This window comes from Allobosea psychrotolerans, assembly GCF_002917105.1.
Lineage (GTDB): Bacteria > Pseudomonadota > Alphaproteobacteria > Rhizobiales > Beijerinckiaceae > Allobosea > Allobosea psychrotolerans.
In genome coordinates this window covers 1-57,671 of the sequence record NZ_PQFZ01000019.1, presented here as the reverse complement: position 1 = coordinate 57,671, position 57,671 = coordinate 1, and the positions used below count along the sequence as shown (strand labels likewise).

General features: G+C 62.8%; 50 protein-coding genes (1 of these 50 running past the window's edge). 24 read left to right on the top strand and 26 right to left on the bottom strand.

Translation table 11 applies throughout. From position 1 onward, the window contains the following. Nucleotides 1-750 carry the final stretch of an ABC transporter ATP-binding protein gene (locus CYD53_RS24140; protein WP_103720638.1) on the top strand. It extends 1,104 nt beyond the left edge of the window, so 750 of the gene's 1,854 nt are visible here — the last part of the coding sequence; its start codon lies beyond the left edge, outside the window; it ends in the stop codon at nt 748-750. Between the two features lie 143 nt (nt 751-893). Here CYD53_RS24140 and CYD53_RS24135 read toward each other — a convergent pair whose 3' ends face one another. Then, the gene (locus tag CYD53_RS24135; RefSeq protein WP_103720637.1) at nt 894-2,198 is read right to left on the bottom strand and encodes a UDP-glucose dehydrogenase family protein; all 1,305 of its coding nucleotides are present in this window, start codon (nt 2,196-2,198) and stop codon (nt 894-896) included. A gap of 287 nt (nt 2,199-2,485) precedes the next feature. Beyond that, nucleotides 2,486-4,522 carry an NAD(+) synthase gene (locus tag CYD53_RS24130; protein WP_103720636.1) on the bottom strand — a complete coding sequence of 679 codons (2,037 nt, stop codon included), beginning with the start codon at nt 4,520-4,522 and terminating at the stop codon, nt 2,486-2,488. Between the two features lie 249 nt (nt 4,523-4,771). On the opposite strand from CYD53_RS24130, the gene CYD53_RS24125 reads away from it, so the two are divergent. From CYD53_RS24125 to CYD53_RS24100, 6 genes are all read left to right on the top strand, one after another. Next, a complete protein-coding gene (locus CYD53_RS24125; RefSeq protein WP_103720635.1) occupies nt 4,772-5,785 on the top strand; it encodes a rhamnan synthesis F family protein in 1,014 nt (337 codons plus the stop codon). A 180-nt stretch (nt 5,786-5,965) separates the two neighbouring features. Then, nucleotides 5,966-7,021, top strand: a complete 1,056-nt coding sequence (rfbB, locus tag CYD53_RS24120; protein WP_103720634.1) for a dTDP-glucose 4,6-dehydratase — start codon at nt 5,966-5,968, stop codon at nt 7,019-7,021. 33 nt (nt 7,022-7,054) lie between these two features. Next, entirely contained in the window at nt 7,055-7,612 is a 558-nt protein-coding gene (rfbC, locus tag CYD53_RS24115) for a dTDP-4-dehydrorhamnose 3,5-epimerase (protein ID WP_103720633.1), read from the top strand. Between the two features lie 6 nt (nt 7,613-7,618). Beyond that, a complete protein-coding gene (rfbD, locus tag CYD53_RS24110; protein ID WP_103720632.1) occupies nt 7,619-8,509 on the top strand; it encodes a dTDP-4-dehydrorhamnose reductase in 891 nt (296 codons plus the stop codon). Nucleotides 8,510-8,515: 6 nt separating this feature from the next. Next, a complete protein-coding gene (rfbA, locus tag CYD53_RS24105; RefSeq protein WP_103720631.1) occupies nt 8,516-9,391 on the top strand; it encodes a glucose-1-phosphate thymidylyltransferase RfbA in 876 nt (291 codons plus the stop codon). 12 nt (nt 9,392-9,403) lie between these two features. Next, complete coding sequence (locus CYD53_RS24100) at nt 9,404-10,339, top strand: glycosyltransferase family protein (RefSeq protein WP_146055998.1); 936 nt, start codon at nt 9,404-9,406, stop codon at nt 10,337-10,339. Nucleotides 10,340-10,351: 12 nt separating this feature from the next. Here CYD53_RS24100 and CYD53_RS24095 read toward each other — a convergent pair whose 3' ends face one another. The 4 genes from CYD53_RS24095 to CYD53_RS24080 all read right to left on the bottom strand — a co-directional run bounded on the left by CYD53_RS24095 (nt 10,352) and on the right by CYD53_RS24080 (nt 15,709). Then, the gene (locus CYD53_RS24095; RefSeq protein WP_181012005.1) at nt 10,352-11,194 is read right to left on the bottom strand and encodes a rhamnan synthesis F family protein; all 843 of its coding nucleotides are present in this window, start codon (nt 11,192-11,194) and stop codon (nt 10,352-10,354) included. Between the two features lie 226 nt (nt 11,195-11,420). Then, entirely contained in the window at nt 11,421-12,869 is a 1,449-nt protein-coding gene (locus CYD53_RS24090) for a glycosyltransferase (RefSeq protein WP_103720628.1), read from the bottom strand. A gap of 48 nt (nt 12,870-12,917) precedes the next feature. Then, entirely contained in the window at nt 12,918-14,540 is a 1,623-nt protein-coding gene (locus tag CYD53_RS24085; protein ID WP_103720627.1) for an ArnT family glycosyltransferase, read from the bottom strand. 317 nt (nt 14,541-14,857) lie between these two features. Then, nucleotides 14,858-15,709, bottom strand: coding sequence for a class I SAM-dependent methyltransferase (locus tag CYD53_RS24080; RefSeq protein ID WP_103720626.1), 852 nt, complete (start codon nt 15,707-15,709; stop codon nt 14,858-14,860). A gap of 200 nt (nt 15,710-15,909) precedes the next feature. On the opposite strand from CYD53_RS24080, the gene CYD53_RS24075 reads away from it, so the two are divergent. Genes CYD53_RS24075 through CYD53_RS24065 form a run of 3 tightly spaced genes read left to right on the top strand, consistent with a single transcriptional unit; the run spans nt 15,910 to nt 22,382 of the window. After that, a complete protein-coding gene (locus tag CYD53_RS24075; RefSeq protein ID WP_103720625.1) occupies nt 15,910-17,943 on the top strand; it encodes a glycosyltransferase in 2,034 nt (677 codons plus the stop codon). A 35-nt stretch (nt 17,944-17,978) separates the two neighbouring features. Beyond that, the gene (gmd, locus tag CYD53_RS24070; protein WP_103720624.1) at nt 17,979-19,049 is read left to right on the top strand and encodes a GDP-mannose 4,6-dehydratase; all 1,071 of its coding nucleotides are present in this window, start codon (nt 17,979-17,981) and stop codon (nt 19,047-19,049) included. Between the two features lie 36 nt (nt 19,050-19,085). Continuing rightward, nucleotides 19,086-22,382 (top strand): glycosyltransferase, encoded by a 3,297-nt coding sequence (locus CYD53_RS24065; RefSeq protein ID WP_103720623.1) that lies wholly within the window; start codon nt 19,086-19,088, stop codon nt 22,380-22,382. Nucleotides 22,383-22,394: 12 nt separating this feature from the next. Here CYD53_RS24065 and CYD53_RS24060 read toward each other — a convergent pair whose 3' ends face one another. The 4 genes from CYD53_RS24060 to CYD53_RS24045 all read right to left on the bottom strand — a co-directional run bounded on the left by CYD53_RS24060 (nt 22,395) and on the right by CYD53_RS24045 (nt 28,085). Further along, complete coding sequence (locus tag CYD53_RS24060; RefSeq protein WP_103720622.1) at nt 22,395-23,639, bottom strand: class I SAM-dependent methyltransferase; 1,245 nt, start codon at nt 23,637-23,639, stop codon at nt 22,395-22,397. A 215-nt stretch (nt 23,640-23,854) separates the two neighbouring features. Then, nucleotides 23,855-24,925 (bottom strand): CDP-glucose 4,6-dehydratase, encoded by a 1,071-nt coding sequence (gene rfbG / locus CYD53_RS24055; RefSeq protein WP_210202421.1) that lies wholly within the window; start codon nt 24,923-24,925, stop codon nt 23,855-23,857. Continuing rightward, complete coding sequence (gene rfbF / locus CYD53_RS24050) at nt 24,922-25,695, bottom strand: glucose-1-phosphate cytidylyltransferase (RefSeq protein ID WP_103720681.1); 774 nt, start codon at nt 25,693-25,695, stop codon at nt 24,922-24,924. The genes rfbG and rfbF overlap by 4 nt, the downstream gene beginning before the upstream one ends. Nucleotides 25,696-25,724: 29 nt before the next feature. Further along, nucleotides 25,725-28,085, bottom strand: a complete 2,361-nt coding sequence (locus CYD53_RS24045) for an FkbM family methyltransferase (RefSeq protein WP_181012003.1) — start codon at nt 28,083-28,085, stop codon at nt 25,725-25,727. Nucleotides 28,086-28,222: 137 nt separating this feature from the next. Between CYD53_RS24045 and rfbC (CYD53_RS24040) the strand changes: the two genes are divergently transcribed. From rfbC (CYD53_RS24040) to CYD53_RS24025, 4 genes are all read left to right on the top strand, one after another. Further along, nucleotides 28,223-28,786, top strand: a complete 564-nt coding sequence (rfbC, locus tag CYD53_RS24040; protein ID WP_103720620.1) for a dTDP-4-dehydrorhamnose 3,5-epimerase — start codon at nt 28,223-28,225, stop codon at nt 28,784-28,786. Between the two features lie 201 nt (nt 28,787-28,987). Then, complete coding sequence (locus CYD53_RS24035; protein ID WP_210202420.1) at nt 28,988-29,743, top strand: formyltransferase family protein; 756 nt, start codon at nt 28,988-28,990, stop codon at nt 29,741-29,743. Next, nucleotides 29,730-30,470, top strand: a complete 741-nt coding sequence (locus CYD53_RS24030) for a cephalosporin hydroxylase family protein (protein WP_103720680.1) — start codon at nt 29,730-29,732, stop codon at nt 30,468-30,470. The genes CYD53_RS24035 and CYD53_RS24030 overlap by 14 nt, the downstream gene beginning before the upstream one ends. Further along, nucleotides 30,467-31,588, top strand: coding sequence for a DegT/DnrJ/EryC1/StrS family aminotransferase (locus CYD53_RS24025; protein WP_103720618.1), 1,122 nt, complete (start codon nt 30,467-30,469; stop codon nt 31,586-31,588). The genes CYD53_RS24030 and CYD53_RS24025 overlap by 4 nt, the downstream gene beginning before the upstream one ends. Nucleotides 31,589-31,594: 6 nt before the next feature. Here the strand turns inward: CYD53_RS24025 and CYD53_RS24020 are convergent, their stop codons facing one another. The 3 genes from CYD53_RS24020 to CYD53_RS24010 all read right to left on the bottom strand — a co-directional run bounded on the left by CYD53_RS24020 (nt 31,595) and on the right by CYD53_RS24010 (nt 34,395). Beyond that, nucleotides 31,595-32,365, bottom strand: coding sequence for a class I SAM-dependent methyltransferase (locus CYD53_RS24020; RefSeq protein ID WP_103720617.1), 771 nt, complete (start codon nt 32,363-32,365; stop codon nt 31,595-31,597). 69 nt (nt 32,366-32,434) lie between these two features. Then, complete coding sequence (gene fcl, locus CYD53_RS24015; protein ID WP_103720616.1) at nt 32,435-33,394, bottom strand: GDP-L-fucose synthase; 960 nt, start codon at nt 33,392-33,394, stop codon at nt 32,435-32,437. A 95-nt stretch (nt 33,395-33,489) separates the two neighbouring features. Next, nucleotides 33,490-34,395 (bottom strand): NAD-dependent epimerase/dehydratase family protein, encoded by a 906-nt coding sequence (locus tag CYD53_RS24010; protein ID WP_181012001.1) that lies wholly within the window; start codon nt 34,393-34,395, stop codon nt 33,490-33,492. 282 nt (nt 34,396-34,677) lie between these two features. Between CYD53_RS24010 and CYD53_RS24005 the strand changes: the two genes are divergently transcribed. After that, the gene (locus tag CYD53_RS24005) at nt 34,678-35,652 is read left to right on the top strand and encodes a lysylphosphatidylglycerol synthase transmembrane domain-containing protein (RefSeq protein WP_103720614.1); all 975 of its coding nucleotides are present in this window, start codon (nt 34,678-34,680) and stop codon (nt 35,650-35,652) included. 42 nt (nt 35,653-35,694) lie between these two features. On the opposite strand, the gene CYD53_RS24000 is transcribed toward CYD53_RS24005, so the two are convergent. Beyond that, nucleotides 35,695-36,714, bottom strand: a complete 1,020-nt coding sequence (locus CYD53_RS24000) for a glycosyltransferase (RefSeq protein ID WP_103720613.1) — start codon at nt 36,712-36,714, stop codon at nt 35,695-35,697. After that, nucleotides 36,711-39,329 carry a hypothetical protein gene (locus tag CYD53_RS23995; RefSeq protein WP_103720612.1) on the bottom strand — a complete coding sequence of 873 codons (2,619 nt, stop codon included), beginning with the start codon at nt 39,327-39,329 and terminating at the stop codon, nt 36,711-36,713. The genes CYD53_RS24000 and CYD53_RS23995 overlap by 4 nt, the downstream gene beginning before the upstream one ends. Nucleotides 39,330-39,809: 480 nt before the next feature. Between CYD53_RS23995 and CYD53_RS23990 the strand changes: the two genes are divergently transcribed. From CYD53_RS23990 to CYD53_RS23975, 4 genes are all read left to right on the top strand, one after another. Continuing rightward, a complete protein-coding gene (locus CYD53_RS23990) occupies nt 39,810-40,598 on the top strand; it encodes an ABC transporter permease (RefSeq protein WP_146055996.1) in 789 nt (262 codons plus the stop codon). A 7-nt stretch (nt 40,599-40,605) separates the two neighbouring features. Continuing rightward, nucleotides 40,606-41,373: an ABC transporter ATP-binding protein gene (locus tag CYD53_RS23985; RefSeq protein ID WP_103720611.1), complete on the top strand. Its 768-nt coding sequence runs from the start codon at nt 40,606-40,608 to the stop codon at nt 41,371-41,373. A gap of 115 nt (nt 41,374-41,488) precedes the next feature. Then, a complete protein-coding gene (locus CYD53_RS23980; protein WP_103720610.1) occupies nt 41,489-42,046 on the top strand; it encodes a LemA family protein in 558 nt (185 codons plus the stop codon). 30 nt (nt 42,047-42,076) lie between these two features. Then, on the top strand, nt 42,077-43,153 hold the full coding sequence (locus tag CYD53_RS23975; RefSeq protein ID WP_103720609.1) for a M48 family metallopeptidase: 1,077 nt from the start codon (nt 42,077-42,079) through the stop codon (nt 43,151-43,153). A gap of 160 nt (nt 43,154-43,313) precedes the next feature. Here the strand turns inward: CYD53_RS23975 and CYD53_RS23970 are convergent, their stop codons facing one another. Beyond that, nucleotides 43,314-44,279 carry an NHL repeat-containing protein gene (locus CYD53_RS23970; protein WP_103720608.1) on the bottom strand — a complete coding sequence of 322 codons (966 nt, stop codon included), beginning with the start codon at nt 44,277-44,279 and terminating at the stop codon, nt 43,314-43,316. Nucleotides 44,280-44,286: 7 nt separating this feature from the next. Continuing rightward, nucleotides 44,287-44,895 (bottom strand): 2-hydroxychromene-2-carboxylate isomerase, encoded by a 609-nt coding sequence (locus tag CYD53_RS23965; protein ID WP_103720607.1) that lies wholly within the window; start codon nt 44,893-44,895, stop codon nt 44,287-44,289. Nucleotides 44,896-45,148: 253 nt separating this feature from the next. Here CYD53_RS23965 and CYD53_RS23960 point away from each other — a divergent pair, with 253 nt between their 5' ends. Both CYD53_RS23960 and CYD53_RS23955 read left to right on the top strand, forming a co-directional pair. After that, complete coding sequence (locus CYD53_RS23960; RefSeq protein ID WP_103720606.1) at nt 45,149-46,381, top strand: argininosuccinate synthase; 1,233 nt, start codon at nt 45,149-45,151, stop codon at nt 46,379-46,381. A gap of 655 nt (nt 46,382-47,036) precedes the next feature. Then, nucleotides 47,037-47,411 (top strand): hypothetical protein, encoded by a 375-nt coding sequence (locus CYD53_RS23955; protein ID WP_103720605.1) that lies wholly within the window; start codon nt 47,037-47,039, stop codon nt 47,409-47,411. A gap of 97 nt (nt 47,412-47,508) precedes the next feature. On the opposite strand, the gene CYD53_RS23950 is transcribed toward CYD53_RS23955, so the two are convergent. From CYD53_RS23950 to CYD53_RS23925, 6 genes are all read right to left on the bottom strand, one after another. Beyond that, complete coding sequence (locus CYD53_RS23950) at nt 47,509-47,754, bottom strand: DUF2188 domain-containing protein (RefSeq protein WP_103720604.1); 246 nt, start codon at nt 47,752-47,754, stop codon at nt 47,509-47,511. 108 nt (nt 47,755-47,862) lie between these two features. After that, the gene (gene fabI / locus CYD53_RS23945) at nt 47,863-48,702 is read right to left on the bottom strand and encodes an enoyl-ACP reductase FabI (RefSeq protein ID WP_103720603.1); all 840 of its coding nucleotides are present in this window, start codon (nt 48,700-48,702) and stop codon (nt 47,863-47,865) included. Nucleotides 48,703-48,864: 162 nt separating this feature from the next. Beyond that, entirely contained in the window at nt 48,865-49,137 is a 273-nt protein-coding gene (locus tag CYD53_RS23940; protein WP_103720602.1) for a DUF3303 domain-containing protein, read from the bottom strand. Between the two features lie 6 nt (nt 49,138-49,143). After that, nucleotides 49,144-50,370 (bottom strand): beta-ketoacyl-ACP synthase I, encoded by a 1,227-nt coding sequence (fabB, locus tag CYD53_RS23935; RefSeq protein WP_103720601.1) that lies wholly within the window; start codon nt 50,368-50,370, stop codon nt 49,144-49,146. 120 nt (nt 50,371-50,490) lie between these two features. Continuing rightward, nucleotides 50,491-51,003, bottom strand: coding sequence for a 3-hydroxyacyl-[acyl-carrier-protein] dehydratase FabA (gene fabA / locus CYD53_RS23930; protein WP_103720600.1), 513 nt, complete (start codon nt 51,001-51,003; stop codon nt 50,491-50,493). Between the two features lie 120 nt (nt 51,004-51,123). After that, entirely contained in the window at nt 51,124-51,759 is a 636-nt protein-coding gene (locus CYD53_RS23925) for a LysE family translocator (protein ID WP_103720599.1), read from the bottom strand. Between the two features lie 184 nt (nt 51,760-51,943). Here CYD53_RS23925 and irrA point away from each other — a divergent pair, with 184 nt between their 5' ends. Next, nucleotides 51,944-52,408, top strand: a complete 465-nt coding sequence (irrA, locus tag CYD53_RS23920; protein WP_069689581.1) for an iron response transcriptional regulator IrrA — start codon at nt 51,944-51,946, stop codon at nt 52,406-52,408. Between the two features lie 301 nt (nt 52,409-52,709). Here irrA and CYD53_RS23915 read toward each other — a convergent pair whose 3' ends face one another. Beyond that, nucleotides 52,710-53,246 (bottom strand): SH3 domain-containing protein, encoded by a 537-nt coding sequence (locus tag CYD53_RS23915; RefSeq protein WP_103720597.1) that lies wholly within the window; start codon nt 53,244-53,246, stop codon nt 52,710-52,712. A gap of 201 nt (nt 53,247-53,447) precedes the next feature. On the opposite strand from CYD53_RS23915, the gene CYD53_RS23910 reads away from it, so the two are divergent. Then, nucleotides 53,448-54,443: a 2-hydroxyacid dehydrogenase gene (locus CYD53_RS23910; RefSeq protein ID WP_103720596.1), complete on the top strand. Its 996-nt coding sequence runs from the start codon at nt 53,448-53,450 to the stop codon at nt 54,441-54,443. A 190-nt stretch (nt 54,444-54,633) separates the two neighbouring features. Here CYD53_RS23910 and CYD53_RS23905 read toward each other — a convergent pair whose 3' ends face one another. After that, nucleotides 54,634-55,314, bottom strand: a complete 681-nt coding sequence (locus CYD53_RS23905; protein WP_103720595.1) for an HAD family hydrolase — start codon at nt 55,312-55,314, stop codon at nt 54,634-54,636. 14 nt (nt 55,315-55,328) lie between these two features. Continuing rightward, nucleotides 55,329-56,339: a complex I NDUFA9 subunit family protein gene (locus CYD53_RS23900; protein ID WP_103720678.1), complete on the bottom strand. Its 1,011-nt coding sequence runs from the start codon at nt 56,337-56,339 to the stop codon at nt 55,329-55,331. Nucleotides 56,340-56,700: 361 nt separating this feature from the next. On the opposite strand from CYD53_RS23900, the gene CYD53_RS23895 reads away from it, so the two are divergent. Beyond that, nucleotides 56,701-57,671, top strand: a 971-nt coding sequence (locus tag CYD53_RS23895; RefSeq protein ID WP_146055994.1) for a HAMP domain-containing protein, incomplete at its 3' end; no start/stop codon positions are given.

Sequence of the window (57,671 nt, the reverse complement as noted above, 5' to 3'; positions counted from 1 at the left end):
TCCGTGCTGCTCGACGGCGTCGATGTCCTCAAGCTCAACCAGCATGACCTGCGCGAACAGCGCAAGCGCATGCAGATGATCTTCCAGGACCCCTTCGCGAGCCTGAACCCGCGCATGAATGTCGGCGCGGCAATCGCGGAACCCCTGCTGATCAACAAGCTCGCGACGCGCTCGGAAGCGCGCGACAAGGTCGCCGAATTGCTGCGCCGCGTCGGCCTTCAGCCCGATATGGCGAGCCGCTTCCCGCACGAATTCTCGGGCGGCCAGCGCCAGCGCATCTGCATCGCGCGCGCGCTTGCGGTCGAGCCGCGACTGATCGTGGCGGATGAATCGGTCTCGGCGCTCGACGTCTCAGTCAAGGCGCAGGTGATCAACCTGATGCTCGAGCTCCAGGCCAGGATGAAGCTCGCCTATCTCTTCATCTCGCACGACATGGCGGTGGTGGAGCGGGTGAGCCATCGCGTCGCGGTGATGTATCTCGGCGAGATCGTCGAGATCGGCCCGCGCGAGGCGATCTTCGGCAATCCGCAGCACCCGTACACCAAGCGCCTGCTCGCCGCCGTGCCGATCGCCGATCCGACGCGCCGTCACGAGAAGAACCCGGTCTCCAACGACGAGATCAAGAGCCCGGTGCGCGCGGCCGACTATATCCCGCCGATCCGGCAGTACCGCGAAGTCTCGCCCGGCCACGCCGTGATGATCTGGGGCGAGGAGTGGGAGAAGCCCGCCGTGCAGGGCATCGCCGCCTGAGCTCTGAGCCCCGTGAAGAACAGAAGCCCGCGGCAGCGATGCCGCGGGCTTTTTGTTGGCTTGCGAGATCAAAATCCGCTCGTCGTCCAAGGCTTTGCGCAGCGAAGAGCCGGGACTGACGGCAAGTCTCCTGCGCGAAACCGTCAGGCGCCGCGGCCGATGCCGTGATAGGTGAAGCCCAGCGCCTTCATCTCCTGCGGCCGGTAGATGTTGCGCAGGTCGACCACGACCGGGCTCTTCAGGGACGCCTTGACGCGCTTGAGATCGAGCGCGCGGAAGGCGTTCCACTCGGTGATGATCACCAAAGCGTCGGCCCCCTCGATACAGTCATAGGGCCCCTCGGCGAAGCCGATATTCAGAACCTGGCGCGCCTGCTCCATGCTCTCGGGGTCATAGGCGATGACCTCTGCGCCTGCCGCCTGCAAGGCCGGAATGATGTCGAGGGCGGGCGCATCGCGCATGTCGTCGGTGTTGGGCTTGAAGGCCAGGCCCAGCACGGCGATGCGCTTGCCGGCGACCGAGCCGCCGCAGGCCGCGATGATCTTCTCGGCCATGCGCTTCTTGCGTCTGCCGTTGACCTCGACCACCGTCTCGATCAGGCGGGTCGGACTCTTCGCGTCCTGAGCGGTCTTGACCAGCGCGAGCGTATCCTTCGGGAAGCAGGAGCCGCCATAGCCGGGGCCGGCATGGAGGAATTTCGCGCCGATGCGATTATCGAGGCCGATGCCGCGCGCCACGTCCTGGACATCGGCGTCGAGCTTCTCGCAGAGATCGGCCATCTCGTTGATGAAGGTGATCTTCATCGCGAGGAAGGCGTTGGCGGCGTATTTGATCAGCTCCGAGGTCCGGCGGCTGACGAAGAGCAGCGGGCCCTGGTTGATGTAGAGCGGGCGGTAGATCTCGGTCATGACATAGCGGGCGTGGTCGCTGTCGGTGCCGATGACGATCCGGTCAGGGCGCTTGAAATCCTCGATCGCCGCGCCCTCGCGCAGGAATTCGGGGTTGGAGACGACGCTGATATTGGCTCCGGGCCGGAACTCGCGCAGGATCCGCTCGACCTCGTCGCCGGTGCCGACCGGCACCGTCGATTTGGTGACGATGACGGCGTTCTCCGCGGCGAGCACGGCGATCTCACGGGTCGCCTCATAGACATAGGTCAGATCGGCATGGCCGTCGCCGCGACGCGTCGGGGTACCGACGGCGATGAAGATCGCATCGGCATCGCGCGCCGCCTCCGTGAGATCGGTGGTGAAGGAGAGACGCCCGGCGCGCATATTCGCCTCGAGCATCGTATCGAGACCCGGCTCGAAGATCGGCACCTCGCCGTTCTTCAGCCGCGCGATCTTGGCGGGATCCTTGTCGACGCAGACCACGTCATGGCCGAAATCGGCGAAGCAGACACCCGAAACAAGGCCGACATAACCCGACCCCACCATGACAAGGCGCATCCAGCATCTCCCAAACGCCGCGCACCGGTCAGTCCCGGCGGCCGGTCAGAATTTCCAAGGGGTCTAGAACCGGATTATGTCAGATGGAATCACTTGGTGATCCCATCTGACATCATCCGGTTCTCATCTAAGAGTGAGAGCAGGATCGATTGCGAAAAACCGGTGCCCACTTTTTCGCATCCTGCTCTAGCATTGCGCTGCACAAGGGCAAAGCGCGTGCAGCCGAAAGCCCTCCACTCAGGAGAGCTACCCTGATCGGCGCTACTCGCGCGCGTCGTCAGCAAGCCTCACGGAATGCGCTCGAGATCCACGAGCCAGGCCGCGGCCGATGCATCGCTGGGCGCCCGCCAATCCCCGCGCGGCGACAGCGAACCGCCCGAGGACACCTTCGGACCATTGGGCACGGCCGAGCGCTTGAACTGGCTGGTCTCGAAGAAGCGCCGCACGAAGACCGTGAGCCAGCGCTTGATCGTCGGCAGATCATAGGCGAGCCGCTTGTCCGCCTCGATATTGGGCGGCCAGTCGCCGCGCGAGGCATCCGACCAGGCGTGATGCGAGAGGAACGCGACCTTGCTCGGCCGGAAGCCAAAGCGGGTGATGTAGAACAGGTTGAAGTCCTGCAGCGCATAGGGGCCGACGAAATCCTCGGTCTTCTGGCTCGGCCCGTCGCCCTCGCCCGGCACGAGCTCGGGCGAGATCTCGGTCGCAAGGATGTCCAGCATCGCGGCCGAGGCATCGGCACCGAAGCGCTGCGATTGCGCCACCCAGCGGATCAGATGCTGGATCAGGGTCTTCGAGACCGAGCCGTTGACGTTGTAATGGGACATATGGTCGCCGACGCCATAGGTGCACCAGCCCAGCGCCAGTTCCGAGAGGTCGCCCGTGCCGAGCACGAGCCCGTTATTCCGGTTGGCGAGGCGGAACAGGACGGAGGTGCGCGCGCCGGCCTGCACGTTCTCGAAGGTGATGTCGTAGACGGGTTCGCCCTTGGCGAAGGGATGGCCGATATCGACCAGCATCTGCCGGCATGCCGGCGTCATGTCGATTTCCTGCGCGGTGACGCCGAGCGCCGTCATCAATCGCCAGGCATTGGCCTTGGTACCCTTGCTCGTGGCGAAGGCCGGCAATGTGTAGGCGAGGATATTGCTGCGCGGCAGACCGAGCGCATCGAAAGTCTGCGCGGCGACGATCAGGGCCTGCGTCGAATCAAGGCCGCCGGAGACGCCGATGACGATCTTCTCGACGCGCGCGCTCTCCAGCCGCTTGCGCAGGCCATGCGACTGGATGTTGTAGGCCTCGAAGCAGAGTTCGTTCAATCGCGCATCATCATTCGGTACGAAGGGGAAGCGCTCGATCGTGCGCTCCAAGCCGAGATCGGAGACGCGATCGGGAGCGAGCTCGAAGCTGATGGTGCGGAAATTCAACCGGTCGCGCAGCGCATCGGCATTGTCGCCGAAGGTGTTCTGGCGAATGCGATCCATCACCAGCCGCTCGAGATCGATATCGGCGACGATGAGCTGCGGCTCGGCGGCGAAGCGCTCGGCCTCGGCCATCAGCACCCCGCTCTCATAGATCATCGCCTGGCCGTCCCAGGCGAGGTCGGTGGTGGACTCGCCCGGCCCCGCCGCGGAATAGGCATAGGCCGCGATGCACCGGCCGGAATGGGCCTTGCACAAGGCGTGGCGCCAGTCGGACTTGCCGATGGTGACATTGCTGGCGGAGAGATTGAGCAGCACGGTCGCGCCGGCCAGCGCCGCAAACGAACTCGGCGGCACCGGCGTCCAGACGTCCTCGCAGATCTCCATATGGATCGTGAAATCGGCGATATCGGCGGCCTTCAGCAGGATGTCCGTGCCGAAGGGCACATCCTGGCCGCAGAGCGTAACGCTCTCCACCGCCGCCCGCTCGCCCGAGGCGAACTGCCGGCGCTCATAGAACTCGCGGTAGTTCGGCAGATAGGTCTTCGGCACGGCCGCAAGGATACGGCCGCGATGGATCGCAACCGCGCAATTGAACAGTCGCCCGTCGACGCGCAGCGGCGCTCCGACAACGGCGACAGGCTGCAGCGAACGGCTCTCCTCGACCAGCACCCCAAGCGCCGCCAGCACGGCATCGAGCAGCGCATTCTGCTGCAGAAGATCGTCGATCGCATAGGCGCTGATGCCGAGCTCGGGAAACAGCGCAAGCGAAGCCCCCTGCGCATCGGCGCGGCGCAGCAGACGGACCGTCTCGGCGACATTGAAGGCGGGATCAGCGACCTTCAGGCGAGGCGCGGCGCAGGCGAGGCGCACGAAGCCATGGGTGTGGATATTGAAGAAACTCATCGCCGATCCAATCCGCCAAGGCGAAGAGCCCAAGGCCGACTGTCTTATCGCGCAGGCAAGAGTGGCCGGGCAAGAGCCCCGAGCGCTGGGGAGTGCAGGATATCAAACGCCAAGAAGACAATGCGATTCCTCGCATTTGCGTCTATAGGAAGTCTAATGCAGTCAGCGCGCAGGCCAAAAGCTTCCTATGCGCACAAGATGAACAGTACAGCCAACGGACAAGGTCGGCCACCTGTCGAGAACCAATAAATGTTTGATAAGCTTTGCCTTTTCGCCCATTTCGACAGAGACGACCTCGTTGCCGACTACGTCCTTCACTATCTGCAGGCCATTCGCAATGCGGGCTTCCCGATCGTTGTCATCTCGACCTCGAAGCTATCGGCCGAGGATGTGGCGCGGCTGAAAAGCGTCGCCCATGACGTGATTCTGCGCGAAAATCGTGGCCATGATTTCGCATCATGGGGGCTCGGGCTCGAGCGTTACGCCGACCAAGTCACAGGCCAGCTCCTGATCGCAAATGACAGCGTCTATGCTCCGATCGGCGATTTCGGCGACGCGCTTGCCCGCCTGACCAGCGTGGAGGCCGATGCCTATGGCATGATCGAAAGCCTCGAGATTGCCCGTCACCTGCAGAGCTGGTTCCTCCTGCTCGAAAAGCGCGTCCATGCGCATCCCGATTTCCGGGCCGTGTTCGCTCAGGATTTCAGTGCGCTGGTTAAAACGGATATCATCCGCAATGGCGAGATCGGCCTGTCCCAGACATTGCTGAGTCACGGCTTCCGGCTGCATGCCCTGTTCAGCGGTCTGTCACGAACCGGCCGCGCCATGCACATGTCCTCCAACTACAGCCATTTCCTGTGGCGCGAGCTGATCGAGAACGAGGGTATCCCTTTTCTCAAGATCGAGCTGCTCCGCGTGAACCCGTGCCGCATCGCCGACCTGGCTGAATGGCCCGAGATCGTCGGGCGCCACGCACCGGAGCTGGTGCCAATGATCCAGGATCATTTGGAGCGCACAGTGACCGGACAGGGCAAGAGTATAGAAGCAATCCAGCGCATCTCCGTGACTCGCAACGACATGCAGTCATTCATTCGCCGAGACTATGCCTACGCATCGACGCGCAGGCCCATTGCAGGCTTGGGCAATCTGCTGCTGTTGAATGGCGTCAGGATGAAGCGGCTGCTCATGCATGTCGTTTACCGCAGCCTGGCGCCAATCCGACACAAGCTCGGCCCCTTGAGGCGCAAATTTCCTCCGCAGTGAGCAAGCTTCCGATCTCACCATCGGCGGACCAACGCGATTGACAGCCGCGCCCTGTCCTGATTTGGACAGGGCGAACGAAGGCGTTCAACTTGAATTGTCGGCACCAGAATTCGTCGGTGCGGCGAATGAGGACGGCTTTGGCTGTTCCATCGGCTGGCGCCGGATGAGGGACAGGGATTGATGTCTTTGCGTTTCCTAGTCACCGGCGGCGCCGGTTTCATCGGCTCGGCAGTCGTCCGCAAGCTGATCGGCGAGACCGAGCACCAGGTTTGCGTCGTCGACAAGCTGACCTATGCCGGCAATCTCGCTTCGCTCGCGCCAGTCACGCAGAGCAATCGCTATCGCTTCGAACAGGCCGATATCGGCGATGGCGAGCGCATGCGCGCGATCTTCGCCGATTTCGACCCCGACATCGTCATGCATCTTGCCGCCGAGAGCCATGTCGATCGTTCGATCGATGGCCCTTCGGCCTTCATCGACACCAATATCGTCGGTACCTTCGCCTTGCTGCAGGAGGCGCTGCGGCACTGGCGCGGTCTCGACGAGGCGCGCAAGGCCGCCTTCCGTTTCCACCATATCTCGACCGACGAGGTCTTCGGCTCGCTCGGCACTGAGGGCTTCTTCCGCGAGGACACGGCCTATCAGCCCAACTCACCCTATTCCGCCTCGAAGGCAGCCTCCGACCATCTCGTGCGGGCCTGGCACCACACCTATGGCCTGCCGACGCTGATGACCAATTGCTCGAACAATTACGGGCCGTATCACTTCCCGGAGAAGCTGATCCCGCTGATGATCATCAATGCGCTCGAGGGCAAGCCGCTGCCGGTCTATGGCAATGGCCTGAATGTGCGCGACTGGCTCTATGTCGACGACCATGCCGACGCGCTGCTGACGGTGGCGCAAAAGGGCGTCGTCGGCGAGACCTACAATATCGGCGGCCATAACGAGATGGCCAATATCGACGTGGTCAAGGGCATCTGCGCCCTGCTCGACGAACTCAGGCCCGATCCGGCCGGCCCGCGCGAGCGCCTGATCACCTATGTGACCGACCGGCCGGGCCATGATGCGCGCTATGCGATCGACGCCGGGAAGATCGGCCGCGAGCTCGGCTGGAAGCCGAAGCAGACCTTCGAGACCGGCTTGCGCCAGACCGTCGAATGGTATCTGGCCAATCCCGGATGGTGGGGAGACATACGCAGTGGCGTTTATCGCGGCGAGCGCCTCGGCGCGGCCTGATTTCAGCCACGAACAGGATCGAGACCCCGCCCCATGTTGAGCGTCGAATCCACCGCCATCCCGGATGTGAAGCTGATCTCGCCGAAGAAATTCGGCGACCATCGCGGCTTCTTCTCCGAGACCTATAACCGCGCGAGCTTCAAGGACGCCGGCATCGACCTCGAATTCGTTCAGGACAACCATTCCCTGTCGGCGACTGTCGGCACGCTGCGCGGGCTGCACTTCCAGTCGGCGCCCTTCGCGCAGGACAAGCTGGTGCGCGTCGCCAAGGGCCGTATCCTCGACGTCGCCGTCGATATCCGCGCCTCCTCGCCAACATTCGGTCGCCATGTCGCAATCGAGCTCTCGGCCGAGAACTGGCAGCAGCTGCTGGTTCCGATCGGCTTTGCGCATGGTTTCATCACGCTCGAGCCCGATACCGAAGTGCTCTACAAGGTGACCGCGCTCTATGGCCCGCAGAACGACCATGGCATCGCCTTCGACGATCCGGCGCTGGGCATCGACTGGCGCATCCCGCATGACCGGCTCGTCCTGTCCGACAAGGACCGCAAGCATCCGCGCCTTGCCGACCTGCCGCGCTATTTCGGCTGAGGCGCCATGAGGATCGCGGTCACCGGACAGGCCGGCCAAGTCGTGCTCGCCATGCTGGAGCGGGCGCCGGCAGGCGATGTCGTCATCCCGCTGGGCCGCCCCGGCTTCGACCTGGAGCGGATCGAGACGATCGCCCCGGCCATTGCGGCCTGCCGGCCCGACATCGTCGTCAACGCCGCAGCCTTCACCGCCGTCGACCTCGCCGAGAGCGAGGCCGAGACCGCGATGCTGATCAATGGGCAGGCCGCCGGCGAGGTCGCACAAGCTTCTGCCGCGCTTCGCGTGCCGGTGATCCAGATCTCGACCGATTATGTCTTCGACGGAACTCTGGACCGGCCCTATCGCGAGGATGATACGGTCGGCCCGATCTCGGCTTACGGCCGCAGCAAGCTCGCCGGCGAGGCGGCGGTCGCGGCCGCAACCCCGGACCATGCCATCCTGCGCACGGCCTGGGTCTACAGCCCCTTCGGCAAGAATTTCGTGCGTACGATGCTGCGCCTGGCCGAGACGCGCAGCGAGATCGGCGTCGTCGCCGATCAGCGGGGCTGTCCGACCAATGCGCTCGACATCGCCGACGCCGTCTTCGCTGTTGCGAGGAACCTGCTGGCCCGGCCGCAGGATGGGCGCCTGCGCGGCGTCTTCCATATGAGCGCCCAGGGCGAAGCCGTCTGGGCCGATGTCGCCGAGGCGATCTTCGCGCAACGCGCCGCCACGGGAGCCTCCCCGGTTGCGGTCAAGCGCATCGCCACGAGCGATTATCCGACGCCAGCGACGCGCCCGGCAAATTCGCGACTCGATTGCACCAAGCTTGCTACCATCCATGGCGTGACGCTGCCCGAGTGGCGCGGATCGCTTTCGAGCTGCCTGACGCGGCTCATGACAGAACAGACGGGATAAACGACGATGAAGGGCATCATCCTGGCCGGCGGTTCCGGAACGCGGCTCCACCCGATGACGCTGGCGATGTCGAAGCAGCTCCTGCCTGTCTACGACAAGCCGATGATCTATTATCCGCTGACCACGCTTATGCTGGCGGGCATCCGCGACGTGCTGATCATCTCGACCCCGACCGACCTGCCGAACTTCAAGCGCCTGCTCGGCGACGGCTCGGATTGGGGCATGACGCTGAGCTATGCCGAACAGCCCAATCCCGGCGGGCTGGCGCAGGCCTATCTCATCGGCGCCGATTTCGTCGCCGGCGAGCCCTCGGTGCTGATCCTGGGCGACAACCTGTTCTACGGGCACACGCTCCCGGAGATGATGGCCTCGGCCGCCGCGCGCGCCAAGGGCGCCAGCGTCTTCGCCTATCATGTGCGCGACCCGGAACGTTACGGCGTGGTCGATTTCGACGCCAACGGCAAGGCGAGCTCGATCGAAGAGAAGCCGAAGGTCCCGAAGTCGAACTGGGCTGTCACGGGGTTGTATTTCTACGATGCCCAGGTCGTCGAGATCGCAGGGAATCTCAAGCCCTCACCGCGTGGCGAGCTCGAGATCACCGACGTCAACCGGGTCTATCTCGAGCGTGGCGAACTCTCGGTCGAAACCATGGGACGCGGCTTCGCCTGGCTCGATACGGGTACCCCAGACAGCCTGCTCGAAGCCGGTGAGTTCGTGCGCACGCTTGAATCGCGGCAGGGGTTGCGTATCGCCTGCCCTGAGGAGATTGCGGCAAGGCAGGGCTGGATCGATGCGCGGCAGCTCACAAGCCTCGGCGAGCGCCTCGCCAAGGGCGATTACGGCCAGTATCTACTGCACGTGGCCCGCGACATCAGCGCCTAGAGCCGGGCCGGCGTGGCTTACGCCCCTCTCCAGGATCACCCTGACGACCGTGCCCAAGGCACCGTCGCCGCGGCAACCGTGCTCTACCGGCCGGATGCCGGCGTGCTCGACGCGCTGCTGACGCCGCTCGAGGCCGACGGCCTGCGCCTCTTCATCTTCGCCAATGGGCCGCTGGACGAAGAGATCGAACGCAGGCTTGCGCGATCCCCCCATGCGGTGCTCATGCGCGCGCCGGAGAATATGGGTCTCGGGCATGGCCTCAACGCCGTCACCGAGGCTGCGGCAGCGGAGGGTTTTGCGTTCCTCCTGCTGCTGGATCAGGACAGCGTACCGACGCCCGGGATGGCAAACGCGCTGCTCGCACATCTGCAAGCCCTCGCCACGTCCCCGACGCCTCCCCCCGCCGTCATTGGTCCTCTCCTCGTCTCGCCGGCCGAGGAGGGCTATCTCGCCCCCTGGTATTCACGGCGCGCAGCGAAGGACGGCCTGGCCGAGGGCGCCGTCGACTTCCTCTCGACCTCGGGCTCCCTGATCTCGCTTGCGGCATGGCGAGCGGTCGGGCCGTTCCGGGCGGACTACTTCATCGACGGAATCGATGTCGAATGGTGTTTCCGCGCCTGGGACCGGGGCCATGGCTGCTACCTCGCGGACGAGGTGACGATGCCGCATCGCTGGGGCGGCGCGGCCGAGAACGGCGAGCGCCAGCCGCAAATCCTGCGGCAATCGCCATTGCGCTCCTATTACTATCTCCGCAACGGCCTCTACGGCCTGCGACTGGCGCATATCCCGTGGAGCTGGCGCCTTCGCACGGCAGCCCGGGTCACGGCGCAGGCGGCGCTGCTGCTGCTGGCGCACCGCTTCGACCGCCCCATCCGGCATCTCGTCTTCGCAGCCTTGCGGGACGGCCTGCAAGCGCGGCTGGGCCCGGCTCCGCTGGGTATCGCCTGATCAGGTGGAGCCTCAGCCCAGAACGCGTCCGCGCAGATCGCGGACGGTGAACCCGCGCGCCCAGGCCGCGATGGTGAAACAGCGCTCGACCGCGTGATGCAGGGTGCCGTCGAGCTGACGCTCCTCCGGCTCGAAATCTTCGGGCATCAGCTTGAGCTCGCGCAAGGCAGCGAAGGCCGCCGGCCTGAACCAGAACATCGAGCCTTCGAAGAAGCCGAGGCGAACCGCATCATCGGGCGCATCCATCCGCCCGGCCAGCTCCCGCACGCGAGCCTCGTTCTTCATCCAGTAGGGCGGGCTCGTGCGAAAGCAATTGCGCCAGCCGACCATGCCGGTCGACGGGTCCTCAAAATCCGCAAGGACCCGCAAGGCCGCATTGCGTTCGCCACAAAGCATGTCGAACAGCAGCTTGCGACGGATCTCGCCATCAAGCAGATGTGGGCTGCGCTTGGTGTGCAGCTTGAGCACCGCATCATAGCCATCGAGCGCGCCGGAGCCGAGCACCGTCAGGAATGGAGCGATGTCGCGGCCCCGGTTCTCGCATGGATGGAGAATGACATCGGGCGCGCCAGCGAGATATTGCTTCGTAATCTCCATGCGCTCCGCCGGCAATGTCACGTGAAGCGCAACGGTGCCGGGCAAGACGGCCCGGCATGCGAGAATTTCGTCAAGCAGCTCAGCGTAGTAGGCGTGCGCGATCAGGGCGACCTTGATGTCGGGAACCTGCGAAACCGGATTTACGCCGGCCAACGCCGCCCGCAAGCGGCGGCCAGGCCCGGACACGAACAAGGCTCCCAGCGTTACGGTCGCGATCTTGTCCATGACGTGACGCGCAAAGGCGTAGGGGTATTTCAAGGCGTAAGGGTATCTTCTTAAGGCGCTCATTGCAGACCTTGCCTCACAGCCTGATCAGAGCGCGCGAGGGCAAGCCGATTGCGGACCTGCCCATCCGCGCGTTCCGTCGCATTCCCGCCAACCGTCGCGCCTGCAAGCGCGCGCCGGCGTACCGCTTGTCGATACCGTTCCACCGGGCGCGTTGCCGCCGGGCCGGATACAGCCTTGGAACGCCGCATTTGGCCGGTCAAAGCGCCTTGATCTTGAAAAAGGCGAACACGACCATCTTCAGCAGCAGCCAGCCATGCGAAAAGCGCGAGATCTGCGTCTCGCCATAGGTCCGCGCAGCGTAGCGCACGGGCAGGTCGACGGATTTGAGCGACATCTTGGCCGCACCGAAAATCAGGTCGAAATCGCCGAACGGATCGAAATCGCCAAAATAGGCCCTGCCTTCCTTGAGACGCTCGTAGTCGACCCGGCGCATCACCTTCGTGCCGCAAAGCGTGTCGGTGTAGCGCTGATTGAGCAGCCAGGAGAAGAGGATCGAGAAGGTCCTGTTGGCGATGAGATTCAGGAAGCGCATCGCCTCGTCCTCCATCGGATAGACGAGCCGCGAACCGTTGATGTACTCGCCCTTGCCGGAGACGATCGCCTCCCAGAATTTCGGAAGCTGCTCGGGCGGCATGGTCAGGTCGGCGTCCAGGATCATCAAAACATCGCCGCGCGCGACGTCGTAGGCCGTGAAAACCGCGTCGGCCTTGCCCTTCCCGGGCTGTTTCATCACCTTGATGTCATATTGAGGATAAGCCGCCTGAACGCGCAGGCACTCCTCATAGGTGTTGTCCTTGCTGTTCCCCTCGACGAAGATGATCTCGATATCGTCGCAAAAGCGCGGAATGCGCTGGACCGCCGGTTCGATATTGCCCTTTTCGTTGCGCGCCGGGACGACGATCGAGACCGATTTGAGGCCATCGTCCTTCATGACCAGCGAACGCGCCACCAGATAGTGGCGAAGCGCCAGCGAGCGCACCAGCGGAAGATGGCTGACGAAGCGGTTCAAAGCCGAGCCAAGCCCGAAAAGCCTGAAAGGCGAGATCAGGCGCGCCTCGGATTTCACAGGTTCGAAATCAGCGAGCTCGGCAAAAGCCCGCAAATCGGCAGGCGACAACACATTGGAAGGTTCCGACGGCATCCTGATGCCAAGCGCCTCCGCGCCCGACAACAAGGGCTGCCAGAGATGCGAGAAATAGGCGACGACCAAGCGCGTCTTGCGGTCACACAGCCGATGAAGCGACGCGATCAGCGCCTGCACATCCTTGATGTGGCCAAGCGTGTCGACGATCAGGATATAGTCGAACGGCCCTTCAATGGCTGCCAGCGTCTGCGGATTCTCTACGTCGCCAACAATGAAATCCAGACCCGCGTGGCGGCTGCGCGCGACCTCGATCATCTTTGGGCTGAAATCGACACCGACGCCGCGCGACGGCTTCAGCGCCGCCAGCGTATCGCCGATGCCGCAGCCGATCTCGAGGACCGACTTGCCCTCGGGAATGATGAAGCGCAGATATTTATTGTCCTCCTCGTGGAAGAACGCAGCTTTTTCGCGCCATTGCGCGCGCTGCTCTGCGAAACGCTCGGAGCCTTCGAAGACCGCGAGCCCTTGACCTGCGAGATCAGGAGTTTCCTGTTTGAACATGGACGATCGTGCCTGAAAGTTGTCGTGCCGGCTTGAGCCTGGTTGAGGTCAACGGCGTCTGTGAAAGATCATCAAACCGCTGTCACGATCCTGGGTCGCCGTGAAGCGCGGATCGGACGAAAGTCGCTCCGCAACGACGCTCGATATACGGTTGAACAAATCGGGATCGTGCTGGCGGTCAGGGGTGAAAGTTATGAGATAGTCTGCGTCGAGGCTGTCGATCCTCGCCAAAGCCTTGTCGAGATCAGCCTCCGCGTAGCCAAGGCTCGTATAGTAGCATCTATATCGCGTTTTGCGTTGCTGCTTCGCCGAAAAGAAGGCGGCGGAATTCCCATTGAATGAGGGATACTCCACGCCAATGATCGCGTATCGGTTTGGCCTCGACGCGGAACAGCTTTCCGTGACGGCGCGCGCAAGAAGATTCTTGCGATCGGCGTCAAGGTTGACCGGCTTGAGCCAGACTGAGGGCTGGAGCCCAAGCGGATTGTAGCCATGCGCGAAGCTGACCGCGTAGACCGCGTTGCAGGCGACGGCGATGAGAGCCAGGAGCTGGAGCCAGCGCCACCGCAGAACCGTCAGCGCCCAGCCCAGAAGGACGGCAATCATCGGCAGCGTCGGTGACAGAAAGCGCGTCTCTTCGTTGATCTGAGTGGCGAGACCGAGAACGGTGAGCGCAATCGTGCCGATCAGAGCTCCCGCATAGAGAAAGCCATTGTCGAGAGCGAGGAGCGGCCATTGATTGCGCGGCGCCTTGACGACGTTCGCCAGCGAAACCGCGAAGGCCAAGGCAATCGGCGCGCCAATGACAACCGCAACGAACGGCCAGGGCGACAGCGCCAAGGCGAGTGACTGCGTCCAGAGGGAAAGCTTGCTGCCAAGCGTTCCTACGCTGCCATAGGCCAATGCGATGTCATTCGAGGTCGCATTGCGAAAATGCTGGGTCATCGGAGCCCAATTGACCCAGTACCAGCCGATACAGGCCGCACATACCACGGCGGCAGCCAGTGCGAGCAGGAGTACGACAACAGGTCGTGCTGCCTGCCTGGCATCCATTCTGATCACGCAGGCGACGATGCAGTAAGCGGCAAAGGGAATGGCGAACGTGAAACTCGATGCTTTGACCAGCATCGCAAACGCCATGATGAGAACGCCCCATAAAATGGTGCTCGCGACAGCGCGCCGCTCGACCTTCCATATGAGGTCCAGCATGATGGCGACGCTCAGCATCTGCAGCGTCTCGGTCAGGAACTGGTGCGACAGCCCCAGCGACAGCGAACTGCCGCCAAAGGCAAGTACGCCAGCCAGTTGAGCCAGCACGCCACAGCCCATGCGGGCGCAAATCCTGGCGATGAGCAGCAGCGTCGCGAGCTGCGCCAACACGTTGACCATCAAAAGCGCAGGTTCGACATCTCCCAGCCAGCGCGACAACGGCGCGAAGAACTGAGCGACCCAGGCGAGCAGCGGCGGCTTCGAGCCGAAGGCGGCGAGAGAGGCCCTGAGCCACTCCCAACCACTGCCCCGGCGCGATTGGGCGAGATCGAGAGCAACCTCGCCATACCAAGCCTGATCCCATGGCCAGACCGAGGTATCGCGCAGAACCCAGAGGAACGAGCTGCCGATCAAGCCCAGCACCACAATCACAACGGCTGGGTTGATCCGCTGCGTGGTCACGCCATGAGACATATCGAGAGGAAAACCATAAAAACCGCGTCCGGAAGCTCTCCTTGCAGACGAGCAGCTGTTCAATGTCAAGGGCGCGGATGAAGACAGCCGATGTTTGGCTGCTTGTAGCAGGCCGGACTATTGGCCGAGTGGCTCAAGAGCCTCACAACAGCCCAAATCAAGCGTTGCAGCGGAGCTGGAATGAATGCACGCCACCTCGCATCTGGACACACAAATCGAAGGAGGACGCGCCAGCAAGATCACCCGTTGTTATCGAGCCAAATGTCCTGTTCTGGCCCGCGAGGCAGCTCGCAGGAATCCCCGCCCTATCGGCCGCTCAGCTTGGTCTTGAGCCATCGGATCGGGGCAGTCGCCTGCCAACTCGTCGATGTCTTCATCCCCTCCAGTTGACTGCTGAGCATGGCGATCTCACTGCTGAGCGTGGCGATCTCAGCGCGATATCGAGACGATAACTCGTCGAGCTCGTGCATTCGTTCCTCGCTGGACAGAAATTCTCCACCCGGCTCGGCGTCGAGCGGAAGCTCGAAATAGGTTACGTTGTCTGACTGAGTACGATCCTCCGTCAAAACCGAGACACCTTGGATATAGGCGGATTTCAGAATCCTGAATCCTTCCTTCGTCAACCAGTGCTCGAAAAGTTCGCGGCTCATGAAATTTCGCCAACCCGGGTGGTCACGATATGTCCCAGTCGGATTTTGGTCGAAACCGCTATAATGGCAGAATGCACGCCCTCCAGGCACCAATATCCGCCTTATCTCCTTGATATAACTTCTGATGATGTCGCTATCGAAATGCACCATTGCATCGAACGAGTAAACAAACGACGCACTCGTCCCTTCTATAAAGCGCAAATCCGCCCCAGAATTTCGAAAAACTTCGACATTCTCTGAACTCTTGAATCGCTCATTCAAGAATTCAATATTTTCCTGATTGATGTCAGTCGCAAATATCTTCCCGCTGACCTGGGCCAGTTTTTCGGTATTTCTCCCGTGGCCCGCCGCTATCTCAACCACATGCTCAAAATTCGCAGATTCAATGATGGGCCAGATCACCGAGGCCCACTGCGTATCCATGCTCTGCTCGGCAGAGTCATAGTACTCGCCATGGGTCCAGTCCCGCCCAACGAACGCAGCCAAGGAGATGATTTCCGAACGCATTCGCCACCTGTCGGTACGCGTCGATCCGGCAGCCTAGAACAGTAACACTTCAGATACAAACGGATGCAATTTCCGAAGCGCGCACCGCATCGCTCACAATGAGCGAATGATCTGAACGGCATCGGCCAGGGCAGCTTGCCCCTGAGTTTTTCAACGGCTACACGAACAGGCCGCGCAGAAAGTGGTTGAAACTCTTCAGAATGACCGAAAATACGCTTCCACTGCTCGACGTCAGCATGGTGGTCAACATTCATGCAGGAGGGAGCTACCTGCGGCGAACCATGCGCTCGCTGGAGGCCGCCGCCAGAAAAGCCCGCTCCTCCGGCTTGAAAATCGAGCTGTTGCTGGCGCTTGATCGATCACCGCCCGAAACGCTGGCATGGGTCGAGGCCTATCACTCCGACGCCTTTGAGCGCACACGCGTCATTCGGCTGGACAACGGCTCTCTAGGGCTGTCGCGCCAGGACGGCCTGCGCCAGGCCCGCGCGAACTACATTCAGTTTTGCGACGAAGACGACCTCATCTCGAGCAATACGACACTCGTCTCGCATCAGACGGCACTCAAGCATTCGCCCCGGACGATCGTCGTCCCCGAATATCTTTTCGGCTTCGGATCACTTCATCTCCTGGCGGTCTACAACGGCAGCGCAAGCATACCCCCGATCGCCTTCTTCTCGCAGCATCCGTACATATCGCGGCTTTTCGTCCACCGCAGCATCGTCGACTTGAACCAGTTCATCGATGTCCGCCTCGGACCGGGCTACGCTTACGAGGACTGGCACTTCAACGCCACGGCAATCGCCAAAGGCGCCGAATTCGTGGTCGCTCCGGCCGTCATCCTGTTTTACCGGCATCGTGCGAACAGCCTGTCATCCAATATGAACAGTCAGTCGGCGCGCCTGATCCCGCCGACCCCGCTGTTCGAGCCGCAAACCTATCTCGCCCTTGCAGCTCCCGGCGCACGCCGCTTCCTCCGGTACGGCCAGGACGCGGTCGATTGCGAGACCGAACGCTTGCGTTTCCTGATGTCGCTCTCGAATTGCGAGGAAGTCAGGCTCGCCAACCTGATCGATCCGGCAATTTCACTGGGATCGATGGAGCACTGCCCGGTCGTCTCCACGCGCAACGGCGACTTCGCGGCCGGCGTCGGCTATTTCGAAGCATGCCGGCGCGTTGCCGGGCTTCGCTTTAGCGAAGTCGGTATCGTCTCGACGCCGACATCTCCGCAAGGCAAGGCGGTTTTCGCCGCGCTCAAGGCACTTTCGGATATCGACAGCGCCACGCGAAGCCTTGTCCTCGTCGATGATCCCGCATTTGACGAGGACATGCCTACGATGGCCCTCGGCAATGCCGTCATCGTCAATCTTGCGCATCTCGTCGAAGGGTTGTCGGCCGACCAGCGCGATCTCGTCGCCTATCGCCTCATCGAGATCGCCGCCATCGGCGCGCGGCTTCACCTCGCATCCGACACGATGTCAGCACGGATCCTGGGCCGCTATGGGCGACTGTTGGCGGATCGCGACAAGATCTTTTACAGGGCAGACGATCGAGCAGTACCTTTTCGAGGCGTCAGCATGGTCCAGCCCGACCCGTTCGACTTCCTTTCGGAATTCCTTGATGAGGCAACGCTGGTCATCCACTCCTCGGAAACGGGGCAGCGAGACGATCGAGCCAGGCTTGATCGACGCGCCGACATCTGGCGCATCGCCTACTCTCCGGTGGAGTTCGACGCTCAACGGCTCGCTCGACAGCCGTTGAACCACCGCATTCTGGCGATCGGCCTCACAGCACCGGAAGCGGCTGAGCTGCAGCACCTCTGTGCGGCGGCAGGCCTCAAGATACGCCTCGTCACGGCCACCGAAACGCCTGCAGAGCACGAGCTCGCAGATTTCGATCTGGTGCTGGTCATGAACGGGTCGACGGCGACCTATGACGAACTCGTCGCCCTGCTTCGAGCCGGATTGCCCATTGTTGGAGCCGATATCGCCCCCCTGTCGGAGGTCATGGGCAGAGGCGACGTCTTCTTGACGATTTCCACGTCCGACAGCACAAGGCTCGCCGAGGCTAGGGACTGTTTCGCCGCATTCTATCGTGACGCCTCACTGCGCGAGCGCTTGGCACTTGGAATTCGGAGTTTTCTGGAGACGCACCACTCGCCGGCCAGCCATCGTTCTTGCATCGCAGAACTTCTGAAGACCCCGGCGGCCCGCCTCTCCAGCCATTCGTTCAATTAAGATAAACGCCAGATAATCGGCGAAAGGACAAAATCATGACAAAGAAAACTGCCTTGATTACTGGCGTTACCGGGCAAGACGGCGCCTATCTGGCGGAGCTTCTGCTTGGCAAAGGCTATACCGTCCATGGCGTGAAGCGGCGCTCATCGTCGTTCAATACCAAGCGGGTCGACCATCTCTATGTCGACCCACATCGGAAAGACACGAATTTCTTCATGCATTATGGCGACTTGACGGATTCGACCAATCTGATCCGTATCGTCCAGGAAACCCAGCCGGACGAGATCTACAATCTCGCGGCCCAGAGCCACGTAAAGGTTTCGTTCGAGACGCCGGAATATACTGCCAATGCGGATGGCATCGGAACGCTGAGGCTGCTGGAAGCTCTGCGTATCCTGGGGCTCGAGAAGAAATCCAAGTTCTATCAGGCTTCGACATCCGAGCTTTACGGCGCGGTTCGCGAGGTTCCCCAGAGCGAAACGACGCCCTTCAACCCGCAATCGCCCTATGCGGTCGCCAAGCTCTATGCCTATTGGATCGTCGCCAATTATCGCGACGCTTACGGCATTCATGCCTCGAACGGGATTCTGTTCAACCATGAGAGCCCTATTCGCGGCGAGACTTTCGTGACGCGCAAGATCACCCGCGCCGTCGCGGCAATCGAGTTGGGCCTGACGGACAGGCTGTATCTCGGGAATGTCGACGCCAAGCGCGATTGGGGGCATGCACGCGATTATGTCGAGGGGATGTGGCTGATGCTTCAGCAGCCCGAGCCCGACGACTATGTCCTGGCAACCGGTGAGATGCACTCGGTTCGTGAGTTCGTCGAACTCGCGTTTGCGCATGTCGGACGCACCATCAGATGGGAAGGCGCCGGCGTCGACGAGAAGGGCATCGACGCGAAATCTGGCGCAACGCTGGTGGAGATCGACCCGGAATATTTCCGGCCGACCGAGGTCGAGCAACTGCTGGGGGATCCCACGAAAGCCAAGACCAAGCTGGGCTGGTCTCACAAGACGGGCTTCCAGCAATTGGTTCAGGAAATGGTAGCCAGCGACCTCATCGAGGTCGAACTGGAGAGAAAGGGCGGCGTTCGCCATAGCTGAAGCAGTTTGCGGCGCATTCAACTCCAAGATTGCTGGATGGACGGTTTGATCGACATGGACGAAAGCCTATCCGTCGCATTGTCGGCGCACGGCCTATCCGCGGACGCCCGCATCCTGGAGTTCCGCTCGCGGGCAATCAGCGCGCCAACTCTGCGAAAGGCTCTCACACCCGACATCGTCGCGATTTTCCTGAGACGCGACTCTGCCGATCAGGAGCCTTTCTGGCCGTTCTGGCCGCTTGCCTTCGATCTGGGCTTCGTACCCGTCGCTTGTGACGCATGCGGCGATCTCTTCCTGCGTTCAAGCCACGTCACGGACATTTCGCGCCTGGGCGGCAAGGCTCGCGGTCAGGTCACGATGTCCTCGCTCGGCTCCAACGGGCGTTTTGCCAACCAGATCTTCCAGCACGTCTATGTCAAATTCTACGGGCTACGCTATGGCTGCAGAGTAACCTTTCCCGAATGGGACGGGAACGGCATCTATACCGTCGTAGACCCCAAGCCGGAGGCGCCGTTACCGACCGAGCTTCGCTACTATGCCTTCGACAATGACGACATCGACCTCTGGAAATTGGAGGCGCCGCCAGTCGATGCCGATTTCTGGGGTTATTTCCAGGAATTGCCTGCTTGTTGGGCGCCTCATCGCCAGCTTCTGCGCCGCCTTTACGAGCTTGAGGAGGCTCAGGCAGCCGATGTCGAACGAAGGCTTTCCGCGCTTACGGAAGGCGGCACGCGCCCGCTGATCGCGATCCATGTTCGCCGCGGCGATTATGTCGAACTGCACAAGAACGGCCTGCCCTGGTACCGCCCGGCTCCCGAAGCCTGGTATGTGGACTGGCTCGATGCCGTTTTTGCCAAGCAGCCAGACGCAGTCCTCTACGTGGCGACCGACGCGCCCGACGAGGTCCTGCCGGCATTCGCGCGCTTTCGCGCGAAAAGCCTGAGCGACGTTGAGGCCGTACCGGGCCTGCCACCCGCAATGCTTGATTTCGAGATCATGCGGCGGGCCGGCCAGCTCGCCGTCTGCAATTCGAGCTTTTCGCGCATGGCGGCAATCCTGGCGCCGGACAGCCAGAACGCCGTCATCGCCGATTTCGACGGGCAGCGCCTCACGCCATTCGACGCCTGGAGCTTCGAGCCGTTCTGGTCACGCTTTGAAGGCAAAGGCCTGGAGAAGCAGTCGCCCATCCTGGGCTATGGCGCAGAGCCCAAGCGCCAACGCAATCTCGAGCTACGGCGACAAGCGGCGCTAGGGCTGCAGACCTATCGTGATCTCACCAAGCTGGCGGCCGACTACAGCAATCTCGCCGACCTTCATCGGCAGTTGGACCATGAGCACAGCCACTTGCTGTCACAGATCGGCCAAGAGGCCGTCAAGGCAGCCAACTTGACCGCGCAGCTGCAGCAGGCGCGCGATGAAAACGTTCATCTTCAGATCGCCATCAGGGGCGAAGTCCTCCGGCGGCCAAGCCGGATCGTCCATCGGACCCTGTTCCGTTCGCTATATCTGGGCACCCGTGTGGGCCGGCGCTTGCTGGGGCCGACATCAGGCTTCGTGACCGCCCATCTCAGCCCGATGATCGATGCCTTGCGGGAATACCGCCACCGCGAGGCACTCCGGCTGGGGAGGCAAGCGGCCGGGAGTGTCCTGCGCCGCTTCTCGATATTGCAGCCGGTATCGGTCGCCTCGCCACAGGCCCCGGTGCGGCGGGCCAAGACGCCGAACAAGACCCGCGCCTGGCAGGAGACCGGCTCGCTCTCGCCGGTCGTCGTCAGCCGCCCCTTTGAGATGTTGCGCCCCGACGGCTCCGATTTCGCCGAGCAGATTGAACAATCCGCGGCCGAGATTCTCGCAATACCGGCCAAGGAGCTCGAGGCGCTCACGATCGAGCAGTGGCTGGCGGCCGGCCTGCTGCTCGCCGAACAGGATATCGATGCGCTGGTAACGGACGCATCACCGGAAGCCGGCGTGCTGTTCGTGCGACGAAGCGCGATCCTCCAAGGTTTACCGGTCAATAAGCGCCTCAAGCGCGGGCTTGCGCCAAAAGCCTGGATCGCCCGGCTGCGCGACGGGCTGTCCTCATGCTATTCCTGCGCCTCGCTGCACCCTGGCGCCAATGAGGCTGTCGCCACCGCGCTCGGCCCACACCATCCGCTTTTGGCAGCGGATGCCATCGGCGGGGCGGAACGTCTCGAAGCCGCGTTGCTGTCGCTGCCGCCCCGTCAGCGCGACGACGAGCGACCGCATTGTCTCGTCGTCGTGCCCTGGCTGCCGATGGGAGGATCGGAGGTCGTTCTCCTCGACGTCCTGGGCCGCTTGGCGAAGGACTGGCGAATAACCATCGTCACCATGCTGCCAAGCGAGCACGCCATGCGCGGCCTGTTTGCAACCGTGTCGCAGGATATCCTCCATGCCGGAGATCTGCTGGACGCGGACCGGTTGGTCGCAACGCTTGCGGCACTGGTCCAGGTCGAGGGCTCCCGTGCCATCCTGACGAGCAACTCGTCGCTCACCTATGAGCGCGCCCCGGAGTTGAAGGCGCGTTTCCCCCATCTCGCCTTCATCGACATCGTGCATAATGATCTTGCCGAGGGTCATATCCGGAACGCGGCGCGGTATTCGGCGGCTTTCAGCACGCATGTCGCGATCAGCGCCAAGGTCCGAAACTCCCTGGTCGCACGCGGCATACCGGCCGAGCGCGTAAAGCTGATTCCGAATGGAATCGACACCGACCTGTTTCAGCCAGCAACGGACCGCGCATCGCTCAAGGCCGAATGCGGCGTTGCCGCAGGAGACATCCTGCTCGGTTTCGTCGGCAGGCTCAGCGGCGAGAAGCGGCCTGACAAATTTCTCGACGTCATCTCGCGATTGTCGGGAGACTTGCCGATCAGGGCAATCATGGTCGGAGATGGCGACGAACTACCACAGCTGCAAAAGCGCATCGCTGCCGAAAACCTGCCGGTCCGCATCATTGCCAAACTGGACCGTGGAAGCCTACCTCGCCTCTATGGGGCGCTCGACATCCTCGTCATGACCTCGTCGATCGAAGGCATGCCGCTGGTGATGCTCGAGGCCCTGGCCTGCGGAACCCCGGTCGCAAGCACCCGCGTCGGCGACGTGGAGCGCATCATTCGCGACGGTGAGAACGGTTTCCTCGCCTCTGTCGACCATGTCGAGGTTCTCGCAGACGGCATTCGCGGCGCAGCCCAGGCGGGGCGGCTTGCAGCTATGCGCGACCAGGCCCGCGAAAGCATCATCACCTCCGGCATGACGCGCGACGCCATGCTGGACGGCTATGCCGAGGTCATGTCAGGGGTGCTGGTGCGCGCCTGACCGGCGCTGCTATCAATCAAGGATGCAAGGGCTCGGTATCGGAACGATGAACTTGGCGCCCCATTGGCGCACATGGCTCATCGATTCGACGATCTCCTGGCGAATATTCCAGGGCAGGATCAGAATGTAGTCGGGACGATGCTCGTCGATCGCCTCGGCCCCCAGAATGGGGATTCCGGTGCCAGGCACGAAGCGGCCCTGCTTGTGCGGATTGCGATCGACGACGAAGTCGAGGATATCCGTCTTGATCCCGCAATAGTTCAGGAGGGTGGTTCCCTTCGCCGCTGCGCCATAGCCGCAGATGCGCGCGCCACCGGTCTTGAGTTCGATCAGAAGCTTGAGCAGGCGCCGCTTCGTCTCGCGTACGGATTCCGCAAAGGCGGTGTAAAAGCCATCCGTGTGCAGACCTGCGGCCAGTTCCTCGGCACGCAACGCTTCGAGTGCGCCGGTTTCCGGAAATGGCGCGCCCTGATGGCACACGAAGAGACGCAGCGACCCGCCATGCGTCGATAGCTTCTCCGCGTCATAGACCCGCAGACCGGCACGCGCGAAGAGCGGTTCAAGCGCCAGAAGCGACAGATACGAATAGTGTTCGTGATAGATCGTGTCGAATTCGCAATGCCTGACGAGCTCCAGCAGGTGCGGAAATTCGAACGTCGCAGTTCCTGCAGGCTTCAACAGATTGGCGAAGCCCGATACGAAGTCATTCGGATCGGGCACATGGGCGAGGACGTTGTTGGCCGCGATCAGATCCGCCTGCCAACCATCCCGGGCCAGGGCTGCTCCCAGCTCGGCCCCGAAGAAACCGACGCGCGTTTCGACATTGAAATTGCGCATGGCGGCTTCAGCGCAATTCGCGGCGGGATCGACGCCCAGACAGGCGATTCCGCGAGCAACGAAGTTCTTCAGGAGATAACCGTCATTGCTGGCGATCTCGATCACGCGCGATGCAGCGCCAAGCTCGAAGCGATCGATCATCGCCGTGGCGTAGCGCGCGGCATGAGCGAGCCAGGAGGTCGAGACCGACGAGAAATACGCATAATCCTCGTTGAAATGGACTTCGCGGCTTTCGAAATCCTCGAGCTGCACGAGCCGGCATTTCGAGCAGACGAAGGCTCTCAGAGGGTAAAACAGCTCGGCCTGCCGGCGCGCAGCGATGCGCGGAAAGGCATTGGAGATCGGAGACAGCCCGAGATCGGCGAATGTCGCCGTCAACGCCGCGCCGCAAGAGCGGCAGACCGCACCGGAAAGTTCCATGTTCGACATTGCGCAGGATCTCGAGACTTCGATCAGAGGCATGACCCCATATACGGCTTCGGAAACCGGGGCCATCATGCAGGCTTGATTTTGAGCGGCGGTGGTCAGGGCCGATCTGCGGCACCGAGAGCGTGTCCGCGTTTCCCCGAAGCGCGGACACGCTCTAACTCTTTATTTTATCGCATTTTCTTCACGCGAACCGGTGTCCACTTCGCTCAAGAATGCTCCAGCTGCATAAAGGCTTCGATCTCGCGCCGGCAGGCCAAACGCATGTCGCCTCCGCCGAGATAGGCGCCATACCATGCCGCGGTCGCTTCAATCGCTGCGGAGGCTTTCAACCGGTCGCTCCAACCCAGCGTCTCATGTGCAAGCGTGACATCGAGAGCCAGCGTCTTGGCCTCGGTGGGGCCGGCACTCTCCTGTGCCAACCAGGCGCCCGGATGTCCCAAGGCACCGCAAAGCTGCTCGACGACATCGGCCACAGTCAGGCTGCCCGCCGGGCCAGGGCCGATATTCAAGGCAGGGGGCAACGGTCCATCGGCGACAAGCGCCTGCGCATAGACGAAATATCCGGCCAGACAATCCAGCACATGCTGCCAGGGCCGCGTCGATTGCGGATGGCGGATCGAGACATGAGTTCCATTCTGGATGGCCCTGACGATGTCGGGCACGAGCCGGTCCTCGGCGAAGTCGCCGCCGCCGATGACGTTTCCGCCCCGCGCGGTCGCCAGACGGATACCGGCAGCAGAGAAATAGCTCCGGGCATAGGCGCCGGCGATCAGTTCCTGAGCCACTTTCGACGCCGAGTACGGCTCTTCGCCCCATAGCGGGTCCGTTTCGCGGAACGCGGCGCCCTCATTGCGGTTTCGGTAGACCTTGTCGGTGGTGACGATGAGAACGGCGCGCAGTCCGTCCCGATGCCTGAGAGCCTCCAGCAGGTTCACAGCGCCGCCGACATTGCTGGCGAACGTATCGACAGGGTCGCGATAGGCCCTGCGGACCAGCGCCTGCGAGGCGAAATGCAGCACGATCTCGGGCCGCGCCCGCTCGACGCAATTGCGCAGGGCCGCACTATCGGCGAGATCGCCGATAGTGCTGGTAACGTCGGCATCGACGCCGGCCAGTTCATAAAGCGACGGAGCCGTGTCAGGCGCGCGCGCGAATCCGAAGACATGCGCTCCCATCGCCGACAGCCAGAGCGCGGCCCAGCTGCCCTTGAAACCGGTGTGGCCCGTCAGGAGGACGCGCCGGCCCTTCCAAAAGCCTGCGTCGACCACCGTGCTCACGGCCAGACCTTCCAGGGTGCGCGGCCGCTGCTCCAGAGCTCTTCGAGCAGGTTTCGATCCCGCAAGGTGTCCATCGCCTGCCAGAAGCCGCGATGGCGATAGGCGCCCAGCTGCCCTTTGCTGGCGAGTGCCTCGAGAGGAACTCCCTCCCACGACACCTGGTCACCGTCGATCATGTCGATGACTTGCGGGTCCAGAACGAAGAAGCCGCCATTGATGAAGCCGCCATCGCCTGGCGGCTTCTCCATGAAGCGCTTGACCGTGGTTCCATCGAGATCGAGCGCACCATAGCGGCCCGGCGGCACGACGGCCGTCAGCGTTGCCAGGCGGCCGGAGCGAGAGTGGAAGTCGACGAGCGCGGGGACGTCGATATCGGCGAGCCCGTCGCCATAGGTGAAGCAGAAGGGCTGCCCCGGATCGAGATAGTCGCGGACCCGCCTGAGACGACCGCCCGTCAGCGTCGTCTCGCCCGTATCGACCAAGGTGATGCGCCAGGGCTCGACGGAGCTCTGATGGTAGGTGATGCGGTTCTCGATCGCGTCGATCGTGACATCGGAGTGATGCAGCACGAAATTCGCGAAGTACTCCTTGATCATGTAGCCCTTGTAGCCAAGGCAGATCACGAAATCGCGGATGCCGTGCTGGGCATAGACCTTCATGATGTGCCACAGGATCGGCCGTCCGCCGATCTCGATCATGGGCTTGGGCCGCAGAACCGATTCCTCGGAAATGCGGGTTCCCAGCCCGCCGGCGAGGATGACGGCTTTCATGCCGCTGATCTGCGCTGCCCCGTCGCTGCTCACGGCAGGCGCTTTCGGGCCGTGACGTGGAAGCCGACAGTAAACTCCCGCATGAAGGCCTTCCTGTCGAGCGCGTAGAAATAGCGCGCAAGCGTGCTGCCCATCAGCTCCGACAGCGCCGCGCCGTGGTCTCCGTGCAGGTGCTTGTGCCGCTCAAAGGTCCAGGAAAAGCGAGCGCATTCCTGCGCAAGATGGGCAAACCAGCCATGATTGGGCTCGATCGCTTCGACTTCGCAGCCGAACTCGTCGAGGAACTTGCGATACCAATGGTCGGTATAGCCGCCATAGAAGTGATAGGGCTCCTGATGCAGCCCGGAGCCCAGTGGAGCGGACAGGAAAAGCCGCCCGCCGGGCTTCACGATCCTCGCCATCTCGGCAAGAGCCTCGACCGGGCGGGGAACGTGCTCGAGCACCTCCGTACAGAGAATCACATCATAGGAATTGTCCGGCACGGGGATGGCCGTGATGTCCGAAACGTAATCGATCTCCGTGTAAGTGCCTTCGGGGCCTTTGTATCCATCATACTGCGCGAAATCGTGTGTTTCATAGGCGCAATGCGCGAAAAGATGCTTGTAGGGAGCGGTTCCCGCGCCCACGTCCAGCACCCGCAAGCCCGCCTCGACGCTTGCGGCCCTGTCTGCAACCCAGGCGTCGCGCGTAGCGGGATTGTAGAGATGGACCGTGTTCACATCGACGCCGCTTTCGTCTGCGGCGCTGCGGATGACATCGAGCAGTCCAGGGACCGGGCCTGCCCCGGCAGACGCACCAGGAAACGGTTGGAAACCGGCCTCGACGTCGGCTCGCGTGCGCAGTGAAGCCTGATTCAATTCTGACGGCTGGCCATGCGCCTTATCGTTGTGACGCTTGACCTTGTAGAGTTGGAACAGGAGTTCGGGGAGGAGGAGGGCGGCAGATTTCCAGCCGAATGTCCGGCGCGTCACGCTCGCAAGAAAGCGCGCGAAAGGCGCGTAACGAATCTGGTTTCCGTCGAGCGAACGGCGCTGCAGACGGGCTTCGTCAACGATGCCAGCGCGAAACAGATCCTGTTTGCTCAGGAGCATCTGCCCCTTCGCAGCCATTTCGATCGTCACCGCGACATCATGGAAATCAAAGGCATCAGGCAGGCGAGCGATCGCTGCCTTGATCGCATGGCTGCGATGTACGCCATAAATCGCACATGGCGCCATATTGACCGTGCGCGTAAGTATATTCAGCCGAGGATCATGAGATGCACTGGCGACATAACCCATACGATCCGAATAACGATCGATGAAGTGGTAATAGACCCTGAAATCCGTGAATGCCGTCACCCCGGCAGCATCACTGTCGAGCAAGGCAACGCATGCCTCGAGAAATCTCGGCTCCCACCAATCGTCGTCAGCCAACCAGACAAAGTATTCCGTTGAGCACTGCGCCAAAACGGCCTTGAAATTCTCACCCGCAGTCAGAATATTCTTCTGGCGAATGACCTGGATATCCTGGAACTTGGAAGCTGAGTTCTGAATGTATGACGCCGTATGATCCGTCGAAGCATTTTCGGAGATGACGACCCGGAAATCTCGGAACGTCTGGGCCGCGAGGCTTTCCAGCGCGCGCGCAATCGTCCTTTGTCCGTTATGCGTCGGGACGCCTACCGTCACGCGCGGCGAAATCGTCATATGCTCAGCTGGCAGATCCTTATAAACCAGACCATCTACGTAAACAGAGTTGATGATATCGCGATAATATATCTTGTAACCCGCCTGCTCCAACTTCTGCCTGACCCCGATAGCGCCGGCTCGGACCCTTTCATTGTCTCTGAAGTCCGGATGCTCATCCTCCAACTCTACGAGAACAACCTTCGGGCGCCAGCGCTCGATCGTGAAACCGGCAAAAACCTGAACCTCTAATCCCTCGACATCGACCACCAGTAGATCGAAGCCCGGCTCGATCGCAGCCTTGCCTAGGATCACATCGAGCCGTTCGGTCGCAACTTTGCGAGACTGTCCCTGGTGAAGACCCTTGGCCCAACCGATTTGATTGTAGTCGGCGACCTGAGCTTCGGACAGCGTGGTCAGGGTATCGCCAATATGAAGATCCGCCTCGCCCGCAACATCGGATGCGGCCATTTCGATGACGGTAACCTTGTGATTGGCAGCATGACGCTGACGGCATTTTTCCGCGAATTCCGGGACGGGCTCAATGTAGAGACCACCCCAACCTACATCCGCCAGACAAGAGGTGTTCGAATAGCTTTCGCCATCATACGCTCCGACCTCGACGAAAATGCCATCGTGCCGCTTTCCGAACAGGGCTTCCCATTTGCCGCTCAGATTGGGGACCTGACAGGTCGTAGGCGGGTTGTAAAAACGCGATGCCATCTCGATTCCCGATCTGCCCATGCTGGAACAAAGCCAGCTTTCGGGTGCATAGTCGGTTCGACCATCGACCTCAAGGCAGGTCGATGTAAGAGTGACGCAATGTTTTAGCCAAGATGGGGCAGAAACGCACCTAACCCATGAAAATCGAAGCCCTGCCCCTGCCCGACGTATTTCGTATCGTTCTTCAGCCAGCAACCGACGAGCGAGGCTTCTTCGCACGCCGCTTCTGCGCCGAGACCTTCGCCAGTCACGGCCTCGAGACCGATTTCGTGCAGCGCTCAGTGTCTTACAATGATCGCCGCGGCACGCTGAGGGGACTGCATTTCCAGATATCCCCTCATGCCGAAACCAAGATCGTACGCTGCACACGCGGGGCGGCCTTCGATGTCCTCGTCGACCTGCGACCGCATTCCGCGACATTCGGACGATGGCACGGCGAGGTTCTAACCGCCGACAATCACACCGCCCTCTACATTCCTCGAGGCTTCGCCCATGGCTTCCAGACGCTCGAAGATCGCACCGAGATCGACTATGAGATCACGCCGGCCTATGTGCCCGGCTTTGCCAGCGGGGTGCGGTTCGATGACACCGACATCGGCATCGCATGGCCGATCGAAGCTCCGATCATGTCAGAGCGCGACAGGAATTTGGCGACGCTGAAAGAGATTTCGGCCGCCGAATCCTTCCGGCTCCCATCCTGACCCAGCCCGCCGACTGCACGCGCCATGCGACGGAGAGCCATCAGATGAGCCCCTTCAAAAGGACCGATCATGGGAAAGCTTGCCTCTGCCTACCGCAGACGGCATTGCTCTGATCATTCTCTTCCCCCGCCTAGGCCAGACGTCCATCCGCGCCTATTCCGCATTCCAGGCCAGTTAATGTCGAAAAACCTATCGACCAGAATGGTTGTCTTCGCCAGCGGGCCTGTCGGCCATCAGGCTGTCATGCACCTGACAGAGCATTGGTCGTCGAATCTGGCCGGTGTCGTCTCCGCCGGCCCCGATCCGATACTGGCGAAGCTTTTGGAGACACAACCGGCATCGCTAACCGTATGGGACCCCCAGCTTGCCCAAAACTGCCGCGATGCCATCGCCGCCCTGAAGCCAGACATTATCGTCCTAGCGTGGTGGCCCTATATTCTCAAAACGGCGGAGCTCCGTCTCGGACAGGCCTACACACTAAACATGCACCCCAGTTATCTTCCCCACTGCCGGGGAAAGGACCCGAATTTCTGGGCCATCATTGAGCGGCGGCCTTTCGGCGTCACCATCCACCATGTCGACGAGGGCGTGGACACAGGAGACATCGCGTTCCAGCGGATGATCGAGATTGGATGGGAGGATACCGGCGAAACGCTTTATCACCGGGCAAAGAACACAATGACCCAACTTTTTGCCGATGTTTGCCCCCGCATCCTCGCACTGGATATCCCGCGATTGCCGCAGTCTCATGCAGAAGGGAGCTTTCACCTGAGGCGGGAGCTTGATAAGGCGAGTGAAATCGATCTCGAACGACTTTATACGGGGAGAGAGATTCTAGACCTTTTGCGCGCGCGGACATTCCTCCCCCATGCAGGCGCGCATTTCGGCGAGTCCGGGCAGATTTACGATGTTCGCGTGAGCATCCAGAAGCGGAGTGATGCTGTTGAATCCGGTTGAAGAATTCGAGATCGAGAAGCGCAAATACATCGAGGCGCTTGGCCAGGACGTCGAGCTGCGTCAATTGACCAAAGCCTGGTTCGAGCGCGCTTCGAAACAGCGCTACTCCTATCACTTCACTTGGCTGGGCCGCCCCGTCATCCAGTTTCCGCAAGACCTCATCGCGATGCAGGAGCTGATCTGGGCGATCAAACCCGAACTGATCATCGAGACCGGCGTAGCCCATGGCGGCTCGCTCATCTTCTCCGCTTCGATCCTCGAGATGCTCGGCGGTGTGGGGGAGGTCGTCGGGATCGACATCGACATCAGGGCGCATAATCGCAAAGCGATCGAGGAGCACCCGATGAGCAAGCGGATCACGCTCATCGAAGGCAATTCCTGCAGTGCCGATGTCCTCGAACAGGTGGAAAAGCATGCCGCCGGAAAATCGCGGGTCCTGGTGATCCTCGACAGCAATCACACCAAGGACCATGTCGCGCGGGAACTCGAACTCTACCATCACTTCGTCATGCCAGGCAGCTATCTCTTGGTGTTCGACACGGTGATCGACGACATGCCCGATTCCTTCTCGGCCGAGAGGCCATGGGGCCCGGGCAATGGCCCCAAGGTTGCCGTCCTGGAATTCCTTGCCAAGAACAAGCGGTTCTCCGCCGATCTGTCCATTGATGACAAACTGCAGATCACGGTTGCGCCGAACGGGTTCCTCCGCTGCGTGGCCGCGCCGTGAAACGCATTCCCGTCGCCGGACCGTCGATCACTGCCAGAGAGATCGACTATGTCACGCAGGCCGTTACCTCGGCCTGGTATGGCGACGCCGGAATGTTCCATGGCCGGTTCGAGGCCGCCTTCGCCAGCCATTGCGGGCGGCGCCATGCCATCTCCCTGCCCTCCTGCACCTCGGCGCTTCACCTCGCCCTGATGGCGCTGGATATCGGGCCCGGCGACGAGGTCATCGTGCCGGACGCGACCTGGATCGCCTCGGTGGCCCCGGTGCGCTATGTCGGCGCCACACCCGTCTTCGCGGATATCGACAGGGATAGCTGGTGCCTCTCGCCAGAGGCGTTCGAGGCCGCGATCACGCCCCGGACAAAGGCGGCGATCGTGGTCGATCTCTATGGATCGATGCCGGATTGGGATCGCCTTAACGCCGTCGCAGCAGCCAATGGCGTCGCTCTCATTGAAGATGCGGCGGAGGCGATTGGGTCACGCTGGCGCGACAGGCCTGCCGGCGCCTTCGGCGTGATGTCCGCCTTTTCCTTTCACGGCTCAAAGACTCTCACCACAGGTGAAGGCGGCATGCTCGTGCTCGACGACGAGACGCTGCTGGAGCGTGTGCAGCGCTTGCGCGATCACGGCCGGGCGCCAGGCGATACGATGTTCTTCAACGAGGAGGTCGGCTGGAAATACAAGATGTCGTCCATGCAGGCCGCCCTCGGCCTGGCGCAGCTGGAGCGCGTGGACGAGCTCGTCGACGGTAAGCGACGCATCTTCAGTTGGTATCGCGAGGCTCTGTCGGACTGGAACGGCGGCAGGCTCAACCCGGATGTCGACGGTCTCTATAATTCGTATTGGATGTCGACCGTGGTGCTCGACCGCGAGATTGGCATGACAAAAGAAAAGCTGATCCCGCTGATGCGGCAAGAGGGCATCGACGTCAGGCCATTTTTCTATCCACTCAGCCAATTACCAGCGTTCCGGGATACTCCAGAAGCAGCCATCGCCCGAGACCGAAACACGGTGGCGGCGACCGTCACGCCTTACGGCATCAACCTGCCAAGCGCCTTGAGCTTGACGAAGGACGATATCGAGCGCGTGGCTTCCGCCCTGAAAAAACTGACGCTGTGAGCGCCCTCAAATCGCGCGCTTCTCCAGCGTGATCTGCAAACGGAAGCCAAGCAGCGGCCCGAGCACGGGCAGCAGCGCCTCTTCGAAGCGCAGGGTCTTCTCGGTCAAGGCCGCCGGCCATAGGCACCAGGATTTGAAACCGCCCGAAAGCGGATAGGCGAGCAGGCTGAGCCAGCGGACATCGACGACGGCCAGGTCAGGAACGGCGGAGATGACCTTGTCGCGCCCCTGCTTGGAGGCAAACATCAAGGTCGGGATCGCCTGATTGGAGTCGAACGGGTTGTTGCCGGACTGCGCTTCCGGCTTGAACGGATCGGCATCCATGATCACCGGCTCCTGGTGCAGATGCGTGTAGAACTGCCTGGCGACAACGCTCATTCCCGGCTCGATCATGGCAAGCCGCCCGCCAGGCCGCAGCACGCGCGCCGCCTCGGCCAGGAACGCCACCGGGAACTGCAGGTGGTGCAGCACATCCAGCATCACGATTCCAGCGAAGTGATTGCTCTTCAATGGCAGGCGATGAGCGTCCGCCACCAGATCGATGCCCGGGAACGGCACGATATCGATCGAGGTGACGTCGCTCCGGCCGTGCTTGAAATGGGCGGAGCCGCCACCAATGTCGAGCAGCGGCCCATCCGGGCAGCTCGTTTCCAACCGCCGGTGGAAATCCGCATAGATCATCCGCAGCGTCGGCTTTTCGTCCCAGATCCGCTTGTGCTCGATCAAGAGATCCGCTGACGAGGCGACATCGACGGATGTCAGGTTGTCAGTGTTCAAGGCGAAACTCTCCAAATCCAGCCAAAGCCAGGTTGCCAGGAAGCAATGCGGTGGTCCGCAGCCTGGACATCAAACGCGCTCGAGCAACTCGTTTTGCGTCAAGAACCAGCGATACGTCATCTCGATGCCCGATCGAAGATCGAACCGCGGACGCCAGCCCAAGGCATTCAACCGCGATACGTCGGAGCACTTCCTCGGCGTGCCGTCAGGCTTGGACGGGTCGAACACGAAGTTGCCTTCATAACCGACGACGTCGGCGATCAGCTCCGCCAACTCCCGGATGGTGACGTCGACGCCGGTTCCGACGTTGAGGTGCAAGGCGTCGGAATAGTGCTCGATGATATGAAGGCTCGCATCGGCGAGATCATCGACATGGAGGAATTCGCGGCGCGGCGTCCCGCTGCCCCAGATCTCGACCGCGCCGATTCCGCGCGTCTTCGCCTCGTGGATCTTGCGCAGCAAGGCCGGCAGGACATGGCTGGACTTGAGATCGAAATTATCGTTCGGGCCATAGAGATTGGTCGGCATCGCCGAAATGAAGTCGCAGCCGTGCTGCAGACGATAGGATTCGGCCAGCTTGAGCCCGGCGATCTTTGCAATCGCATACCATTCATTGGTCGGTTCGAGCGAGCCGGTCAGCAGGGCCTCTTCACGGATGGGCTGATCGGCGAACTTCGGATAGATGCAGGTCGAGCCCAGAAACAACAGCTTCTCGACGCCCAGCGATGCCGCAGCGTGAATGACGTTCATGGCGATCGCGAGATTGTCGAAAAGAAAATCGGACGGATATGTCTTGTTCGCAAGGATGCCGCCGACCTTGGCCGCGGCAAGGAAGACAACCTCAGGGCGCTCCTTGCCCATCCATGCCTCAACTTCGGCCTGGCGCCGTAAATCCACATCCGCGCGACGCACGGTGATCGGCGCGATGCCGCGCGCCTCCAAGGCCCGAACCAAAGCAGAGCCGACCATGCCGCGGTGACCTGCGACCCAGACCCGCTTTCCCGCTAGGCTATAGAGCTTGTCCGGCATCAGGGCGCCTTTCCGCGAAAACTATCCCGCGGCAGATATCCCGTCGAAGGTCCGATCACAAGGAGACTGTCTCCACCCGCGCTCCGCAAAACCTGTTACCGATCCTGTGAGAGAAGCTTTGAGACGGTCTGGGACAGATCGATTTCGGGATTCCAACCCAGCTCTGACCGCGCGCGCTCAATGTCGAGAACCGCATAACGCAGGTCGAAAGGCCGTGCCGGCGCAAAATTCAGATCGAGTTTGCGACCCGTCAAGGTCTCCAGCACCGCAATGACGTCGCATTCCGTCATGCCGTGCCCGGAGCCGATATTGAAAACACCATGTGGCCGAAACCCTGGGTCATCGAAGCGAGCCAGCAATTGTGCGAGCTGCTCGACATCGAAATAGTCACGCATATTCCGGCCATCGCCAAAAATCGTGAGGGGGCGCCCCAGATTCATATTGCGAATGGCCGCCGCGACAAGACCATGCCCTTTGTCGAACTGCCAACGCCCCACCGGATTGGCCACCCTCAATATCGTGACGCCCAGTTGGTTGGCCTGCGCGAAGAAGGTGAGCATGTTCTCCATCAGCAACTTCCCCAGCGCATAGGCTGTGGGCGGCGACGGCGGCGCGGTCTCGGGGATCGGAGCCTCATGCCCCCGCCCATAGATCTGCCCGCCGCTGGAGGCGAAGACGACATGGCAATCTGGATTGACGGCGCGCAATTTCGCCATCAGGGCCGCGGCCTGCGCAGCCTGACCGAACTCATGTGAAGGATCGAGGGGGTTGGACGCGGGAAGCGAGTTCGAAGCGAGATAAACCAGCACCGTCGCGCTCTCGAGCGCCCGCGACACTTCCGGAGCATCGACGGCCAGGGCTGCGATGCTCGGCGCATGGAGGGAGAGGAAATCACGGTCGGGGTTGCGAGACACCACGCAGGCCGCAATGCCCCTGGCATGCAATTCCTGACACAGGTGACGGCCGATAAAGCCCGTCCCACCAAAGATACAGATGGTCAATTCAAGCACTCCGCAGAGACAGCTCGGCAAAGACCGCGCCGCCACAAGACTGCGAGTAAGGCTGCTTTTTCATTGAGGCAACGCTTCTCTTCGCGACAATCCGGACACCTCCCGGAAACGGCCCGCGAATTCGGGAAACCCAGCTTGCAGGCAAAGCGCGGCGGCCACCAGCAGACGGCGCCCCAGACAACTCAAAGCGCACAGCGCCTTGTCGATGGCGTTGACCGCCAAGCTCATGTAGGAAGGCGCGCGCCACGGCACAGCGAAATCGGCATCTGAACCATGAATTTCAAGAAATTGATCATCGCAGCGAAATTAGTTGTTGGCGCCGCGTTTATCGGTTTCATTCTCTACAAAATCGACCTGAAGAATATCACCAATACCATATATAACGCCAATCTATCTTTTTTTGTATTGTCGATAATCTATTTATCCGCCGCGGTCGTCTTCAATGCACTTCGCTGGGTTTTCATCAGCCGTGGCCTTTCCCATGGTGTCGAGCCGCGGACCGCGATCATCGGCTATTTTGAAGCGATGTTTTTCAACCAGATTCTCCCAACCGGCTTCGGCGGAGACGCCATTCGCATTGTCCGAGCCTATGATTCCGGAATTGTCGCAGGTTGGGCCACAATCGGCGTCCTGATCGACCGGGCCTTCGGATTGCTGGCCGTTGGACTGGTGTTACTCGCCGCCCTCGTCAATCATAGCTCGCAGGTTGCGACAGCTCCGACATTTCCGCTGATCGCGGCCTGCGCCGCGCTTATCGTGGGTGGGGCCGCGGGAGCCGCCGGGCTGGGCATGGTCTTGCGGGCGGAAGCGCTTCCGGGCTGGACCCGCCCCTTCGTCGCCTTGTTGAAAGCCTTCGCCGATGTTTTCAGATCACCCAAGGGGCTCGGCTATATCTTCGTCACCTTGATCGCCTCGAGTGGCCTGACAGTCGCATCGTTCATGGCCTGTGCGAGCAGCCTCGGCGTCCAGGTGGGCTGGTGGGACTGCGCCATCATTCTTCAGGGCATGGTGCTTGCCTCATTGATCCCGATTTCGATCGGGGGATGGGGCCTTCGAGAAGGCGCCGCCATCATTCTCTTCGGCGCCCTGGGCATCGGTCCCGAGGCCGCCGCCGCGACATCGATCCTCTTCGGCCTCGTCTTGACCGTGGTGGGCCTGATCGGGGCGGCTGTCTGGATGTTCAGCGGCTATCGCCGCGTCGATCTGGCAGCGCGCCTGAATTCGATCAAATCGACTGGAAAGACTTGAGCGCAGCCCGGTTTTGCAGCTCCAGCCGGTTCTTCCTCCCGATCAAGCCGCTCTGACGGCCACTTCGCCAAGCGCCCCATTGGATGGCGGCTGCGCAAGAACCTGTTCCCAGGTGATCGCGCGATGATCGCCTGAACCAGCGGCACTGACATCGCGATCGGGCATCAGAAGCGCCAGCGCTTCGAGCGCCCCGCGCGGCAGCCACACAGTCAGCCTGTATCGCCACATCCGATAGGCCAGTATCCCGGCCTGGAGCATCGTCACGCCGACAGCCTTCGCGAGCGCCTGCAGCGCGCCGGGCACGGTGTCGACGGCATCGACGGCGCGAAACGTCTCGCGCACGAGCGTCGAGCCGCTCTGTTGCTGGAGGCCGTTCAACGCCGAGACCGACCGGGCGTGGACCGTGTAGTCGTACAGTGCCTCTTCAACCATGGCGGGCTTGAAGAAGCGCAGCCAGAGTCCCCAAAGCGCATAGTCCTCGCAATGAGCGGTCCTGGGGTCATGGGAATAGCCGCCCAGCAATTGATAGATGTCTCGCCGGGCAAGCACGCTGCCATGAGGAAAGGGGCAGCCTATCTCGACAAAGAAATTGAGAATGCCGTTCCAGTCGCCGGGCCGCACATGAGTTTCGAGCGGCTTCCCTGCGGGCGTCACCAGTGTCATGCCCGTTGCGGAAATCGTCAGATCGGGATCCTGCAGGAACTGCTCGAATTGTTTTTCGATCTTGCCCGGCAGCCATTTGTCATCCGCATCCAGCCGCGCGATGTAAGGGTGGCGGCTGCTCGCAAGGCCACGGTTCAAGGCGTGGACAAGCCCGCCATTACGGCCGGCCCGCACAAAGCGGACCTCCTGCAGAAGAGCTGGCGAACCGATCCGGGAGGACAGGCTGGCGATCGGCACGGGGCTGCCGTCATCGACGATCAGGGTCTCATAGGCGCCCGGGAAGCGCTGATCGCGGATCGATTCGATCGACCGACGCAGCAGGCGGAGATTCTCCGTGCCCGGCTCCTCGAAATACACCGGAAGCAGAACGGTGGTGCCCAGATTCTGGTCCTGCCTCATCGCCGGTTCTCGGTCATCTGGATTTCGAAAATGGTGCGGACCTCGACGAGACGCTCGACCTCCGCAGGCGACAATGCGGCCCTTTCCTCGAAATCGAATGCGGCGAGATCGCGCACGAAGCGCTTCATGCCAAGTCGCCTGGCGGCAAGGAGGCCCTTTTCAAGAACCATCCTCTCGCATTGTTCGAAATGGTCCCGGTTTCGCTTTTCGTTCTGATTGCCGTCTCCGATGATCCGATACTCGCAGAGAACCTCGGGCAGCAGAAAGAACCGGGCCCCCGCATCCAGCAGGCTCACCAGGAAATCCCAGTCTTCGAGATAGTCGATATCCTCCTGGAACCTCAGCGGGTTGGCAGTCAGAAATGCCGTCCGCATCGCATAGCAATGAATCGGGATGAAATTCCCGGCGACGAGAGCGCTCACCGGCAGTTGCTGATGCCCCGGCTGCGGCGGCTTCCACGGCACACGGCTATTGGCGAGGGCCACGCCGACATCGCAGCCCGTCAGGCTCAGCAGAGCGGCGAGGCGCTCGGCGTAGAGCGGATAGATGATGTCGTCGTCATCGAGGAAGAAGGCGAAATCATAGGCGCTGGCATTGGCTCTCACATAGTCCAATCCCACATTCAGCGGGTAGCCTCGGCGCCGCTCCCTGTCGGGCGCTCCAATCACCAGCGCATCAAGCTGTTGGGAGGCGAGCCATGCTCGCACCTGCGCCTCGACATCGTCTCCGCCATGAACAACGACACAAGGACGCGTGCTGACGGTCTGGTCGAGCACCGACGCAACCGTTTCCGCGAGCAGATGGAGACGGCTGCCTTGCGTGCGTATGATACAAAGGCCCGCAGTCAGAGGGCCCGGCTGGGGAGCGCCGCGATCATCGGACTGCCCGGCTAGCTGTTGCGCAAACAGATTCAGGAACCCGCGCATCGCACGCGCTGTCGACAGCGAGGAATTGGCCGCGGCGGCCTTGCAATCAGAGGCCGGCAGCCAGCGGTGACGGTGCAGATATTCGGGAATGACCAGGACCGGCTCATCCAAGGCAACCCGCAGCAAGGCCTCATAATCGATGGCGCGAGCATCGGCCTCGCCTTCGCGATTCAAAGGTAGATCGCAGCGAACCGCCACGAACTGGCCCGGCGCCAGCCCGCTTTCAAACAGGAGATCGGGGCTTGCGTTGCGATTGCGCCGCAGCACCTCGCCATCCCCGGCGATATCGACGGGGCTGGCTAGAATGGACCGGCATCTCGGGAAATGGGCACTATAGAAATCCAGGACCGCGGTAGCGTGGGCCTCGATCTCATCGGCTTCCTCGAGGCTGAAATGCCACTCCGCCCCGGCCTTGATGAGCGCTTCTTTCAGGCTCCCCCCTGCACCATGCGATGACGTGCGCTCCAGCTCCACGACGAAAGCCGACATATCGGCCGGAAACAGATCGAGGACGGATTCGGAGTTGAGGTCTGCAACTCCGCCGAAGACGATCCAGGTGATCCGCCTCACCCCAACCGCTTCGTAGTCCCTGTCCATCAGCGCCTTCACCGAGGCTGCACATGAACGGAAATGCTGCGCAGATCCGGACCGCACGGTCACGATCGCATAGCGCGGCATCGCCTGGCTGCAACGCGCATCCCGGTGCGGCTCTGTTTTCGCACATGCGCTGCGGATCAACCCGACCGGGGCCGCCTTCCGCAGAATCTCGATCGTCTGCGCTGGCGGGCGAATGCCGTATCGCTGCGTCAATTCGCTCGTCGCGACCTGGAAACGCATGTCGCTGGCGAGTTGATCCTCGGGCGTGACGAGACGCGGCGCGAAACGCTCATCCTCGGCCAGAACACGGCCGCCATACCAGCCGCCATTGAACCAGCCGTCCGGCTCGCTTCCCTCCAGCAGGGGCCCACGGGCCTGTGCCCGGGCCATCAGAACAGCATCGGTATCCAATGGCAGTGGGTCATTGGCGCGCTGCCCGGTCTCCGGCTTCGCGCCGCTCAAAATGGAATGCACGAACGGATCGAGGCCGAGGAAAGCCAGAATCGGCCTTTCGCTCGCATAGCGGTCCGGATCGAAATCCGGGCGCGGCCAGCGCCCCTTCGCGGCTCCGAACTGGAGATAATCACGAATGGGGTCCAAGCCCGAAGCCGCCGCCTCAGGATAGGCCTGACGGTACCACGCCGCATCGAACAGGCCGGATTCCCGAATGATACGCTCAAGCCCGGACAGGTGGCGCTCATCCCACCAAAGCCTGAGCCTTTCCGGCAGAAGCCGCCTGACCAGCCTCCGCTGAAAGCTCATCCGCCTGAGATAAAGAACCCGCCTCAGGCCAGCAGTGGTGCGCTGCGCCTCCTCCATGCGTTGTTTGGTTTCATGGAGTTCAAGCAGCACCTGCTCCAGCCGCGCGGACAGCAGGTCCGAACTCGACATGAGCCGCCGGCGCATCTCAGATCGTTCGGCGTGCCTGCGCTGCTCGGCGCGAACACGCTCAAGCTCCGCCTCATGAGCCTGCTCGCCTGTGCTAGCAGCAGCCGGCAGGAAGGCCGAACCGACGTCAGAGGCCATATCGCGATGGGCGCCGGAGCTTTCGGCATCCTCCGGCGCTTGGCCATTCACGGCACTGACGTCCAAGTTGAAGCTCCTCCAAGCGGCATATCGACTTCCAGGGCGGCCAAGCCCCATCGATAGTAGCTGTCCATTACCCGATCAATACCTTTAGCAACAAATGGCCAAGTAAGAATAAACCAATAGATTTTCAGCCGCCCCTCTCGAATTTCGCCTCAGAAAATCGAGCTCTCGTAGCCGCGAAGCGCATTATAAGCGCCGGGACGCGGCCATCTCGACGGGCTTGATTGCTGCAAGCAGCGCGCCCTTGCAAGAACATGACGTACCAACCCTGCCGCTTCCGCTCCCGGCATCATCGGCAGCCAACCCTGCACTGCTTTGGGCCTCCAGAATCACGAAGGCACGAGCAATGGCGGCGCCCGTGAGATGCCCTCCAGAGCATGAACCGCATTCACCCTCCGATCTTGCCAGTCGGGGGCGATCTATGGTCTGACGCGCTCCAAAGGCGTATTGCCGCCGGACCCGACCCCGGAGGAGAACCAACACATGCGATTTATCGCGCTCGGCTCTGCCGATGTCACCGGCGGCTTCAGCTCCTGGCGCATGTGGTGGATGCTCGCGAAGAACGATGTCGCTCGCCGCTACCGGCGCTCGCGGATAGGACAGCTGTGGCTGACGCTCAGCATGGCGGTCACCGTGCTGGGCATGGGCCTCGTCTACTCGCTACTCTTCAATACGCCGATCGCATCCTATCTGCCCCATGTCGGCGTCGGGCTGGTGCTTTGGGGCATGATCGCCGGCATCATGACCGAGAGCTGCCTGAGCTTCACAGAGAACGAGAACATCATGCGGCAGATCGCATTGCCGCGCTTCACCTATCTGCTGCGCACGATCGCCCGTAATCTCCTGGTTTTCGGCCACAACCTCATCATTCTGCCGATCGTCTTCGTGGCTTGCGGAACGGCGATCAATGCGAACATGTTCCTGTTCCTGCCCGGTCTGCTCCTCGTGCTCGCCAACCTGGCTTGGGTCGGCTACCTGCTCGCCATCTTGTCGGCACGTTTTCGCGATATCCCACAGATCATTCAGAGCCTGATTCAGGTCGCGTTCTTCGTGTCGCCAGTGGTCTTCAAGCCGACGCAGCTCCCGCCAAATCACCCGGTCCTGATCCTGAACCCGTTCGCCAGCATGCTCGACGTGATGCGCGAACCTCTGCTTGGAAACCTGCCCAGCCTTACCGCCTACGCCATCCTGCTCGGCCTCCTGATCGGCGGTTGGCTCGTTTCGCTGGCCTTTGCAGGAAAGTACTCACACCGCGTCGTCTACTGGCTCTGAGGGCCTCATGGCACATATCGTTTTGGACAAGGCGAGCGTCGAGCTCGCCGTCTATAATTCTCGCGGACGCGCGCTCAAGCATGAGCTCTTCCGCCGCACCGTCGGGGGCGGCGTGGAGGACCGGCGCGATTCCAGCGTCCAGGTCGTCAAGGCACTGCGCGAGGTCAGCTTCGAGGCCAGGGATGGCGACCGGATCGGGCTCATCGGCGGCAACGGCGCCGGCAAGACCACGCTGCTGCGCGTTCTGAGCCGCGTCTACCCGCCGACTGGCGGGCGCGCCGAGATCGACGGGCGCGTATCCTCGCTGATCGACCTCTCCATGGGGATGGACACCGACGCGACCGGCTATGAGAACATCATCATGCGCGGAGTCATGCTCGGCCTTCACCGCAAGCAGGCCGAGGCGATAACGCAGGATGTCGAGGAATTCAGCGAACTCGGCGAATTCCTCGACCTGCCGATCCGCACCTATTCCAGCGGTATGATGCTGCGCTTGGCATTCGCCGTCAGTACCGCGGTGCAGCCCGACATCCTGATTCTGGACGAGGTGATCGGCGTGGGCGACGCCGCTTTCGCGGAGCGGGCCGAACTCCGCATGCACAACATGATCACCAACGCCAATATCGTCTTCCTCGCATCCCACAGCGACGAGACGATCAAACGCTTCTGCAACCGGACGCTCTGGATGAAATCCGGGAGCCTCATGGCGGACGGAACGCCCGAGGAGGTTCTCGCCGCCTACCACGCCGACGCACATCACGCTGCCGGCGAATAAAGCGGGCTGCAGGACTCCGAACAGCCAGTCCATTTCGCTTTCCAGCCCCCCGCTTCCCCAACGCCACCCTTCATGCAAGGTTGCGCGTCGGGTTTTGCCTGCACGGGAGCGCGCCATGGGCTGGGTCATTCTGGGGCTGCTCGCAGCCGTCATCGTCTATCTGGTCATCACCTATAATGGCCTGGTCGCGATGCGGCAGCGCGTCGGCCAGGCTTTCGCCGATATCGATGTGCAGTTGAAGCAGCGGCACGACCTGATCCCGAACCTGATCGAAACGGTGAAGGGCTATGCCGCCCATGAACGCGGCACGCTCGATGCCGTGATCGCGGCACGCAATGCGGCCCAGAGCGCGACCGGCGTGCATGCGCAGGCTGCCGCCGAGCAGCAATTATCGGGCGCCGTCGGCCGGCTCCTGGCGCTGGGCGAGGCCTATCCCGATCTCAAGGCCAGCGCCAATTTCCAGCAGCTCCAGGTCGATCTCGGCAATGTCGAGGACAAGCTCGCGGCGGCGCGGCGCTTCTTCAACAATGCGGTCGGCGAATTCAACGCTGCGATCCAGGCCTTTCCCGCCGTGCTGTTTGCCCCGCAGATGGGCTTCACGCCGCGCGAGTTCTTCGATGTCGGCGAGGCGGCGCGGACCCAGCTCGATGCGCCGCCGACCGTGAAGTTCTAGGGAACAGCCACGGCAGACGGGGCGGCGGCGATGGTCGGCCAGGCCTTCGGGCTCTACACACATCAGCGCAACAACCGGATCCGCTCCGGTTTCCTGCTCGTCGGGCTGTTCCTGCTGGTCTACCTCACCAGCTGGGGCCTGATCCTGGTCGGCTACGGCTATGGCGGCGTGCCGCGCGGGCGCAGCGCCTTCAGCGAGGCGGCGCGATTGTTCTGGTCGTGGTGGCCCTTCATCACGATCGCGACCGCAGCCTGGATCTTCATCGGCTTCCGCATCAATGTCGGGCTGATCGGCGCCGCTGCCGGCGCGACCGCGGTGTCGCGGGAGGACAACCCCAAACTCTACCGGATGCTGGAGAATCTCTGCATCTCGCGCGGCCTGACCATGCCCAAGCTCGCCATCGTCGAGAGCGAAGCGCTCAACGCCTTCGCCAGCGGCGTCAACGACAAGCAATTCACCGTCACGGTGACGCGCGCCCTGCTCGACCAGCTCGACGACGCCGAGGTCGAGGCGGTGCTCGCCCATGAGCTCACCCATATCCGCAATGGCGACGTCAAGCTGATGGTGATCGCGGTGGTCATCGCCGGCGTGATCTCCTTCGTGGGCGAAATCATCTTCCGCAATCTCGGGCGCGTGCGGATTTCGTCCGACGACACCAAGAAGGGCAATTTCGTCGCGATCCTGATCGGCTTCGCGGTGATCGCGGTCTCCTGGCTGCTCGCTGTGCTGATCCGGCTCTCGCTGTCGCGGGCGCGCGAATATCTGGCGGATGCGGGCGCGGTCGAACTGACCAAGAACCCCGATGCGATGATCTCGGCGCTGCTCAAGATCGCCGGCCGCGCCGATATCGACGGCGTGCCCTCGGGCGTGATGGATATGTGCTTCGAGAACGATCCCGACGATTTCGCCGATCTGTTCTCGACCCACCCTTCCATCACCAAGCGCGTGCAGGCGCTGGTGGAGACCGCCGGCGGCCGCGTGCCGATGATGCCGCCGCAGCCGCCCAAGCTGGCGGACCGGCAGACCCTGCCGACCATGGTCGAGGAATCCGCCGCGCGCGGTCCCTGGGCACGGCCGCCGCAGGGCGGCGGCAGTGCCAGTCCGTGACATCATCCGTCATTGCGAGGAGCAAAGCGACGAAGCAATCCAGGCGCGGCAACACTCGACGTCCCCTGGAGTGCTTCGCGGAGCCGGCACTCGGGCTTGCCGAAGGCAAGACCCGGGTGCTCGCAATGACGGCCTGGATGGTCTTGAAACTTAGATTTAATCAGCTCCGCGCGATCAGCCTGCCCGGATCGATCTCGAAGACCAGCGGGTAGAAGGTCTCCCAGCGGCTCCAGCGTTGCGAACCCGCCTCGCTGACCGCCCAGAGCCTGCCGTCAGAGGCGCAGCCGAGATCCTCGATGCCGCCCGGAGCGGCATAGCTTGCGAGCACGGCGCCGCTGCGAGGGTCGAGCCGGTGCAGGGCGCCTGGCCGGTTGCCGGCGCTTTCCGAAATCCAGAGCCCGCCCGAGCGATCGAAGGTCGCGCCCTGGGCCAGGAGCGGCAGAGGCAGGCGCCGGCCGGCATCAGTGGGGCCGAGCGGGTCAGTGCCGCCTTCGAAGACGCGCGCCAGCGGGACGGCATACAGCGTAGCCTCGCCCTGGCGGCGAAACGGGCCGAACCAGAGCGCGTCACCGTCGCAAGCCAGGAAAGAGGGGCCCATCGCCTTGTCGACGCGTCGCTCTGCGATGATGGCGGGACTGCCGCTGCGGAGCGAAGCCGTGAGATCGAGCGCCAGAAGCCGGCCGGAATTGGCTACGAAGAGCGTCGTGCCGCGCGCCGCCAGCCCGCCGGGGTGGCCATAAGCCTCGGGCAGATCGAAACTGCCGGCGAGGCGGCCATCGCCTTGCGCCAGGCGAAATACCCGGGAGAGGCCGTTATCCTGCCTGGGATCGACGCTGCGATAGGCCGCGACGAGGATCTCGGCTCGCGTCACGGTCAGGCCCTGCGGCACGTAGCCCTCGTTCAGGCCTGGCACCCAATAGCGCCTGCCGATGGCCTGTGCGTTGGGGACGAGGCTCAGGGGACGCTGGTCGTAGCGTGGCGGTTCGCCGGCGATGGCTGAGCGGTCCTGGGCGGGAGCAAGGCGATCCTGGGCAGGAGAAAGCCTTGCGCAGAGCAAACCAGCAGCCGCGCCCGACACGACACTCCTGCGGTCCGGCAAGCTCTTGCGATCCGGCAAGCCCGCCATAACGCGCTCAGCAACCGTCCTTGGCCCAGTCGAGGGCTTCCTCGAGCCGGTCGTCGCCCCAGAACAGCTCCCCATCCTCGGTGACGAAGGTCGGCGCCCCGAAGATGCCGATCGACTTGGCGTATTCGGTCTCGGCCTTGAGGCGGCCCTTGACCTCCTCGCTGCGGGAGGCCGCATAGGCGACGCCGGGATCGGCGCCTGCCGCCTTGAGCGCCGCGTTGAGCACGGCCTCCTCGGCAATATTCCTGCCCTCGCAGAACTGCGCCCGGAACAGCGCCTTCGAGAAGGCCGGCATCCAGCCGGCTTCGCGACCGGCCAGCGCGAGACGGGCAGCTATCAGCGAATTTTGCGGGAAGGTCTCGGGCCGCACGAAGGTGAGCCCGCTGCGGCCGCCGCGGCGCGCCATGTCGCGCCACATATAGCGCCCCTTATTGGGGAACAGATTGAACGGTGACGTCGTCCAGCCTTGCGCAGCGAAGATCGGCCCGAGCAGAAAAGGGCGCCAACGCAATGTCACGCCGGCCTCCTCCGCCAGAGCCTCGATCCGCAACGCACTCAAGCAGGAATAGGTCGATGCGAACTCGTACCAGAAGTCCAGAACAGGACGCTTCGGCATTCAGCCTCCAAGTCGATGATCCAGGTTGAAATCGCGCGTCCGGAGCTTCGGCTTCCAGACATCCGACTGCAAGGGCAGCCGGTGCGGTCTGTCGCTCGCGATGGGCGTCATCAACACCGATCCATCACGGGAAGACGCGGGATCGATCAGAAGGTTCCGATTGCTTCGCCGCTGAGGCTGCGATAGTGCGCCATTGCGTTCAAAACGCGGCCCGACGGGACGCGGGAGCGCGCAGCAACAGGAAGATTGCCCGATGTCCGATAAAAGCGTGAAGAAGGTCGTTCTCGCCTATTCCGGCGGCCTCGACACCTCGATCATCCTGAAATGGCTGCAGACCACCTATCGATGCGAGGTCGTGACCTTCACCGCCGATCTCGGCCAGGGCGAGGAGCTCGGACCGGCGCGCGACAAAGCGCTGCTGCTCGGCATCAAGCCCGAGAACATCTTCATCGAGGATCTGCGCGAGGAATTCGTGCGCGACTACGTCTTTCCGATGTTCCGCGCCAATGCCGCCTATGAAGGCGTCTATCTGCTGGGAACCTCGATCGCGCGCCCGCTGATCGCCAAGAAGCTGATCGAGATCGCCGAAAAGCTCGATGCCGACGCCGTCTCCCACGGCGCGACCGGCAAGGGCAACGACCAGGTCCGCTTCGAATTGACCGCCTATGCGCTGAAGCCCGACGTCGTGGTGATCGCGCCCTGGCGCGAATGGGATCTGCGCTCGCGCGAGCAGCTCCTGGCCTTTGCCGAACAGCACCAGATCCCGATCGCCAAGGACAAGCGCGGCGAGGCGCCGTTCTCGGTCGACGCCAATCTGCTGCACGCCTCCTCGGAAGGGAAGGTTCTGGAGGATCCCGCGCAGGAAGTGCCCGACTATGTCTATTCCCGCACGATCTCGCCGGAAGACGCGCCGGACAAGCCGACCGTGATCTCGATCGAGTTCGAAAAGGGCGATGCGGTCGGCATCGACGGCGAGAAGCTCTCGCCCGCAACCCTGCTCGCCAGGCTCAACGATCTCGGCCGCGACAACGGCATCGGCCGCCTCGACCTGGTCGAGAACCGCTTCGTCGGCATGAAGTCGCGCGGCATGTACGAGACGCCTGGCGGCACGATCCTGGCCGTAGCGCATCGCGCCATCGAATCGATCACGCTCGACCGCGGCGCGGCCCATCTCAAGGACCAGATCATGCCGCAATATGCGGAGCTGATCTATAACGGCTTCTGGTTCTCGCCGGAGCGCGAGATGCTGCAGGCGCTGATCGACAAGAGCCAGGAATTCGTCGCCGGCTCGGTGCGCCTCAAGCTCTACAAGGGCGGCGTGCATGTGATCGGCCGCTCCAGCCCCTATTCGCTCTACGACCAGGATCTCGTCACCTTCGAGGAAGGCGCCGTCGCCTATGACCACCGCGACGCAGCCGGCTTCATCAAGCTGAACGCGCTGCGGCTGCGCACGCTCGGCCAGCGCAAGAAGAAGCTCGGGCTGTAAGAAGGGTCCGCAATCGCAAAGTGCGGCCTCTCCGTCATGCTCGCCCTTGTGGCGAGCATCCACGTCTTGGTCACAGCACTCGACAATCGAAGACGTGGATGGCCGGGACAAGCCCACGACCGTCCGGTTCGCTGCGAGCGCGCGGTCGAAAAGCTCCGTTCATTGAAGGCTTTCCAGCGGGCGGGGACGAATGACACAGGCGCGGGGAACCCTTCTCCTGCATCGAAGTCGGGTTTACCCGACTTCGACACTTTGAGTGCTGATCTCGGGCAAGCCCGAGATCAGTGAGAAGGGCAGGGATGAGGTGTCGGCGCCTGGACCAGTTAAGCGCAAAGCCAACCGCGCGCGGCGGTGAGGGCTCGTCCGCTCCGGATAACGGCCGACACCTCACCCTGCCCTCTCCTTACAGGAGAGGGTTCCCCGCGCCCTTCATCCGGCATTTCGCTTCATCTCGCCCGCGAGGGGAGAGCGTGCATGATCTGTTCAGGGGCCAAAAGCCCAACCGAACAGCCGTGGGACAAGCCCGACCATGACGATCGCGGTCCCGTGTCAGCGCAGCGGCACTGCGCGCCGCAGCGCGCACGGGATGACACAGGACATTTGAACCACCGCCTATCTCATGCGTTCAGCACTCACCTCAAACCGAGTGCACCTCATGACGCGCCTGACTGTCCCTGCCCTGCTGATCGCGACCTGCCTTGCTGCGCCGGCGCTCGCCCAGACCGCGCCGACCGCCGGACCAACCTCCGGCACGCCGCCCGAGAAGCCGGCCTCGACCGAAATCGCCTCCTGCAAAACGACGGCGCTTCACACGATCTCGGCCAAGGATCCGGAGATCAAGGACATCTATATCGACGAGGATGGGGCGACGATCGCCACCGCCGAAACCAAGGTCGAGGACACGCCGATCACGCGCATCATCATGGGCGAGGCCTATCTGCGCACCGACCGCTCGGACAAGCCGCGCCGCTTCCTCTGCCTGCTCGGCGAGAAGGGCAAGGTCTTGCTGACCTTCTTCACGGTGCGGTAAGACCCAGGCGCGGCTGCAGAAGCCGCGCCAGAGCGCTTTCGAGCGAAGCGGGCACCGTTTCGCGTGAAGAAAACGCGCTAAAACAAAAACCTAGCGGCTATTTCTGGTCGATGACCCTGGTCAAGGGCCTGTCCTTGCCGTCGGCGAGTTCCTCGTGCCAGGCGCCGTCCTTGTCCTGATAGACGATGCCGTCGGTCGTGCCGGCCAGGGTCTGCCGCGCCGCCGCGCTCGTCGCGGCCTTGAGCGCGGCATCATGCGTGCGAAACGTCTCGGACAAGGCGTCGCCGACCCTGTAGGCCCAGCCGCCATCATGCTCGACAACTTCATATTTGACCGTGACCATCGCGCGTCTCCTGTTTCGACAAGTGAACTGCGGTCTGTCTTGCGTTCCTAGAGCCGGATCAATGTAAAAAACCGGTTCCCACTTTTCGCATCCTGCTCCAGCAGCCGCCTACCTCTCCTCGCCCGCGGCGCTATCGGCAGCGCGCAGGCCGTCCAGCACCGGCATCGAGGTGATATTGTAGCCGGCATCGACATGGTGGATGTCGCCGGTCACACCGCCGGAGAGATCCGACAGGTAATATAGCGCCGAGCCGCCGATCTCCTCCAGCGAAACCGACTTGCGCAAGGGCGAGTTGGCGCGCTGCCAGGAATACATGGCGCGCGCATCCGAAATACCGGCGCCGGCGAGCGTCCGCACCGGCCCGGGCGAGAGCGCGTTCACGCGGATGCCCTTGGGCCCGTAATCGGCCGCGAGATAGCGCATGCTGGCCTCCAGCGCCGCCTTGGCGACGCCCATGACATTGTAGTTCGGCATCACCCGGGTCGAGCCGCCATAGGTCAGCGTGATCATGCTGCCGCCCTTGGGCATGCGCTGCGCCGCGCGCTTGGCGACCTCGGTGAAGGAGAAGCAGGAGATCACCATGGTGCGCGAGAAATTCTCGCGGCTGGTGTCGGCATAAAGCCCCTTCAATTCGTTCTTGTCGGAGAAGCCGATGGCATGGACGACGAAGTCCAGCGTGTTGCGTTCCGGATCGCCGCCCCAGGCCTCGTCGAGCGCGGCAAAGGTCGCATCGACCGTGGCGATGTCCTCGACATCGCAGGGCAGGACGAGCTTCGAGCCGATGCTCTCCGCCAGCGGCTTGACCCGCTTGCCGAGCGCATCGCCCTGATAGGTGAAGGCCATCTGCGCGCCATGCGCGTGCAAGGTGCGCGCGATGCCCCAGGCGATCGAGTTCTGGTTGGCGACACCCATGACGAGGCCGCGCTTGTTGTGCATGAGGGGGAGCATGGGGATATCCCGAGAGGTCAGCGTCGAGGACTTGTCAAACGGCAGTATCGGTCAAAGCGCTTAAATGAATCACACAGGAGCAGGATGCGAAAAAGTGGAAACCGGTTTTTCGCATTGATCCTGCTCTAACTCCTTGGTGAGAGCCCGAGGCGGGCGCCAGCACTACAAATGCTTCTTCACCGCCGCCGCGGTGTCCTTGGACGAGGCCAGCGGCACGATCTCGAAGCGGGCGAGATCGGCCCATTCCAGCACCCATTCCTGCAGAAGCGTGACGTCGTCGCATGCCATGATCTGGAAACAGCGGGCGAAGTCGGCCGAGATCCAGCTATCGACATAGGTCAGGCCTTCGGGCGCCATGCGGCCGCGCTCGTGGAAGCGGGCATAGATGTCCTTCACCCGGGCCTGGTCGAAATGCTCGATCACCATGAAGAGCATCGGGCGTTACGCCTCCAGCCGCTTCATCACGATCGTGGCGTTGGTGCCGCCGAAGCCGAAGGAGTTCGACAGCACGCAGCCGAGGCCGGCATTGTCGATGCGCTTGCGCACGATCGGCATGTCGGCGAAGGCGGGGTCGAGCTCCTCGATATGGGCGCTCTCGCAGATGAAGTCGTTGTTCAGCATCAAGAGCGAGTAGATCGCCTCCTGAACGCCGGTCGCGCCGAGCGAATGGCCGGTCAGCGACTTGGTCGCCGAGATCGGCGGGGCCTTTTCGCCGGCCCCAAAGACCTCGCGGATCGCCTCGATCTCCTTGGCGTCACCGACCGGGGTCGAGGTGCCATGCGGGTTGATGTAGTCGACCTTGGCCTTGACGGTCTCCAGCGCCATCCTCATGCAGCGGACCGCGCCCTCGCCGGAGGGGGCGACCATGTCGTAGCCGTCCGAGGTCGCGCCATAGCCGACGATCTCGCCATAGATCTTGGCGCCGCGCGCCCTGGCGTGCTCGAGTTCCTCCAGCACGACGACGCCGGCGCCACCGGCGATGACGAAACCGTCGCGCTTGACGTCATAGGCGCGCGAGGCGCGCGACGGCGTCTCGTTGAAGTCCGACGACATCGCGCCCATGGCGTCGAACAGCACCGACAAGGTCCAGTCGAGTTCCTCGCAGCCGCCGGCGAAGATGACGTCCTGCTTGCCCCACTGGATCAGTTCATAGGCATTGCCGATGCAGTGATTGGAGGTCGCGCAGGCCGAGGAGATCGAATAATTCACGCCCTTGATCTTGAACCAGGTCGCCAGCGTGGCCGAGGCGGTCGAGGACATGCCCTTGGGCACGGCGAAGGGGCCGACCTTCTTGGAGGAACCGCTCTCGCGCGCCTTGTCATAGGCATCGATCAGAGCGCGCGTGGAGGGGCCGCCCGAGCCCATGATGATGCCGGTGCGCTCATGGCTGACCTCGGCCGTCTCGAGGCCCGAATCGAGGATCGCCTGCTCCATGGCGACCTGGTTCCAGGCCGAGCCGCCGCCATGGAAGCGCATGGCGCGCCGGTCGAGCACGGTCGCCGGATCGAGCGTCGGCGCGCCGCCGACGCGGCTGCGGAAGCCGTGCTCGGCGAATTCGGGCATGAAGGAGATGCCCGATTTAGCCTCGTGCAGCGAAGACAGCACTTCCTGCGTATTGTTGCCGATGGACGAGACGATGCCCATCCCGGTGACCACAACGCGTCTCATGCTCGCTTCTCCAGCTCGATATCTCATGCGGCCGGCGCTCCAGGGCCCCGGCTCTTTTCTGTCGTCACCGCGCAAATGGACCGCGCGGCTGGCGCGCGCAAGCCTGCGCGGCGCTTTTCCTCAAGCAGCTTCGGGCTTGAACAGGCCGACGCGCATGTCGCTGACCGTGTAGATCCGCTTGCCGTCGGCCTCCAGCCAGCCATCGGCGATGCCGAGCACGAGCTTCGATTTGAAGACGCGCTTGAACTCGACGCCGTAGACCACCTGCTTGACCGAGGGCAGCACCTGGTCGGCGAACTTGACCTCGCCGACGCCCAGCGCCCGGCCCCGGCCGGGCAGGCCGAGCCAACCCAGGAAGAAGCCGGTGAGCTGCCAGAGCGCATCGAGGCCGAGGCAGCCCGGCATCACCGGATCGCCCTTGAAATGGCAGTCGAAGAACCAGAGGTCGGGGCGCACATCGAGCTCGGCACGCACCAGGCCCTTGCCGTTGGGGCCGCCGGTCTCAGTGATCTCGACGATGCGGTCGACCATCAGCATGGGCGGCAGCGGCAATTGCGCATTGCCGGGCCCGAACAGCTCCCCGCGACCGCAGGCGAGGATCTCCTCGTAGCTGAATGACGATTGCCGCTCCATTCTCGTTCCGCTCCGTTCCGTTCCGGCCGTCAGGGCCGGCGGTTCATCTGATCTCGCGCCGTGCCTAACACGGCGCTGCGCGGGAACGGAAGGGCGCAGGCGCAGCGATTCCGGCAAAGATCAGGGACGGCGCCAGCCTTCGAAGGCTGTGACGACCGCCACCAGCATCAGCAGAATCCCGACCGCCCGGCCAATCAGGACCGTCGCATTGGGGCGTGCCGCGAGAGCCGTGCGCCCTCCGCCGGCCACGACAGCCAGCGAACCATAGACCAGCGCCTGCGTCAGCGCGATGATCAGGCTCAAAATGGCGGCCTGGAGCCAGATCCGCCCCGCCTCAGGCTTCAGGAACTGCGGGAACACCGCGAGCATGAACAGATAGGCCTTTGGATTCAAAAGGTTGGTCAGCGCCCCCTGGCTGAAGATCGTCCAGGCCGTCCGCTGCTCGGCAGGCTCGACCCTGCCCAGCGCGGCGCCGTTCCGGAACAGACAAAAGCCGAGCCAGCCAACATAGCCAGCGCCGAGCAACAGCATGATGTTGAAGGCCGCCGGCACGAGCTGCAGCACGATGCCGACGCCGAGCACGCCGATGACGACGTGGCAGATTCCCGCCGCGATGACACCGCCTGTCGCGAAGAGACCGCCGCGGCGCCCTCCAGCGAGCGAATTCGCCAGCACGAAGGCCATATCCATGCCCGGCACGATGACGATGCCGAGAACGAGCGAGAAAAACAGCCAGAGATAGCTCATATCGGACATGGCGCTGCTCCCGGTGGGCCAAGAGCATTGCGACAGCCTGCCTCACGAAGCTGTCAGCAGGCGCGCGCCATCGGGAAAACAGCCTCAAGCTTGCGAGGCAGAGGCTGAAGCCTTACATCAGTTATAATCTATTCGTGACGCACCATCCGCGTCACCCAACCCTATGAAGAGGCCCGCCCAAGGCATGACCGATCTGATTTCCCAGGACCAGGGCTACGGATCGAGCGCGCGACAAGGCTGCCCGTTCCATGATGTGCGCCAGCGCCTGCGGCGCGTAGGCTTGCGTCCGACCCGCCAGCGCGTCTCGCTGGGCTGGCTCCTGTTCGCCAAGGGCGACCGGCATGTCAGCGCCGAGATGCTCTATGAGGAAGCGATGAAGGCGCGCGTGCCGGTTTCGCTCGCCACCGTCTATAACACGCTGCACCAGTTCACCCAGGCCGGCCTGCTGCGCGAACTCGCGATCGACGGCGCCAAGACCTATTTCGACACCGACAACAGCGAGCACCATCATTTCGTGGTGGATGGCGAGAATACGGTGATCGACATCCCGGCCTCGGCGGTGGACGTCGCCGAACTGCCGGAGCCGCCCGAGGGTTACGAGATCGCCCGGGTCGATGTCGTCGTGCGCCTGCGCAAGATCGCCAACTGAGGCGAAAGCTCCCTGCCTTCGTTGGTCGGGGCTTGTGGACGCTCGGATCAAGCCCAAGCATGACAGAAATGGCGCGGGGAACCCCTCTCCTGTAAGGAGAGGGGCAGGGGTGAGGTGCAGGCCCCTGGACCAGTTCACTACCCGCCTCACAGCAACGCAGCGGTTAGCTCGCGATCGACACGTCAAACGGTCGACCCCTCACCCTGCCCTCTCCCTACGGGAGGGTTCCCCGCTTCATCCCGGCAAGAAAAGCGCCTCCATCGCCGTGGCGATCGAGGGTTGCGCCGGCGACCGCCTGCCTCTAGTCGATCTTCTCATTGGGGTAGACGCCCCAGAGCCGGTCCTGGCGGAGATAGCCCTCGACCTTGCCGATACCGACACGGCACCAGGCATTGGCGCAGCTCGCGACATTGGTGATGACGCCTGACTGAAGCTGCGCCACCACGGCTGATTTTTCGTCGGCGGAGGCGCGCAAGGTGAAGGTCTCGTCCTTGGCCTTCGACCAGGGCGCGACGAGCGCGGTGCGACGGCCCGACAGCAGGCTGTGCAGGACCCAACCCTCGGCGCCGTCGGCGTCGCGCACGCGTCGCCAGGTTTCGAATTCGGCGACGATCTCGACCGGCAGGCCGGCGCGCTGATAGACCCAGCGCGTGCGATGTTCCTTGGAGGGGCCTTCGCGCAGATTCACCCGGTCCGACTTCAGGCTGACATAGCGCGGCACGGGCAAACCCGTGACCGAGCCCGCCTGCGTATCCTGGGCCAGCGCGACAGAGCCCCCGCTCATGGCCGCGAACATCGCAAGGCCAAGCCAAACACCGCGCACCGACAATCCCAGCATCCGTCCAATCTCCGTCCCACAACAAGGCCTGCGCGCCGGACTCATCCGGCGAAGGGCCATGTTGTCATCCGCCGCGCCGCCACTTAGACAACGAGGCAGGCACGCGCGGTCACGCCACCCCTCATTCCTGAAGCCCTGCGGTTAATGGCGGGTTGAGGCCAAAAGGCGGCGAAGCACAGGCAAGCGCTGGAGGAGGGGTCCATGACGAAGAAAAAGCCGCTGGTCGTCGTGACACGCAAGCTCCCAGCCGTGGTCGAAACGCGCATGCGCGAACTGTTCGACGCTCGCCTCAACATCGACGATACCCCGATGAGCCAGGCCGCGCTGGTCGAGGCTGTGAAGACCGCCGACGTGCTGGTGCCGACAGTGACCGACAGGATCGACGCCGGGATCATTGCCCAAGCCGGTGACCAGCTCAGGCTGATCGCGAATTTCGGCAACGGCGTCGATAATATCGACGTGACCAGCGCCGTGCAGCGCGGCATCACCGTGACCAACACGCCTGGCGTGCTGACCGACGACACCGCCGATATGACGATCGCGCTGATCCTCGCCGTGGCGCGGCGCATCGCCGAGGGCGCGCGCGTCATCCCCGACGACGAATGGGCCGGCTGGTCGCCGACCTGGATGCTCGGCCGCCGCATCACCGGCAAACGGCTCGGCATCGTCGGCATGGGCCGTATCGGCCAGGCGGTCGCGCGCCGCGCCGCCGCCTTCGGCCTCTCGATCCATTATCACAACCGCCGCCGCCTCGACGCCCGCATCGAGGAGAAGCTCGACGCGACCTATTGGGATTCGCTCGACCAGATGCTGGCGCGGATGGACATCGTCTCGGTCAACTGCCCGCATACGCCGGCGACCTACCATCTGCTCTCGGCCCGCCGGTTGAAGCTGATGAAGCCCGACGCGATCCTGGTGAACACGGCGCGTGGCGAGATCGTCGACGAGACCGCGCTGGCGCGCATGCTGGAAGCCGGAGAGCTCGCAGGCGCTGGCCTCGACGTCTTCGAGAGCGAGCCTGCGGTCAATCCGCGCCTGCTCAGGCTCGCCCGCCAGCACCGCATCGTGGTGCTGCCCCATATGGGCTCGGCCACGCATGAGGGCCGCGCCGATATGGGCGAGAAGGTCATCGTCAACATCAAGACCTTCATGGACGGGCACAAGCCGCCGGACCGGGTGCTGCCCAGCATGCTCTGAGACACCATTTTGAACCTCCAGCCCTCATCCTGAGGAGCTGCGAAGCAGCGTCTCGAAGGATGCTCCAGATGGTTCGGGAGCCTCCTGGAGCATCCTTCGAGACGCCATTCCCACGGGAATGGCTCCTCAGGATGAGGGCTGAGGGAATTCCTAAACGGCTCTGAGATGAGCGGAGGCCGGCGTCGCCATCTCAGGCTGCGGCAGGCGCGCCGAGGCCAGCCACGGTATCGGGCCAGAGCCCGAAATCGTCGATGATCTGCACCGCGCCGGCTTCGCTCAGGCGAGCCGCGCTGCGCTGCTTGTCGTGCGAGACGCCGGTGAAGCCGATGACGGTCATCCCGGCGGCCCGCGCCGCCAGGACGCCCGGCACGGAATCCTCGATCACCAGGCAGTTGCGCGGCGTAACCCCCATCTGATCGCTCGCGAACAGGAACACGTCGGGATGAGGCTTGCCGCGAGCGACCTGAGAAGCCGAGAAGATATGAGGGTCGAACAGATCGACGAGACCGGCAATGCCGAGATTGCGCCGCAGCGGGGCCAGGCTGGTCGATGAGGCGACGCAGCGCAGGCCGCCGATCGCGCCGACCGCCTCGCGCACGCCCGGCAGGGCGCGCACCTCGTTTTCGAGCCGCAGCGCGACAGCCTCCTCGATCCTTGTCTCGAAATCGACCGGCAGCGCGCGGCCATGCGCGGCCTCGATGATCTTGACGCCGTCCGACCACGGAATGCCGACGATCTGGTCGACATAATGGTCGAGCGTCCATTGCGTCAGGCCGAGCGCATGGCAGGCAGCCAGACTGACCTCGCCATAGAGCGTCTCGGTGTCGATGAGCGTGCCATCGCAGTCATAGATGATCAGATCGACGCCCATCGTCGCGACAAGCCTCAGCCCGCGCGCGCCGCGTCGAACTGACCGGTCTTGCGGAACCGCCAGAGATAGGACGGCACCACGGCCTCGACCGAGCTCGGCGCGATGCCGAGCCCGGCGAAATCGCGGCCCTCCGCCTTCGCCGCATGCGAGACGACATTATCGCTCTCCAGCAGCGTCACCTGATCACGGGTCAGCTTCAGTTCGTTCGGCAAGAGCCCGAGCGTCAGCATGTCGACGATCTCGATGATGCGCGCCTGCAGCCGCGCCAGCGGGAATGGCAGCGAGACCAAGAGGCGCTTGCGGCCGGTGATCTCGCAGATATAGGCGACGAGCTCCCTGAAGCTCTTCACCTCGGGGCCGCCCAACTCATAGACGCGCCCGCCAGCGACCGCACCATCGACGGCCAGCGCGATCGCTTCCGCGACATCGCCGACGAAGGCCGGCTGGAATTTCGTCTCGCCGCCGCCGACCAGCGGCAGCACCGGCAGCATCCGGGCGAGCGCGGCGAAGCGGTTGAAGAAGCCGTCCTCGGGTCCGAACATGATCGAAGGCCGCAGCACGACCGCGCCAGGCACGAGCGCAAGGACCGCAGCCTCGCCTTCGGCCTTGCTGCGGCCATAGCTCGACTTCGAATCCTGGCTGGCGCCGATCGCCGAAATCTGGACCAGCCGCGAGACGCCCAGCGCCGCGCAGGCCTGGGCAACGGCGCGCGCGCCATTGGCATGGACGCCGGCAAAGCTCTGGCGGCCGCCCTCCTGCAGGATGCCGACCAGGTTGACGACAGCGTCCGCTCCCTTGATCGCGGCCGCGACCGAATCGGGATAGCGCAGATTGGCCTGCACCGCATGGATCTGACCGACGGTGCCGAGCGGCTGCAGGAAGCCGGCGAGATCGGGCCTGCGCACCGCGACGCGCACGCGATAGCCGCGCTTGACGAGGGCGCGCACGACATGGCGCCCGACGAAGCCTGAACCACCGAAGACCGTGACGAGCTGCTGGCTCGGAGGGGACAGATCGTTCGCCATGCTCGTCATGCCTCATGCGCGTTGGTTGGAACGCTCCTAAAGCATTTCGCCCCGATCTGGAAAGGCGGTTTGGGACGCAGCCTGCAGGAATCGAGCACGACGAGGCCATCGAGCGCGACAAGGGCTTGGACAAGCCCTGCGGCAGCAAGGGCAGGAGTTTGAAACATCCGCAGCGCCCGGGCCGGCTCGCTTGCACCGTCGCCACGAAATCGCTGCCCCGTCGAGGGCAGGCAGCGCCTTGAGAATGGGCAATTTTCTGGCTTTTTTGTTCCTTTCCAAGGGCAAGATTAACTCGGCCTTCAATCACCCCCGCTAAAACACACGAAATTTGTCGATATTGCGCGATCGGCCGGGGGATAAGATGAAATCAATTCGGGTCAAAATTCTTGGTCTGATCGGCATTGTCGCCTTCGGCGCCATCATCGCACTGGCCAGCGCACTCATGGCGATTTCCAGCCTCGAGACGATGAATCTGCGCGTCTCTCGCCAGAATGACACGATGCTGGCGACGGAGCGGCTCAATGTCGCGATCAACCAGCTCAGCGAGGATTCCCGGCTGGCCTATATGTCACGCAACCCCCATGAGGCGAAGCTCGCCGCCACGGCGATGGAGAAGGGGTTGGGCAAGGTCGACGACCGACTCAAGATTCTCCTGAAGACCATTCCCGAGACCGAGCGCTCGCGGACTGAGAAGATCGGCAAGCTGATCGAGGAATTCGTCGCCAACCGGGTCGAGACGATACGCCTGGTCCAGGAAGTCTCCGGGCGAGCCGCCGACGCCTGGGGCAATGGCGATGCCAGCCGGCGCAATCGCGCTGCCCTGATGGAGGAACTGGCCACGTTCAGCCAGGCCAATGAGGACACCAGCGACGCGATCGAGGCCGACACGGCCGCCTTCGCCTCGAAATTGCGCATCATCCTGCCCGTCGCCCTGCTCCTGCTGCTGGGCGCTTCGATTGCCGGCGCCCTGGCATTCTCGCGGCGCGCCATCATCAAGCCGCTGATCGATCTCAGCGGGGTGATGGACAGGCTGACACAGGGCGAAACCAAGATCGACGTGCCGCACACGCAGCGCGCCGACGAAGTCGGAACCATGGCGCGCGCCGTCTCGGTCCTGCGCGAGAGCACCGAGAAAGTCGCGGCGTTTCAGGAGCAGGAGCGCGAATCGGCCGCAGCGCGGTTGCGGGCGGCGGAGTCGATGGCGTCCGTCGTGACGGATGTCGGCGAGGTCGTTGCGGCTGCGGCGTCGGGCGATTTCTCGGCGCGGCTCGAGATCGAGCATGCCGACGAGCAGATGCAGAAGCTCGTCGCCGGCATCAACGAGATCAACGC

What these genes read in the sequence shown, in the direction of transcription:
- CYD53_RS23905 (WP_103720595.1), bottom strand. Translation starts at nt 55,314, where the DNA reads ATGGGCGTCGATCTGATCATCTATGACTGCGATGGCACGCTCATCGAC.
- CYD53_RS23975 (WP_103720609.1), top strand. Translation starts at nt 42,077, where the DNA reads ATGGTCGGCCAGGCCTTCGGGCTCTACACACATCAGCGCAACAACCGG.
- CYD53_RS23955 (WP_103720605.1), top strand. Translation starts at nt 47,037, where the DNA reads ATGACGCGCCTGACTGTCCCTGCCCTGCTGATCGCGACCTGCCTTGCT.
- rfbB (WP_103720634.1), top strand. Translation starts at nt 5,966, where the DNA reads ATGTCTTTGCGTTTCCTAGTCACCGGCGGCGCCGGTTTCATCGGCTCG.
- rfbC (WP_103720620.1), top strand. Translation starts at nt 28,223, where the DNA reads ATGAAAATCGAAGCCCTGCCCCTGCCCGACGTATTTCGTATCGTTCTT.
- CYD53_RS23915 (WP_103720597.1), bottom strand. Translation starts at nt 53,246, where the DNA reads ATGCTGGGATTGTCGGTGCGCGGTGTTTGGCTTGGCCTTGCGATGTTC.
- CYD53_RS24060 (WP_103720622.1), bottom strand. Translation starts at nt 23,639, where the DNA reads ATGGAACTTTCCGGTGCGGTCTGCCGCTCTTGCGGCGCGGCGTTGACG.
- CYD53_RS23925 (WP_103720599.1), bottom strand. Translation starts at nt 51,759, where the DNA reads ATGTCCGATATGAGCTATCTCTGGCTGTTTTTCTCGCTCGTTCTCGGC.
- CYD53_RS23970 (WP_103720608.1), bottom strand. Translation starts at nt 44,279, where the DNA reads ATGGCGGGCTTGCCGGATCGCAAGAGCTTGCCGGACCGCAGGAGTGTC.
- CYD53_RS23910 (WP_103720596.1), top strand. Translation starts at nt 53,448, where the DNA reads ATGACGAAGAAAAAGCCGCTGGTCGTCGTGACACGCAAGCTCCCAGCC.
- rfbD (WP_103720632.1), top strand. Translation starts at nt 7,619, where the DNA reads ATGAGGATCGCGGTCACCGGACAGGCCGGCCAAGTCGTGCTCGCCATG.
- CYD53_RS23965 (WP_103720607.1), bottom strand. Translation starts at nt 44,895, where the DNA reads ATGCCGAAGCGTCCTGTTCTGGACTTCTGGTACGAGTTCGCATCGACC.
- CYD53_RS24035 (WP_210202420.1), top strand. Translation starts at nt 28,988, where the DNA reads ATGGTTGTCTTCGCCAGCGGGCCTGTCGGCCATCAGGCTGTCATGCAC.
- CYD53_RS23960 (WP_103720606.1), top strand. Translation starts at nt 45,149, where the DNA reads ATGTCCGATAAAAGCGTGAAGAAGGTCGTTCTCGCCTATTCCGGCGGC.
- CYD53_RS23940 (WP_103720602.1), bottom strand. Translation starts at nt 49,137, where the DNA reads ATGCTCTTCATGGTGATCGAGCATTTCGACCAGGCCCGGGTGAAGGAC.
- irrA (WP_069689581.1), top strand. Translation starts at nt 51,944, where the DNA reads ATGACCGATCTGATTTCCCAGGACCAGGGCTACGGATCGAGCGCGCGA.
- fcl (WP_103720616.1), bottom strand. Translation starts at nt 33,394, where the DNA reads ATGCCGGACAAGCTCTATAGCCTAGCGGGAAAGCGGGTCTGGGTCGCA.
- fabA (WP_103720600.1), bottom strand. Translation starts at nt 51,003, where the DNA reads ATGGAGCGGCAATCGTCATTCAGCTACGAGGAGATCCTCGCCTGCGGT.
- CYD53_RS23990 (WP_146055996.1), top strand. Translation starts at nt 39,810, where the DNA reads ATGCGATTTATCGCGCTCGGCTCTGCCGATGTCACCGGCGGCTTCAGC.
- gmd (WP_103720624.1), top strand. Translation starts at nt 17,979, where the DNA reads ATGACAAAGAAAACTGCCTTGATTACTGGCGTTACCGGGCAAGACGGC.
- CYD53_RS24045 (WP_181012003.1), bottom strand. Translation starts at nt 28,085, where the DNA reads ATGGCATCGCGTTTTTACAACCCGCCTACGACCTGTCAGGTCCCCAAT.
- CYD53_RS24130 (WP_103720636.1), bottom strand. Translation starts at nt 4,522, where the DNA reads ATGAGTTTCTTCAATATCCACACCCATGGCTTCGTGCGCCTCGCCTGC.
- CYD53_RS23980 (WP_103720610.1), top strand. Translation starts at nt 41,489, where the DNA reads ATGGGCTGGGTCATTCTGGGGCTGCTCGCAGCCGTCATCGTCTATCTG.
- CYD53_RS24080 (WP_103720626.1), bottom strand. Translation starts at nt 15,709, where the DNA reads ATGCGTTCGGAAATCATCTCCTTGGCTGCGTTCGTTGGGCGGGACTGG.
- CYD53_RS24090 (WP_103720628.1), bottom strand. Translation starts at nt 12,869, where the DNA reads ATGTTCAAACAGGAAACTCCTGATCTCGCAGGTCAAGGGCTCGCGGTC.
- rfbA (WP_103720631.1), top strand. Translation starts at nt 8,516, where the DNA reads ATGAAGGGCATCATCCTGGCCGGCGGTTCCGGAACGCGGCTCCACCCG.
- CYD53_RS23950 (WP_103720604.1), bottom strand. Translation starts at nt 47,754, where the DNA reads ATGGTCACGGTCAAATATGAAGTTGTCGAGCATGATGGCGGCTGGGCC.
- CYD53_RS23985 (WP_103720611.1), top strand. Translation starts at nt 40,606, where the DNA reads ATGGCACATATCGTTTTGGACAAGGCGAGCGTCGAGCTCGCCGTCTAT.
- CYD53_RS24005 (WP_103720614.1), top strand. Translation starts at nt 34,678, where the DNA reads ATGAATTTCAAGAAATTGATCATCGCAGCGAAATTAGTTGTTGGCGCC.
- CYD53_RS24000 (WP_103720613.1), bottom strand. Translation starts at nt 36,714, where the DNA reads ATGAGGCAGGACCAGAATCTGGGCACCACCGTTCTGCTTCCGGTGTAT.
- CYD53_RS24075 (WP_103720625.1), top strand. Translation starts at nt 15,910, where the DNA reads ATGACCGAAAATACGCTTCCACTGCTCGACGTCAGCATGGTGGTCAAC.
- fabI (WP_103720603.1), bottom strand. Translation starts at nt 48,702, where the DNA reads ATGCTCCCCCTCATGCACAACAAGCGCGGCCTCGTCATGGGTGTCGCC.
- fabB (WP_103720601.1), bottom strand. Translation starts at nt 50,370, where the DNA reads ATGAGACGCGTTGTGGTCACCGGGATGGGCATCGTCTCGTCCATCGGC.
- CYD53_RS23900 (WP_103720678.1), bottom strand. Translation starts at nt 56,339, where the DNA reads ATGGCGAACGATCTGTCCCCTCCGAGCCAGCAGCTCGTCACGGTCTTC.
- CYD53_RS24065 (WP_103720623.1), top strand. Translation starts at nt 19,086, where the DNA reads ATGGACGGTTTGATCGACATGGACGAAAGCCTATCCGTCGCATTGTCG.
- CYD53_RS24135 (WP_103720637.1), bottom strand. Translation starts at nt 2,198, where the DNA reads ATGCGCCTTGTCATGGTGGGGTCGGGTTATGTCGGCCTTGTTTCGGGT.
- CYD53_RS24125 (WP_103720635.1), top strand. Translation starts at nt 4,772, where the DNA reads ATGTTTGATAAGCTTTGCCTTTTCGCCCATTTCGACAGAGACGACCTC.
- rfbC (WP_103720633.1), top strand. Translation starts at nt 7,055, where the DNA reads ATGTTGAGCGTCGAATCCACCGCCATCCCGGATGTGAAGCTGATCTCG.
- rfbF (WP_103720681.1), bottom strand. Translation starts at nt 25,695, where the DNA reads ATGAAAGCCGTCATCCTCGCCGGCGGGCTGGGAACCCGCATTTCCGAG.